This window comes from uncultured Methanobrevibacter sp., from assembly GCF_902788255.1.
Lineage (GTDB): Archaea > Methanobacteriota > Methanobacteria > Methanobacteriales > Methanobacteriaceae > Methanocatella.
Genome location: NZ_CADAJR010000014.1, coordinates 1 through 48683, shown reverse-complemented (window position 1 = coordinate 48683; position 48683 = coordinate 1). Strand labels below are relative to the sequence as shown.

General features: G+C 32.4%; 62 protein-coding genes. 48 read left to right on the top strand and 14 right to left on the bottom strand.

The annotated features are described in order from the left end of the window. The 3 genes from QZV03_RS05160 to QZV03_RS05150 all read right to left on the bottom strand — a co-directional run. The coding region (locus tag QZV03_RS05160) for a restriction endonuclease subunit S (protein WP_296874632.1) at nt 1-614 on the bottom strand (614 nt) is incomplete at its 3' end. Nucleotides 615-619: 5 nt separating this feature from the next. Next, nucleotides 620-2158 (bottom strand): type I restriction-modification system subunit M, encoded by a 1539-nt coding sequence (locus QZV03_RS05155; protein WP_296874631.1) that lies wholly within the window; start codon nt 2156-2158, stop codon nt 620-622. Nucleotides 2159-2168: 10 nt separating this feature from the next. After that, nucleotides 2169-4961 carry a type I restriction endonuclease subunit R gene (locus QZV03_RS05150; RefSeq protein WP_296874630.1) on the bottom strand — a complete coding sequence of 931 codons (2793 nt, stop codon included), beginning with the start codon at nt 4959-4961 and terminating at the stop codon, nt 2169-2171. A gap of 375 nt (nt 4962-5336) precedes the next feature. Between QZV03_RS05150 and QZV03_RS05145 the strand changes: the two genes are divergently transcribed. The 10 genes from QZV03_RS05145 (at nt 5337) to QZV03_RS05100 (ending at nt 11843) form a co-directional block, all read left to right on the top strand. Next, nucleotides 5337-6134, top strand: coding sequence for a hypothetical protein (locus QZV03_RS05145; protein ID WP_296874629.1), 798 nt, complete (start codon nt 5337-5339; stop codon nt 6132-6134). Between the two features lie 141 nt (nt 6135-6275). Further along, nucleotides 6276-6455: a hypothetical protein gene (locus QZV03_RS05140; RefSeq protein WP_296874628.1), complete on the top strand. Its 180-nt coding sequence runs from the start codon at nt 6276-6278 to the stop codon at nt 6453-6455. Next, on the top strand, nt 6433-6672 hold the full coding sequence (locus QZV03_RS05135; RefSeq protein ID WP_296874627.1) for a hypothetical protein: 240 nt from the start codon (nt 6433-6435) through the stop codon (nt 6670-6672). Before QZV03_RS05140 ends, QZV03_RS05135 begins: the two co-directional genes overlap by 23 nt. Then, complete coding sequence (locus QZV03_RS05130) at nt 6673-6852, top strand: hypothetical protein (protein ID WP_296874626.1); 180 nt, start codon at nt 6673-6675, stop codon at nt 6850-6852. Next, nucleotides 6849-7190, top strand: coding sequence for a hypothetical protein (locus QZV03_RS05125; protein ID WP_296874625.1), 342 nt, complete (start codon nt 6849-6851; stop codon nt 7188-7190). The genes QZV03_RS05130 and QZV03_RS05125 overlap by 4 nt, the downstream gene beginning before the upstream one ends. Nucleotides 7191-7192: 2 nt before the next feature. Beyond that, the gene (locus tag QZV03_RS05120) at nt 7193-7891 is read left to right on the top strand and encodes a ParB N-terminal domain-containing protein (protein WP_296874624.1); all 699 of its coding nucleotides are present in this window, start codon (nt 7193-7195) and stop codon (nt 7889-7891) included. Next, nucleotides 7875-9179: a radical SAM protein gene (locus QZV03_RS05115; protein ID WP_296874623.1), complete on the top strand. Its 1305-nt coding sequence runs from the start codon at nt 7875-7877 to the stop codon at nt 9177-9179. The genes QZV03_RS05120 and QZV03_RS05115 overlap by 17 nt, the downstream gene beginning before the upstream one ends. Beyond that, a complete protein-coding gene (locus QZV03_RS05110; RefSeq protein WP_296874622.1) occupies nt 9154-10074 on the top strand; it encodes a radical SAM/SPASM domain-containing protein in 921 nt (306 codons plus the stop codon). Before QZV03_RS05115 ends, QZV03_RS05110 begins: the two co-directional genes overlap by 26 nt. A gap of 67 nt (nt 10075-10141) precedes the next feature. After that, nucleotides 10142-10555, top strand: a complete 414-nt coding sequence (locus QZV03_RS05105) for a hypothetical protein (protein WP_296874621.1) — start codon at nt 10142-10144, stop codon at nt 10553-10555. Beyond that, a complete protein-coding gene (locus QZV03_RS05100) occupies nt 10509-11843 on the top strand; it encodes a phage terminase large subunit (RefSeq protein WP_296874620.1) in 1335 nt (444 codons plus the stop codon). The genes QZV03_RS05105 and QZV03_RS05100 overlap by 47 nt, the downstream gene beginning before the upstream one ends. Nucleotides 11844-11896: 53 nt before the next feature. On the opposite strand, the gene QZV03_RS05095 is transcribed toward QZV03_RS05100, so the two are convergent. Further along, nucleotides 11897-12145, bottom strand: coding sequence for a hypothetical protein (locus QZV03_RS05095; protein WP_296874619.1), 249 nt, complete (start codon nt 12143-12145; stop codon nt 11897-11899). A 258-nt stretch (nt 12146-12403) separates the two neighbouring features. Here QZV03_RS05095 and QZV03_RS05090 point away from each other — a divergent pair, with 258 nt between their 5' ends. The 25 genes from QZV03_RS05090 to QZV03_RS04970 all read left to right on the top strand — a co-directional run bounded on the left by QZV03_RS05090 (nt 12404) and on the right by QZV03_RS04970 (nt 34850). After that, complete coding sequence (locus tag QZV03_RS05090) at nt 12404-13741, top strand: hypothetical protein (RefSeq protein WP_296874618.1); 1338 nt, start codon at nt 12404-12406, stop codon at nt 13739-13741. After that, complete coding sequence (locus QZV03_RS05085; protein WP_296874617.1) at nt 13726-14565, top strand: hypothetical protein; 840 nt, start codon at nt 13726-13728, stop codon at nt 14563-14565. Before QZV03_RS05090 ends, QZV03_RS05085 begins: the two co-directional genes overlap by 16 nt. Nucleotides 14566-14760: 195 nt before the next feature. Continuing rightward, the gene (locus QZV03_RS05080; RefSeq protein WP_296874616.1) at nt 14761-15768 is read left to right on the top strand and encodes an XkdF-like putative serine protease domain-containing protein; all 1008 of its coding nucleotides are present in this window, start codon (nt 14761-14763) and stop codon (nt 15766-15768) included. Nucleotides 15769-15819: 51 nt separating this feature from the next. Further along, entirely contained in the window at nt 15820-16917 is a 1098-nt protein-coding gene (locus QZV03_RS05075; RefSeq protein ID WP_296874615.1) for a hypothetical protein, read from the top strand. After that, complete coding sequence (locus QZV03_RS05070) at nt 16889-17170, top strand: PEGA domain-containing protein (protein ID WP_296874614.1); 282 nt, start codon at nt 16889-16891, stop codon at nt 17168-17170. Before QZV03_RS05075 ends, QZV03_RS05070 begins: the two co-directional genes overlap by 29 nt. A 93-nt stretch (nt 17171-17263) precedes the next feature. Then, the gene (locus QZV03_RS05065) at nt 17264-17659 is read left to right on the top strand and encodes a hypothetical protein (RefSeq protein WP_296874613.1); all 396 of its coding nucleotides are present in this window, start codon (nt 17264-17266) and stop codon (nt 17657-17659) included. 11 nt (nt 17660-17670) lie between these two features. Further along, entirely contained in the window at nt 17671-18195 is a 525-nt protein-coding gene (locus tag QZV03_RS05060) for a hypothetical protein (protein ID WP_296874612.1), read from the top strand. Further along, a complete protein-coding gene (locus QZV03_RS05055) occupies nt 18182-18652 on the top strand; it encodes a hypothetical protein (RefSeq protein ID WP_296874611.1) in 471 nt (156 codons plus the stop codon). Before QZV03_RS05060 ends, QZV03_RS05055 begins: the two co-directional genes overlap by 14 nt. Before the next feature lie 5 nt (nt 18653-18657). Beyond that, complete coding sequence (locus QZV03_RS05050) at nt 18658-18822, top strand: hypothetical protein (RefSeq protein WP_296874610.1); 165 nt, start codon at nt 18658-18660, stop codon at nt 18820-18822. Between the two features lie 5 nt (nt 18823-18827). Then, a complete protein-coding gene (locus QZV03_RS05045) occupies nt 18828-19859 on the top strand; it encodes a hypothetical protein (protein WP_296874609.1) in 1032 nt (343 codons plus the stop codon). Next, a complete protein-coding gene (locus tag QZV03_RS05040) occupies nt 19859-20254 on the top strand; it encodes a hypothetical protein (protein WP_296874608.1) in 396 nt (131 codons plus the stop codon). The genes QZV03_RS05045 and QZV03_RS05040 overlap by 1 nt, the downstream gene beginning before the upstream one ends. Before the next feature lie 104 nt (nt 20255-20358). Next, on the top strand, nt 20359-20772 hold the full coding sequence (locus tag QZV03_RS05035) for a hypothetical protein (RefSeq protein WP_296874607.1): 414 nt from the start codon (nt 20359-20361) through the stop codon (nt 20770-20772). 175 nt (nt 20773-20947) lie between these two features. Next, the gene (locus QZV03_RS05030) at nt 20948-23143 is read left to right on the top strand and encodes a hypothetical protein (protein WP_296874606.1); all 2196 of its coding nucleotides are present in this window, start codon (nt 20948-20950) and stop codon (nt 23141-23143) included. Beyond that, nucleotides 23140-23898 (top strand): peptidoglycan-binding protein, encoded by a 759-nt coding sequence (locus tag QZV03_RS05025; RefSeq protein WP_296874605.1) that lies wholly within the window; start codon nt 23140-23142, stop codon nt 23896-23898. Before QZV03_RS05030 ends, QZV03_RS05025 begins: the two co-directional genes overlap by 4 nt. A 13-nt stretch (nt 23899-23911) precedes the next feature. Continuing rightward, on the top strand, nt 23912-26311 hold the full coding sequence (locus QZV03_RS05020) for a transglutaminase-like domain-containing protein (RefSeq protein WP_296874604.1): 2400 nt from the start codon (nt 23912-23914) through the stop codon (nt 26309-26311). Between the two features lie 24 nt (nt 26312-26335). Next, complete coding sequence (locus QZV03_RS05015; RefSeq protein ID WP_296874603.1) at nt 26336-26737, top strand: hypothetical protein; 402 nt, start codon at nt 26336-26338, stop codon at nt 26735-26737. Continuing rightward, nucleotides 26721-27890, top strand: coding sequence for a baseplate J/gp47 family protein (locus QZV03_RS05010; protein ID WP_296874602.1), 1170 nt, complete (start codon nt 26721-26723; stop codon nt 27888-27890). The genes QZV03_RS05015 and QZV03_RS05010 overlap by 17 nt, the downstream gene beginning before the upstream one ends. A 12-nt stretch (nt 27891-27902) precedes the next feature. Continuing rightward, entirely contained in the window at nt 27903-28367 is a 465-nt protein-coding gene (locus tag QZV03_RS05005) for a hypothetical protein (RefSeq protein WP_296874601.1), read from the top strand. Beyond that, the gene (locus QZV03_RS05000; RefSeq protein WP_296874600.1) at nt 28358-28558 is read left to right on the top strand and encodes a hypothetical protein; all 201 of its coding nucleotides are present in this window, start codon (nt 28358-28360) and stop codon (nt 28556-28558) included. The genes QZV03_RS05005 and QZV03_RS05000 overlap by 10 nt, the downstream gene beginning before the upstream one ends. A 1-nt stretch (nt 28559) precedes the next feature. After that, nucleotides 28560-30293 (top strand): hypothetical protein, encoded by a 1734-nt coding sequence (locus QZV03_RS04995; RefSeq protein WP_296874599.1) that lies wholly within the window; start codon nt 28560-28562, stop codon nt 30291-30293. Then, complete coding sequence (locus QZV03_RS04990) at nt 30294-32441, top strand: hypothetical protein (RefSeq protein ID WP_296874598.1); 2148 nt, start codon at nt 30294-30296, stop codon at nt 32439-32441. Nucleotides 32442-32454: 13 nt separating this feature from the next. Further along, the gene (locus tag QZV03_RS04985; RefSeq protein WP_296874597.1) at nt 32455-33366 is read left to right on the top strand and encodes a phage baseplate protein; all 912 of its coding nucleotides are present in this window, start codon (nt 32455-32457) and stop codon (nt 33364-33366) included. A gap of 20 nt (nt 33367-33386) precedes the next feature. Continuing rightward, on the top strand, nt 33387-34376 hold the full coding sequence (locus QZV03_RS04980) for a pseudomurein-binding repeat-containing protein (protein ID WP_296874596.1): 990 nt from the start codon (nt 33387-33389) through the stop codon (nt 34374-34376). Between the two features lie 10 nt (nt 34377-34386). Further along, on the top strand, nt 34387-34575 hold the full coding sequence (locus QZV03_RS04975; RefSeq protein ID WP_296874595.1) for a hypothetical protein: 189 nt from the start codon (nt 34387-34389) through the stop codon (nt 34573-34575). Then, nucleotides 34572-34850 carry a hypothetical protein gene (locus QZV03_RS04970; RefSeq protein ID WP_296874594.1) on the top strand — a complete coding sequence of 93 codons (279 nt, stop codon included), beginning with the start codon at nt 34572-34574 and terminating at the stop codon, nt 34848-34850. Before QZV03_RS04975 ends, QZV03_RS04970 begins: the two co-directional genes overlap by 4 nt. Here QZV03_RS04970 and QZV03_RS04965 read toward each other — a convergent pair. Further along, complete coding sequence (locus QZV03_RS04965; protein ID WP_296874593.1) at nt 34838-35011, bottom strand: hypothetical protein; 174 nt, start codon at nt 35009-35011, stop codon at nt 34838-34840. The two genes, QZV03_RS04970 and QZV03_RS04965, sit on opposite strands and share 13 nt — an antisense overlap. A 370-nt stretch (nt 35012-35381) precedes the next feature. Between QZV03_RS04965 and QZV03_RS04960 the strand changes: the two genes are divergently transcribed. Genes QZV03_RS04960 through QZV03_RS04925 form a run of 8 tightly spaced genes read left to right on the top strand, consistent with a single transcriptional unit; the run spans nt 35382 to nt 37569 of the window. Next, entirely contained in the window at nt 35382-35666 is a 285-nt protein-coding gene (locus QZV03_RS04960; RefSeq protein ID WP_296874592.1) for a hypothetical protein, read from the top strand. A 9-nt stretch (nt 35667-35675) separates the two neighbouring features. Then, a complete protein-coding gene (locus QZV03_RS04955) occupies nt 35676-35837 on the top strand; it encodes a hypothetical protein (RefSeq protein ID WP_296874591.1) in 162 nt (53 codons plus the stop codon). A 3-nt stretch (nt 35838-35840) separates the two neighbouring features. After that, nucleotides 35841-36026 carry a hypothetical protein gene (locus QZV03_RS04950; RefSeq protein WP_296874590.1) on the top strand — a complete coding sequence of 62 codons (186 nt, stop codon included), beginning with the start codon at nt 35841-35843 and terminating at the stop codon, nt 36024-36026. 24 nt (nt 36027-36050) lie between these two features. Next, nucleotides 36051-36266 carry a DUF4314 domain-containing protein gene (locus QZV03_RS04945; protein ID WP_296874589.1) on the top strand — a complete coding sequence of 72 codons (216 nt, stop codon included), beginning with the start codon at nt 36051-36053 and terminating at the stop codon, nt 36264-36266. 12 nt (nt 36267-36278) lie between these two features. After that, nucleotides 36279-36467 carry a hypothetical protein gene (locus QZV03_RS04940; RefSeq protein ID WP_296874588.1) on the top strand — a complete coding sequence of 63 codons (189 nt, stop codon included), beginning with the start codon at nt 36279-36281 and terminating at the stop codon, nt 36465-36467. Nucleotides 36468-36479: 12 nt separating this feature from the next. After that, nucleotides 36480-36869: a hypothetical protein gene (locus QZV03_RS04935; RefSeq protein ID WP_296874587.1), complete on the top strand. Its 390-nt coding sequence runs from the start codon at nt 36480-36482 to the stop codon at nt 36867-36869. A gap of 21 nt (nt 36870-36890) precedes the next feature. Next, complete coding sequence (locus tag QZV03_RS04930) at nt 36891-37127, top strand: hypothetical protein (RefSeq protein WP_296874586.1); 237 nt, start codon at nt 36891-36893, stop codon at nt 37125-37127. A 13-nt stretch (nt 37128-37140) separates the two neighbouring features. Further along, a complete protein-coding gene (locus QZV03_RS04925) occupies nt 37141-37569 on the top strand; it encodes a hypothetical protein (RefSeq protein ID WP_296874585.1) in 429 nt (142 codons plus the stop codon). A gap of 246 nt (nt 37570-37815) precedes the next feature. On the opposite strand, the gene QZV03_RS04920 is transcribed toward QZV03_RS04925, so the two are convergent. After that, nucleotides 37816-38619 (bottom strand): hypothetical protein, encoded by an 804-nt coding sequence (locus QZV03_RS04920; protein WP_296874584.1) that lies wholly within the window; start codon nt 38617-38619, stop codon nt 37816-37818. 439 nt (nt 38620-39058) lie between these two features. Here QZV03_RS04920 and QZV03_RS04915 point away from each other — a divergent pair, with 439 nt between their 5' ends. The 3 genes from QZV03_RS04915 to QZV03_RS04905 all read left to right on the top strand — a co-directional run bounded on the left by QZV03_RS04915 (nt 39059) and on the right by QZV03_RS04905 (nt 41859). Then, nucleotides 39059-39214 carry a hypothetical protein gene (locus tag QZV03_RS04915; RefSeq protein WP_296874583.1) on the top strand — a complete coding sequence of 52 codons (156 nt, stop codon included), beginning with the start codon at nt 39059-39061 and terminating at the stop codon, nt 39212-39214. Between the two features lie 371 nt (nt 39215-39585). After that, nucleotides 39586-40995 (top strand): single-stranded-DNA-specific exonuclease RecJ, encoded by a 1410-nt coding sequence (recJ, locus tag QZV03_RS04910; protein WP_296874634.1) that lies wholly within the window; start codon nt 39586-39588, stop codon nt 40993-40995. A 60-nt stretch (nt 40996-41055) separates the two neighbouring features. After that, nucleotides 41056-41859, top strand: a complete 804-nt coding sequence (locus tag QZV03_RS04905) for a winged helix-turn-helix transcriptional regulator (protein ID WP_296874633.1) — start codon at nt 41056-41058, stop codon at nt 41857-41859. Here QZV03_RS04905 and QZV03_RS04900 read toward each other — a convergent pair whose 3' ends face one another. Further along, nucleotides 41860-43134, bottom strand: a complete 1275-nt coding sequence (locus QZV03_RS04900) for a DEAD/DEAH box helicase (protein ID WP_296874582.1) — start codon at nt 43132-43134, stop codon at nt 41860-41862. It lies immediately after the preceding gene. Nucleotides 43135-43167: 33 nt separating this feature from the next. Then, the gene (locus QZV03_RS04895; protein ID WP_296874581.1) at nt 43168-44028 is read right to left on the bottom strand and encodes a radical SAM protein; all 861 of its coding nucleotides are present in this window, start codon (nt 44026-44028) and stop codon (nt 43168-43170) included. 60 nt (nt 44029-44088) lie between these two features. Here QZV03_RS04895 and cas4 point away from each other — a divergent pair, with 60 nt between their 5' ends. Then, on the top strand, nt 44089-44775 hold the full coding sequence (cas4, locus tag QZV03_RS04890) for a CRISPR-associated protein Cas4 (RefSeq protein ID WP_296874580.1): 687 nt from the start codon (nt 44089-44091) through the stop codon (nt 44773-44775). Continuing rightward, the gene (locus tag QZV03_RS04885; RefSeq protein ID WP_296874579.1) at nt 44772-45236 is read left to right on the top strand and encodes a thermonuclease family protein; all 465 of its coding nucleotides are present in this window, start codon (nt 44772-44774) and stop codon (nt 45234-45236) included. Before cas4 ends, QZV03_RS04885 begins: the two co-directional genes overlap by 4 nt. Here the strand turns inward: QZV03_RS04885 and QZV03_RS04880 are convergent, their stop codons facing one another. From QZV03_RS04880 to QZV03_RS04855, 6 genes are all read right to left on the bottom strand, one after another. Further along, nucleotides 45237-45875: a hypothetical protein gene (locus QZV03_RS04880; protein ID WP_296874578.1), complete on the bottom strand. Its 639-nt coding sequence runs from the start codon at nt 45873-45875 to the stop codon at nt 45237-45239. Between the two features lie 17 nt (nt 45876-45892). Beyond that, nucleotides 45893-46291, bottom strand: coding sequence for an RDD family protein (locus QZV03_RS04875; RefSeq protein ID WP_296874577.1), 399 nt, complete (start codon nt 46289-46291; stop codon nt 45893-45895). A 9-nt stretch (nt 46292-46300) separates the two neighbouring features. Beyond that, nucleotides 46301-47320: a hydrogenase expression/formation protein HypE gene (gene hypE, locus QZV03_RS04870; protein ID WP_296874576.1), complete on the bottom strand. Its 1020-nt coding sequence runs from the start codon at nt 47318-47320 to the stop codon at nt 46301-46303. Nucleotides 47321-47423: 103 nt separating this feature from the next. Beyond that, complete coding sequence (locus QZV03_RS04865; protein ID WP_296874575.1) at nt 47424-47798, bottom strand: 30S ribosomal protein S8e; 375 nt, start codon at nt 47796-47798, stop codon at nt 47424-47426. Nucleotides 47799-47990: 192 nt separating this feature from the next. Further along, the gene (locus tag QZV03_RS04860; protein WP_296874574.1) at nt 47991-48227 is read right to left on the bottom strand and encodes a hypothetical protein; all 237 of its coding nucleotides are present in this window, start codon (nt 48225-48227) and stop codon (nt 47991-47993) included. 4 nt (nt 48228-48231) lie between these two features. After that, nucleotides 48232-48516: a hypothetical protein gene (locus tag QZV03_RS04855; RefSeq protein WP_296874573.1), complete on the bottom strand. Its 285-nt coding sequence runs from the start codon at nt 48514-48516 to the stop codon at nt 48232-48234. Between the last annotated feature and the right edge of the window lie 167 nt (nt 48517-48683).

Below are 48683 nucleotides of genomic sequence, written 5' to 3'. Positions count from 1 at the left end.
TTAAATCTTAATTTCTGTGCGAAAATCTGTTGCATCAAATACTTCTTGAAATCTTGATAATACTTGTATTTCTCACCCAATAACCCAATTTTTAAATCTAATTTATCAAAAATACTACCTATCATCTTTTGTTCATTAGTATCAATTGGTATTTTAATTTTAATCTTTTTTAAATCATTAGCATTAATTGCTGGATAACTAGTGCCTGTACATCTCTTTAAAACATTATTAACAAATTTGGAGTAATGTAAATAATGATATAAAAATTTAGAGTTTATCTTTGACTTTATTTGAGCATAACCTGTTGAAGCAACATAATTATCATTATCAAAATCAAAATATAAATTATTCATTTGATATGGTCTTACAGTTTGAAATAAAATATCTCCAACATCTAAAAGTCTCTGTGCTCTACTAGGAGCATCATCGATACCAATTTTACTAATTTTGGTTAAAATTCCATTTTCAACACTTTCTAAATCAATATAAACAAACTCATTAGGTAAATTTTTAGTTTTTGGATTGATAGTAGAAACATCACTTAATTTCTTAATCCCCCATTCCTCATTAAATCCACTAAATCGTAGTTTTGGAACCATCTTCTCTTCACTCATAGAATTCACCTCAACGAAATAGGTGCTCTAATACCAAGCTCATCACAATATTTCTTGATTTCAGCATCTACTTTTTCCATCTCCAAATCAATTCTGTCCAGTTCATCAACTACTTCATCTAAATCAATTGGTTCTTCCTCCTCAAATGTATCCACATAACGAGGAATGTTTAAGTTGAAATCATTTTCTGCAATTTCTTCTAATGTTGCTTTATGAGAGTATTTTTCAATTTCTTCACGATTTGCATAGGTATTAACAATTTTTTCAATATCTTCTGTTCTTAATTTATTTTTATTTTTGACCTTTTCAAATTCTTTACTTGCATCTATGAATAATATGTCCTGATCATCTTCCCTGCATTTTTTAAACACTGCTACAATTGTTGGAATATTAGTTCCATAGAATAAGTTTGCAGGAAGCCCAATAACTGCGTCTAAGTAATTTTTTTCTTCAACTAAATATCTTCTTATTTTCAACTCCGCAGCTCCTCTGAACAGTACCCCATGAGGAAGCACAACAGCCATTGTTCCACTTTCATTTAAATGATATACCATATGTTGTACAAAGGCATAATCTGCTTTGGATTTAGGTGCTAATTTTCCGTAAGCACTGAATCTAGGGTCATCTAAAAATGAATCTTTTCCACTCCATTTTGCAGAGTATGGTGGATTGGCTACTACTGCATCGAAGAACATATCTTTATGTTGTTCATCTTCTAATGTATCTCCTTGTCTTATATCAAATTCGTCATATTTTACACCATGCAATATCATATTCATTCTAGCCATATTGTAAGTTGTAGTGTTCAATTCTTGTCCGTAGAATTTTGCTACTTTTGCTTCTTTTGAAATCCTGAGTAATAAAGAACCTGAACCACATGCAGGGTCATAAACTGTCTTTATTTTATCTTTTCCAAGTGTAACGATTTTAGCTAAAATTTTTGATACCTCTTGTGGAGTATAGAACTCTCCACCTTTTTTACCAGCTTCAGATGCGAATTGGCTCATTAAATACTCATATGCATCTCCTAATATGTCTGATTCATCTTTATCCAATTCAAAATCAATATCATTTAAAAGTAATAAGACTTGAGATATTTTTTTGTTTTTATCTTTGTCTTTTTTACCTAATTTTTGTGAATCCAAATCTACATCATCAAATAAGTTATTAAAATCATTTTCACTGGCAGTGCCTAATGAAGAATTGGTTATTTCATTAAATGCTTCCCTTAAATCATTTCTGATTGGTTCATCTACTTTACATTTTTTAATAATTGAACTAAATAAATGTTCTGGAGTTATAAAGTAACCTAATCTTTTAATACTGACTTTAGCAAGTTTTTCTTTTAATTTTGCATTTTCACATGCTTCTTGAAAAGTTATTCCATCTACTTTCAATTGTCCATTCAAATAAGTTTCTTGCTTTTCTGACAAGTAACGGTAGAATATAAAACCTAAAATATAGTTCTTATACTCATTCGCATCCATATTTCCTCGTAATTCATCTGCAATTGCAAATAATTTTGTTTCTAAATTTGTAGCCATTGTTTTTCACCTAGTTAAAATTAAAAGTATCAAATATTTCTAAAATTTCAGCTTTTACTCTTTCAAGTTTGTCTATTTTATCCATGAATTTTAATTCTTTGTCTTTAAAGGCAGATTCTAGCAAATCTTCATCTATTTTATCTGCAAATTCAAATTCGCTTAAAATTTCTCTTGTAATTTCTTCACTTAATTGTTCTTCATCAATTAAATCACAGATAGCTTGTCTTCTTTCACTATTAATATAGTTGTCAAATTCTTCTTTAATGTTCAAATTATTGTCCCTAATACGATTAAGATGTTCGTCCATGAATTTTTCCATCAATTTAATCTTGCTTCTGAGATGAACAGTGTTTTTCATCATTTTAATGATTTTTTCTCTTTCTTCAGGATATTTATCTTCAGTATTTATATTTTCGAGTAATTCTAAAATATAATCTACATTGATTTTATCAGTTCTAAGTAGGTCTAATACAAATTCGACATCATCTATTATACTACCTTCACCGCCTTCATCATCGCCACCCTCGGTGATAAAAGTTTCAATTATATCAAGATAAGCACCAGTAAAATCTTCATATTCCTGTTCATCAATATCTAAATCATCGAAAGTGAATTGTGAAAATGTATCCAATTTATTCTTTGTTTTTGCTAATTTATTAAATCCTTCAATGAACTGAGCGATTTGTTTTTCACTTTCTAACTCATAAGCTTCTTGGGCTGTTTTAACTATCTCGTATAATTTTTCTAAATCTTTATTAAATGTTTCTACAAGTGCTTCATAAGCAGGCAATAATATGCATTCAATAGGAGCATTATCTGAGAATAATGCAAGTGCTTTATCAACTTCATCAGGGAAAGGTCTGTCAAAACATATTATATTTCCATGTGATTTACGGTCATTGTATATTCTGTTAGTTCTTGAAAATGCTTGTAGCAATCCGTGGTATTGTAAGTTTTTATCAATATATAATGTATTTAACTTTTTACTATCAAAACCAGTTAAAAACATGTTTATGACCAGTAATAAATCGATTTCACGAGTTTTCATTCTTTTACAAACATCTCGGTGATATTCTCTCATAGTCGAAGTATCAAAGTTAGTTCCAAACATTTCATTGTAATCGGCCATATATTCATCTAATTGTTTTTGAGGATGTTTTTCTTCAAAAGCTTGATTTGGATCATATGTAAAAATGGTTGCTACCTTGAAATCCAATTTTCTTTCAGCGATTTTGTCTTTAAACAATTTATAATAATCATGTATAAATCCAGTTGGATTATCCTTAGATTTTGGTGAAACCGCAAAAATAGCATTGAATTCTCTACCTTTTGTTTTAGCATTATAACTATCAAGAATATAGTCCACAATTATATTTAATCTGTCAGGATGAGCATAAGCTTCATTTTCTTTGATAGATTTCACTTGCTCATCTATTATGTCATCTTTTGCTTTAATTGTATTATAATAGTCTATTGAGAATCCTAACACGTTATGATCAGCGATTGCATCTTTAATCATATAAGTGTGTAATCTTTCACCGAATATCATTTTTGTAGTCTTGTGACCAAAAGCATTGTCCCTAAATATTGGAGTTCCTGTAAATCCAAATGATAAGCAGTTTTTAAAGAAATTACTTATATCTTGTTGCATTTTGCCGAATTGGCTTCTATGACACTCATCATAGATAAGAATGATATTCTCATCTTTAATTTTTTCAAGTTTTTTTCTAGTATTTTTTCTATTAACTGCAATTGATAATTTTTGAATGGTTGTTGTAATAAGTTTATTTTTATCACTCAATAGGTTTTTAACCAATGCTCCAGTGTGCTCTGATGTTCCTACGCAGCCTGGACAGAATTTACCAAATTCCTTGTTTGTTTGGTCATTTAAATCTCTTCTGTCAACTACAAATATTACTTTGTGGATTGATGGTTCTTCTGCTAATAATTGGCTAACTTTGAATGAAGTCAATGTTTTACCACTTCCTGTTGTGTGGTAGACATATCCATTTTGTTTATTTTCTAATGCTTGTTTTAATACGGCATCTACTGCATTCTTTTGGTAAGCTCTAAGTACCATCAATTGTTTTGATGATTCATTGAGCACCATGAATTTAGAAATCATTTTAGCAATATTGCAAGGTTCTAAAAAATCTTCTGTAAATTCTTTTAATGAATGAATGTTTTTATTGTTTTTATCTTTCCAGTAGAATGTATATCCAAAATTAACTTCACTAGGTCTGCCATTACAAAAATACTTTGTTTGATTACCATTACTTACAATAAATATTTGGATATAATTAAATAAATTATCATAAGAATATTCCATATATTTTTTTACTTGATTAAAAGCCTTTGAAATTGGCAATCCTCTTTTTTTAAGTTCAGTTTGAACCAAAGGCAAACCATTAATTAATATTGTAACATCATATCTATATTCGTGTTCTTTTCTCATTGTAATTTGATTTGACACTTGAAATATGTTTTTACACCAATCTTTTTGGTTTAAAAATTTAATTGATACTGCAGTGTTATCTTCTCTTTTAATTGTATATTCATCTCTTAATTTTTCTGCTTTATCATATATTGAACCTGAATCTAAATATAATAATATTTTATCAAATTCTTCATCAGTTAATGGTTTTCCATCAAGTTCTTTTTTATTTAATTTTTCTAACTGGATTTTAAAATTAGCATTTAACTGTTCTTCATTTTTTATTTTGATTCTTTCATAGCCCATGCTTTCTAGATATTCAATAAATCTATCCTCAAGCATGGCTTCACTTTCTACTTTTACAGACATAGCGACTCACCCAAAATATGCAGTATTGTTATATAGTTATGTTTATGTGTAATCTGTTATAAATTTTAGTTATAATATTTAAACTTTGAGTTTATGTAAATTAGTTCTTATTTTCAATTATAAATAATATAAACAAAAAATATTGTATTGGAAACACGAAAGTAGTTTGGCGACTCACTTTTTTTGTTTTCCGATGGAAATAAGTCAGACCACATAGTAAAACTGCTAAACTTAACCTTTAACTGTTTATTATCCAATTTTCAGACTTATTTCCATTTTATCCCTTATGTTCCTTTTTTTGATGTGCCGAAAACAAATGTATTCGGTGATATAATGAAATTAATTGAAATTACTTCTATGTGAGGTATCGGAACTATGACACTTCACATAGCATTAGATGGGATAGATGGGCTTGGAAAGACCACTCAAGTAAAAAAGCTCAAAGAATTTTTAACAAAGAAGTCATATAATGTTAAGACTTTAATCCCAGTTCAAGACAAAACAATTCTATCTATATTAAATAGCTATAATTTAACACTCTCGGAAATGGCATTATTAACAGCCATAGACAAGAGTTTAACAAGTAACTGGGAAAATCTAGACCAGTACGACATCGTATTGTGGGATACAAATATCCTACACAGTCTTGCATACCATACCAATGGAGATGTTAAACCATCATTTATCAAACAGATAAACAGATTTTCTCCTGAAATGGACATTATCATTGTCATTCAGCACTGCGAATATATGCAAGAACAGAATTTCACCCATAGATTGCAGTACGATTTAATTCAGAAATTTGACAAGCTTGTTGAAGAATATCAGAATGCCTATGCTATTGACTATATTCCAGATAAACCTGATCAGATGTTTACCGAGATTGTTAGGCTCATTTTCGATGTACTACCAACTTGCAACTGGTGTGGTAGATTGTTTACCAAATCTGTTTCTAATAAGAAATATTGCTCAAAAGAGTGTAAGGATTATGCCAAAGAAGAGCAGAACAGAAATAACTTCAGGATTTACTACAACAGATACAAGGATACAATGAGCGAGTCCAAGAGAGGTGCATTGGGAAGTAAAGGTGCAAATCTTCACGGCAGGGCAAACAATGACCACGAAGTTGAAGCGAAGTTGATAGCAAATGAAAAAAGGAGATTAGGTTTGTAGAATTTCATTAATCTAATAAGAATAGCATTTAAAAATTTTTATATTTTTATTATAGTTTTTAGTGAAGAGGTGTCAAGGTCAATGGCGAATAAACCTTATTCAAACTTAATATGCCCAGTATGTGGAGTTAAAGGTGATTTTATGCGAGATGACAATGAGGAAGTGTTTTGCAATCATTGTGGTTTGGTAATTGAGTCTCCATATCCTTATAGTGCAGGTATCAGATTTAAGACATTGAATGACATCTTACTTGATGAAAAAATCAAAAGAATCAAAAATTCTCGATGGAGGAGAGAAAATGACAGATTTAAAAAGTTTTAAAAAATACAGTTGGATAATCAGTGGAATATTTGCCATTTTAGTGTTTATAAGTGGATTAACTGCCAATGACATTAGTTTCTTGCCAACCAAATATCAGTCAGTTGCAGTTGGGATAATTGGAGCTTGTGCATTACTGGTCAAAATCATACCTGAAAATTACCGTGTAACTCGTGCTGAAGACATTGTAAAAGCAGAATATGAAGAAGATGGGTGTTAAATGAATAATATTGAAAAGGAGTATGTTCCTACCTGTGCAGATTGCAAATATGCGGATTACTACATAAATTGGTGGGAATACCCTTATTTTGACCCTAGATGCAGAATCACTAAAAATCAGATAAAGGACACTGATTTGGCTTGCGAACACTTTAAACTCATAGGGAGACTAAGCAGATGAAAAAGCAATTAACCGAGATTATTCCATGGAGAAGAACAATCTGGACATATGGATTCGTGAAGACCACATTGTCAAGTTCTTTAATATCAACTGGTGTTGTATTAATCTTCAACGGAATAACGGAACACCCATTATTCAATGGACTAAATGAAATAGCAATTTTCAGTGGTTTTCTAGCAATTATCTTGGCGATTGTAGTTATTACCAGTATTGACAGATACAAAGAGAAAACAAAAAGAGCAGAACTAGAAGCAATCGACCAACAAATTGATGAGCGAGCACTTGAAATTGCAGAAGAAAAAGTTTTAGAATATCTTGATAAAATTGAAGGTGATTAATTATGGTGGAAATTGAAAAAATCAAAATTACTGACATTATTCCTGCAGACTACAATCCTAGATTTATATCAGAGTCAGAGACAACTAAACTCAAAAACTCATTGGCTACATTTGGACTAGTTGATCCAATTGTAATAAATCTGAAGAACAATCATATCATTGGCGGTCATCAGAGGTTTGATGTACTCATTGACCAGCACCTTGAAGATGACAAAATCTTTGATGAACTGAACATTATCAAACTAGGAGACATCGGTTGGGTGTTTACAGATACCGATTTGAAAATAGAGTCAGATGACCACGAAAAAGCACTCAATCTAGCACTCAATAAGATTTCAGGTGATTGGGATTATGATAAATTAACTAATCTATTTAGTGATTTGAAACTAAGTGATTTAAATGTTGAACTAACAGGTTTCGATGATACTGAAGTTGAAGTGTTGTTAGATGATTTTGAATACAATGAAATCTTTGAAGATATTGATGCAGGAGTAGAAGAGCCTGATGAAGAGCTGGAAGTCATTCAAGACAATCAAAAGGACCATAATATTGTCTATATATCATTTATCGACATGGAAAAAGCCAATAAGTTCTTAGAAATAATTGACCACAATACATTTTTCCGTGAAGATAGCTTTAAAAAGATTGTAGTTGATGGAGACGAACTAGTTGAGAGGTTAACAAATGAAGAATCAGAATAGACAACCCGAAAAGAATTACCAAGGAATAACATTGAAGACCAAGTACGAGTCTTGTTTTATGCCTATCCTCCTTGATGATTATACATTCTGCAGTTACAACTGTCTTTACTGCGATGCCAATGCAAGAAAATCAATCAATCTACGTGCTAAAAAGCAGGGAAACATTGTTAAACACGACTCCATGCCATTAAGGACTATTGACCCTGATTTGATAAAAAGAGTTTTCACTGCAATATTAAATGGTGGAGAAATCCCTAAAACATACAGGTTCCTTGAAAAGTATGTGAAAAACAGAAAGATGATTCAATTCGGTACCGTTTCAGACCCATTCTGCAATAATGAAAGAAAATATGGAGTAACATATGAGCTGCTTGAATTCTTTGATGAAATTGACTATCCACTGACCTTTTGCAGTAAAGGTTCTATGTATACTAAGCCAAAGTATATGAATATTATCAAAAATCACAGCCATAACTGGCATTTCAGGATAGCTATATCAACCTCCAACGATTTAATTGCTCGTAAGGTTGAAAGAGGAGTGCCTTCACCTACTGAAAGATTTAACAACATTAAAAAACTCTCCAAGAACGGTATCAAAGTAACTCACATTATCCGACCACTAATTCCAGGATACAGTGATGTTAAGGGATTAGTTACAAAGGCAAAAATGAGTGGAGCTTATGCTTGTAAAATCAGAGATTTGTTAGTTAAACCAGTATTACCTGAATTCTATAAAAATAGAATGTTAAAACTATCAGAAATCACTGGAGTGGACTTATACGATTTGTATACCAAAAAAAGCCAAGAAGAACGAGATAAAATATTGCAACCCTATTACGATGAATTTATTGAAACCTGTCGGAAATTGAAATTATACTATGCATGCAATAAGTCTAGACAAATCTACACCCCTAGTTACTGTTGTTGTGCTATTCCTCCTGATATGCATAAATATCTGTATTTCGGTAATTTTACACATGCGGTTGAACAAGCCCAAAGAAGAAAATCAGATATTATAACTTTCAAAGATGTTGGTAAATATTCAAAGGAATGTTTTAAGGGTGTCGAGTCAGAGGTTTCTGCATGTATAGCTGATTCTAGATCAAAGGCGCAAACACTCAATATGGACTGCCATGACTTTACACGATGGTGTTGGAATAATCCACGGAAAGTTGAATTAAGGACTAGAAATCATGTGGAAAAGGTAGGCATCGATGAAAATGGTGATAACTTGTATCGTGTCAAGGAATTAGAGGGATGGTATGAAAAGGACAAACAGACAGACTAAACCTCACAATGCGGTGATAGAACTGACATATGGGTGTAACCGTAGATGCAAGTTATGTTTTCGGCAAGTAAGACATCTCAAAAGAGATGAATATTACTTTATGACATTGAGTACTGCTAAAAAGATTGCAGATAGTCTGAAAGTATTTGAACCAATGAGGTTGCAGTTCGATTACAGAGGAGAACCATTATTGAATCCTAATTGGAGAAAAATCTTAGGATTATTTAGAAAAACCTTGCCAAAATCACAGATTCATCTGATAACAAATGGAGATTTTTTAGATATTGCAACTGCAAAGGAATTCTTTGAAGTAGGTGGAAACATCTTATCTGTGGATTGTTACGATGGAACTTTTGACGAGAGAGTTGAATATTACAAATCCAACAAATATTTTAAAGTACATATTGATGGAGAAACAGACTTCAAACCTTACGAAAGACATAATCCAAATACCACACACGAAATGGTTTTAATTCCTGATAACTTTGCAGTAAACAAAAAAGGATTGAGGACTTGGAATAATCTTGCTGGAAACTTAGATTTCAAAAGTGCTTCAAAATTAGGTTATGAACCTCTTGAAAAACCATTGTTTAAACCTTGTATACTCCCATTTAAAGACTTGGTGATAAGATACAATGGAGATATCAGATTATGTTGTTTAGATGGAGAGAATAATGCCAGTATCTTTGGCAACATTCATAATACTGACATTGAAGAGTTTTGGTATAACAACAGGAGATTAAATCTCATTAGAACTTTGTTGTATAACAAATTAAGAATTCACCCTCCTTGTAATCGCTGCGACTATGGAGTAGGAGGTGTTTTCAGTTTCATTCCAAAGTATAAGGCAATACCTGAAGATAAGATTGAGAGATTGAAAGAGAAATATTACTGACTTGCTTTTTTCACTATATAATATATCCTTTTCACTAAAAAGCAAGTCTTATTAAAGGAGATTGATTATGGCAAAGTTCAACGATGAAACTATTCAAATTATTTTAAAAGCTCGTGAGTCTGGTCTTAATCAAAAGGAATGTGCAGAGGTTGCAGGGATAAATGAAGCTACATTGTATAAATGGCTTAACAAAGGTAAACAAGCAAAGAGAGGCAAATACAGAGATTTCTACAATGACTTTCAGATGGCTAAGAATAGGAACAAATTATTTCACTTAAAGAAAATCCATGAAGCTGAACAATGGACTGCATCGGCTTGGTATCTAGAAAGAGTTTATCCTGATGAATTTGGTAGAAAAGACCGTATGGACTTAAATCACGACGGAAAATTGGAAGTAGAAAGCAAGAAAAGTCTAGAAGAAAAAAGGATTGAAAATGAAAATTACTTTAAAGAGCTTGAAAGAGAATTGGATGAATTATAGAGTGGATTTCAAATCAACAGTGATAGACAATCCGTATATACCACATAAACCATTTCTAAATCAGGTTCATTTTCTAACTCACCCCAGTGAAGAATTACTTTATGGAGGACAGGCCGGAGGTGGAAAGTCTGATGCTCTCCTAATGTCAGCATTGCAGTATGTTAGTGAACCTGACTATTCAGCTTTAATCCTAAGGAAAACATATCAGGATTTATCTAGACCTAATGCTATCATGGATAGGGCGAATAAATGGCTCTCCACTCACGATGAGTTACATTGGAACAGTAATACAAAGACTTGGACATTCCCAAGTGGAGCCACATTGAGCTTTGGATATCTAGCCCATAATAATGATCTCGACCAGTATCAAGGTGCAGAGCTACAATTCGTGGGATTCGATGAGCTTACACAATTCCCTGAAAATCAATATACTTATCTCCACAGTAGATTGAGGAAACTTGAAGATAGTGATGTTCCAATTAGAATGAGAGCAGGGACAAACCCAGGAGGACGAGGTCATGACTGGGTGAAAGATAGATTCATTAAAGATGATGCCCCAAATCCTTTCATTGCTTCCAGCTATTTAGACAATATATTTTTGGATAGAGAACAATACGGTCATCAGCTAGACAAACTTGATGAATTAACAAAGCTTCAGCTAAAATATGGTGATTGGGATGCAGTTCTCAAAGAGGGATTATTAATTAGAAGAGAGAGATTGAATAGTGCCTTAATATCATATGAGAACACCTACAAGACTTGGCAACCAACTTTCAGTGCTATCGGAATTGACCCAGCAAGTACAGGTTCTGATAAATTTGCTATGTCCTGTCTAGTGTACTTTAATAATGGAAAATTGGTATTGGTAGACTTAGATGCCACACCTTCAGCTTTTCCTGAAGAAAGATTAAGAAACTTCATAATAAGAAATTCTAAGTGGAATCCATATGTAGTGAATTTTGAACAAGAACCAGGAAGTGATTCTACATATGCCCTCAAACACTGGCAAGGAGTATTAAAGGATTTAATAGCTAAATATGGATTAATAGTGAAGAAAACACAATCAAGTAATTCTAAGTACAATAGAGCAAGACCTACTGCGAATCTCATTAGACAAGATAGATTGTATTTTGATAATAGAATTAATCCTGATAGATTAAGAAGTTTATTCAATCAATATGTTTATATTCACCCTGATAAAGAAATAATGAAAGAATATCCATCTCCAGATGAATTAGATAGTTTAGGATATGCTTTTATGGAAATACAAAATGTAATAAGATTATAATCATTAACTGATAATCTAATCTTAAAATTGAATGTGAATGATTATTAATTATTTTAACCTAAAAATTGATTTAAAACTTCATAAACATCTTCTAAATCAACACTACCAGTTATTATAGTTATTGAATTTGAATTAATCTGTACTTCATGAATAACTGTATAAGGATAACAATATTTGGTAGAAAATGATTTTACTGCAAAGTAACTATCAGAAACGACAATTAAACTGCCTTTAACTGAACGATAGCCACCTATTTTCACGGTTACATCTTTATTTAAATATTTTTTTAATAAATCTTTCATGATTAAATTTTTATTTTACCTATATATAAATTTGTAAAATTAATTTATTTTTTCTAATAGGTTTCATTATTTGAAATCTCACTATTTTTATTAGAGTATATATTGAAGGTGCATTGATTTACATAAACAAACTTTTCAAATAATGTTACCGAATTTACATAGAGAATATACCACAATTTTTGCAAAGTGTCTAACCATATTGATTTTCCTTCCGTAATGTACCTTCATCATTCTAATAATTATTTTGAGCTGATAAATATGAAGATTAACTTTTCTCGATTGAATAACGGTTTAGAAATAAACAAACAACAAATCCAATCGAGTATAGCACCAAAAACAAGCAAAGAAGATAAGGATTACAAATACAGGATTGACCCAATTGTCCCTGTTGGAATAGCACAAAATTTAATCCTGCAGAACAATAGGCTTGATAAGGCAATCCGTATCCTAGCTCAAGATGTAATCCTTAATGAGATAACCTATCTAACTGATGAAGAATCAGAGATAGAAGAAACCGTTGCTAAATTTTGGAAAAATAATATTAATGAATTATACAAACAACTTCAGGAATTCTATTCCTATGGATTCGGTGCTTCTGAAATAATATTCGATGAAGAAACTGGTCTACCAATCAAGCTATATCAAATCCCTGCCGAAACATTGTTCATCAAACAGGATTCAAACCGAGATGGTACTTACAGTTATTATGCTATCCAAAAAGTCGATGGAAAAGCAGATGTGAAGATGAAACTAAGCAGATTCCAATACGATGAAGAGGATAGTGATCTACCTACATGCTTTTGGTTGGGAGGTGGAAAGACTTCTGAGTTTTATGAAATCCCTTATTGGCTACCTGCATTCAACAGTATAGCTGCCAAAGTAGCATTAGATGAATTAAATGCTAAAAAGATTAATGAGGGAAATTTAATGAGTGGAATACTTGTTATTCGCAGACCTCCTGCTTTCGAGGGACAGAAAGAAGAAACTAAAAAAGACCTTGAAGAGCAGATGAAAGACGCAGGAACTGGAATACTGACTCTTGATTTAGAGAGTTTTAATACAGAGATTCCATTGGAAGTCAGTTATGTACCAATTTCAGAACAAAACTATTCCTACCTATCAGAATTGGCTGATAGGTGTGATGAAGACATTCTTGCCTGTTTTAGCATTCCGAAAGTCAGGCTAATGATTGATGATGTAACAGAGTCAATGAATTCTCAAAAATCAAATACAATCTACGAGATTTATACAAAATCGCTGGAGAACGAGCAGTTACCGTTTGAAATTGAAATCAACAAATTTAACCGAAAATACTTCAAATACAACGGTGTAGTAGATATTGAAACTCCAATATTCAGTGATAAAAAAGATGTGGAAGTCGGAAGTATTTTAAATCTATTCAATAACGGAATTCTAACACTTGGAGAGACAATAAAAGCTGTAAGTGTATATTACCCTAAATTGCAATTGGAATATAATGATGCTAACCCATTGTTTAATGAAAGATACTACAATGGCAGGTTGTTAGGCTTGACCGATTATTCTGAAGATGACTTAAATGAAGCGAATGAGGTTATGACATGGCTTCAATCCTAAACAGGAAATATTGGGAGAGAAAATCACTCATTGAAAAACAACAGAATCAATTGAGTGCATATTATATCCAAGTCTACAACAACAATATCATTGATCAGTATGTTGAAGATTACATAAATGATAAACCGGCAGCTAAACCTACCCAAGCAATGTTGTACGGTGATTTATATGTCCTAAACAAACCTACGGTATACAAACAATATAACAAAATCATAAACTCAAAATATACATCTAATTCAGCACTACAACATATGTTCATCAAGAATAAAGCCAATTCGAGATTGAATACAATTGTAGAAACAGAATTAGATAGAATAACCAAAAATTTAAATTATACTGAAAAGGTATTGGGAAAATATGAATTAAACCTTAAAGAATACCAAAAAATAGCTAAAAGGGAAAAGAAGATTGCAAATCGTAAAAATATAATGGAAAAATCAGTAAAAGATGTCGATTTCATTCGTAGTAAATTTGGCATAAACATTCCTTCTAATGATTTTAATTACAGAGATTTAACTCCTACTGCTGAAGCAATGAATAGGCAAACTCAAATGGATGCCAGTTGGGAAGAATGTGATGCTATCAATCAGGAAGCAAGAGAAAAAGGATTAAGTGATGTTTACACACAGAAAGAATGGATTTGGACTAATGAAGGTCAGACTACAAGGCATTCTGCTAATGATGGTCAGATAGTTGATTTCTATGAACCGTTCCAATGTATGCACGATGTAACTGGTGAAATTGAACCTTTAATGTATCCTTGCGACCCAAATGGCAGTTTTGAGAATACATGGATATGCTATTGCCAATTCAGAGCATTCTAATCTATATAAAACTATTTACTTTTAGTACAAAATTAACCTACATTAATTATTTGATTGATTTGATTTAATTCCAATGACTTGTTTTATAGCTTTTCATTATTTTAATCAAATCATTGTTTATTTTTAATCGTGACATAGCTGTATTTTTTCTAGTTTAAATCTAGGAGCTATGAAAACTGTAAGAGAGGCATTTAATTGAACGAAGCAACTTATATCACTGGTGTTGTTATTGCTAATGGTGTTCCAGACAGTGATGGCGATTGCCTAGATAAAAAAGACATCAAAAAGATTTTTACAAAGTATCTAGACAGAGCTACTGATGTAATGCACACTAGAATCAAAAACGAGGGTGTCGAAGTCCTTGCAAACTGGATTACTGAAACCGACACCGAACTCAATGGTAAAATTGTTCCAGCTGGTTCTTGGATGGCAACTTTTGCAATAACTAATGAAGAATTACTATCTTCAATAAACGATGGTAGTATTCAAGGTTTAAGTCTTGGTTCTGTTTCAGAAGATGCCATGACTAAGAAATATTGGTTTATTAACAAATCTATTCACTATCAAGACTTAGATGATATGGAAGAAGTTATTCCATTGTTTATTAGTTTTGTAGACAAGGGAGCAAACCAATATGGCTTGGAAATAATGGATTACAACGTTTACATCAATAAAAATGATAAAACTGGTGAAAAAATGACTAATGAAAATAAGAATGAAGAACCAATGATTCCGATATCATCTCTTGCTAAACTTCGTGATATCTTCAGTATCAACAAAAGCGAAACTGAAGATGAAGAAAAGCCTGATGAAACAGATATCGACAAAGATGAAACTGTTGAACAACCACCTGTTAATGAAGATATCACCAATAAAGATTTATTGGAACAGTTACCAGGTGCAGTAGCTCAGGCAGTTAAAGAAGCAATTACAGAAGCAGTATCAAAAAGTGGAACTGACCCTAATATTGATAAAGCTGATGAAGAGGAAGAAAAAGAAGATGATGTTGAAATCAACAAATCTAAACAAGATAAAGATGATGACTCAGATGAAGAGACCAACCCTGAGGAAGATAAAAAAGACGATGTTGATATTAACAAAAGACAAACTTCTATGACTGATGTAGCAGTCGATATGACTCCCCCATCTGATTTCTATGAAAGAACTGGTAGAGATCACTTAGGAAGAAAAATTAGAAGTTAAATTACATTAACCATATTTTATAATTTAAATTTACAATAAGAGCTGATAAATATGTCTGTACAAGTTGTTACAAGTGAAACTATTGAAAAAAACTTGCCATTTATCTTAAAATGGTCTAAAAGCCCAAGAAATAATGGAGGAGCTATCAACCCAGGTTGGAAACAACAAACTGAAATTGATAGGTTCTTAGAATTGGTGGAAAACACCCCATCTATTTTAAACGATGCTAGGTTCATTCAAATGGAAAGTATTGAACACGATATCAGTTATCTTCGTGTTAAAGCAAGATTACAATCCATGAAAAAACTTAGTGGGGAAAACAAAGGTGCTCCATTACAAAAAGAGTACACTACTGATTTAGATGAAGTAGTTCCTGAATTTAGTAGAAATAAACTTGAAGCTGAACCGTTCTCAATATTTACATACACTAGCAAATTATTCTTAAAAACAAACATCGAAAAAGAGAGCTTTTTACCACATATGGAAGCTATCCTTGCCGAAAGAGCAGGTTACAGTGCAGAAAACATTGGTATGTATGGTATCAAAAACGATAACACTACCGATACAGATGGTATCCACCAAATAAATGGAATATTCAAACAATTGGAAGATATTGCCAGCACATATGAAACCAATGTAGCCAAAGACCGTAGAGCACCTATGGGATATTATCATGACATTGACGCAAGTAAAGATTTAGTCAAACAAATCAAAAGAATGATAACCCAATTCACTAAACAAAAAGGGAAAAGAGCTAAGGCAAAAATCTATGTTTCTACTGAACTAGAAGGATTGCTCATTGAAGAAGCTGATCAAAGACCAACCGAAAGAGGAGATAACCTTTATTTCGATGATAACGGTCAATTAACATTATGGGGTGTTCCGATAGCACAAGCTGATTTCCTTGATGAACCAGATAATGGCTACGAGGAACAAATTTTAATGGCTGACCCTGATTCTATTGTTTTCGGTTTCTTAAATGAGATTGAGTCTGAAAACGATTATGAATTATCTGCAAAAGCATACTTATCTACAGTCGATGTGTATTTCGATGTTTTAATCTTATACAATAAGGATGTACTCGCAGCTAAAATCAAAAATATCCCTTCTGCAGTGATTGATGATGAAGAAGGTGAGGTTACTCCCTAATAATGAGGTAAATCCTGAAACTCGCAACATAAACTTCATCATCAACGATGGAACAGATGCAATCAAAGGTGCAAGTGTATCAATTGGTGAGATTACAGGAACTACTGGTTCTGCAGGTGGCTGTACATTACACAATGTATCTGATGGAGAACATTCAGCAATTGTTACCGCAGATGGTTACACATCTAAAACCGAGACCATTACTGTAAGTGCAAATGCTACTACATTTACTATCAGTTTAGAAACAGAATAATTTTTCAAGGGATTTTTCTAGGTTGAATTAACCTATTGAATTATCAAACCTTTGATTAATTATTTTAATACTTTTTTAAAAGGTCGTGTTTTAATGGAACAAGAAACAATAATTAAAGAAGTGTTATTTAAACTTGATAATTGGGTTGTAGAGAATATAGATAAAGATGGCGATTTAATCGAAAGTAGTTCATTAGAATATGATGACATGGATTTCAATAAAAAAGTAACCAACGATGAAATTCTTCATTTTTACGATGTGGCTACCAATTATGCTTTATCTTACACTCAATTAACTGATTTCAATGATGTACCTATAAGTGATACTGCTTTAATCTTATGGACTGCAGGTTTACTTTGGCGAAAATATGATGTTAGACCAAATGACCAAATAGATGAAACCTATTCAATCGGTTATGGTGATTCATTGATTATACAAGCCAAAGAGATGTTAAAGCCATTTAAAAAATACAATTTTAATATTTTCTAAAAGGTGAAAATATGGGTGCTTGGAGTGAATTAGATACAAAGGTGAATGTATCATTAGATACTAGTGAGTTAGAAGATTTAATTCAAATTTTAGGTGAAGACCCAATATTCGCACCTGCTGTTGAGATTGCAGAGAGATATAAAAAAGGTTTAGAAGATGGTTCAAAATTAGGAGCAAGAAAAATAGCTGAAACAAATAAGTCATTACAGGAATTGGCGATTGCAACTAATGCTACATTTACCAATGCAGGTGGTGGTTTATTAAGGAGTATTGAGATTCAAGAAGAGTCTGATACCTCATTCATTATAGGAACAAACATCACTCATTTTTATCCTTTATGTGTGGAAAAAGGAAGAGGTGAAGTTAGACCAATAAAGGCAAAAGCTTTACACTGGTTTACATTATCAGGTGATGAAGTGTTTAGTCAATACAGTTCTCCTGCTCCTCCAAGACCTTTTGTAAAACCTGCTTATGAAGAAACAACCAATAGAGCAGTAGATATTGTTAAAGAGGCGATTTTCGATGCTACTCAGTGATGAAATAATTCTCAAGATATTATTACAAGCTAAAAATGATGGTAATCCATTATTAAAACATTTCAAGATTGGATATCCATCTAAAAATGTAGTTCAAGAAAGCAATAATATCTTTGTGGGAGCAGTAGATACTGAATCAAACATAGAAGGATTTGAATTTTCTAGTTTTACTGATTTAGTGGAAGTCCTGATAGTTACTAAGAACAGAAACTACACCGAATCAATAAAAATCATTAAAATCGTGTCTAAGGAAATTGCAAAACTAATCTATCAGAACAATGATTTATTTGATAACAAGCCAATTATTAGGAATTTAACACCTGAATACAATAGGGATTTTGTCCTAACAAGAGGACATTTAAGAATTCAAGTTAAATCCAATCCCGAATCATTAGTTCCAAGTGAAGATGAATATGCATTATGTAATATTTTACTAGAAAAAATAGAAGAAAAGTGATTTTTATGTCTAAATTTGATTTAAATCAAGAATTAAAGGATTTATCTTGTCCTGATATGTTTAAATCAGGTTTAAATGTCTACATTATGATTAATAAAATCGAGATAAATACCAAAAAAGAATTCGATAAAATTGTTAAAGAGTATGCGAATTTGAAAATAGGAGGTTAAAAAACATGGCTACTTTACCAAAAGTACAGGTGTTTAATAAGAAAAACCCTGTCAAAAGCAAACCAGGACTTGCATCTAAAATAGCAGTAATTGGAGCTTTTGAAGAAGATGTTACTGATCCAGTATTATGCGTAAATATTGATGAAGCACATGAAAAACTGGGAACAGATAAAACCTATAATGGTGTATCCTGTTTAGAATACTTATTCTATGGAGCTTCAAGTGTTTTAGCTGTAAATACAACCAGCAGGTCAGGTTCAGGTGCAAATGTTTCTATCGATAAAAGTTTGACTCCTGATAAATTAACAACCGCATTGTCTAAAATCAGTGGTGAGGACTATGATATGATATATATTGCGGAAATCATACCTAGCACATTAATAGGGATTATAACCAAATTTTTGGATAATCGTTATTTAAACAAGTTTCCAACTGGTTATGTTTGCTATAAAGATTTTGAAGCAAATCTAGCAGGAAATTTCTGTTACGGATTGATTACTCAAAAATTAACTGTCAACGGAACACTGTTATCTGAAGTAGATAGTGGAGCTTATTATTGTGGTCTTTTGGCAAGTTTAAATGTAGGAAATTCAATGACAATGAAAGTTGTTCCACAGGTAACTGGTATAGAACCAGAATTATCCTTTGAAACAGGTCAACCCGGTGCTACCTTACTAGCCGATGGAGTTACATTATTTAAATGTCAGGACAGAGCCAACGACAAATATGTAGTTGTCAACAGTGAATTACCAAATGGATATGATTTATACATCAATCGTACTCGTGATTTCGTTGTAAAAGAGATGAGTCTACATCAATTTTTGGGAGATAAAAACAGACAAGCAACCTTAAATGAAATCAAACAGGAATTGGATAGAGTCAAAGATAGATGTGTAAATACATTAGATTTACTGGAAGACATTGAATACAATGTAGTAAAGAAAAGCCCAAGTTGTGTTGATATTAACATTACTAAACTGTTATTTGCAGGAATAATCACTGAAATCGATGTTTACATCACTATTGAGGTGGAATAATGGCTAATAAGGAAGTTATAATTAATGGTAAAAAAATGATGTATGGAACATCAGCTAAAGCAAGTCCTGAAACCAATACTTCAAGTACTTCCACTTTCGATGGTGTAGTGAATGAAGGACTTGATGAAGTGCCGTGGAGTCTTGAATTTTCAAAATTAAGGTATGAGGGATTGACTTCACACAGAGAGATGTCAGAAACATTAGATAAGATGATAAGCACTCCTGCAATGGTTACCATCAGAGAAACTGTCATCACTCCTGATGAATCATACACCATTGTAGATAATTACTTCAATTGTTTAGTAAATGGTAACGATTATGAAGTAAAGCCTGATGAAAAAACCGTTGAAAATATCAAGATTAAAGCAAGTAGAAGAGAAAGAAAATATGAATAAAACAGTTTAAACATTGTTTTATTCATTCTTTTTTTTTAAAAAATTTTTAAACAATTTATTTTTATTTATATTGATTTATCATTCATATTTAGGAGATTTAAAAGATGTCTGTTGAAAAGGAAAAACAAAAAGAATTGGAACATTTACAACAAGAAGATGAGATTTTTGAATTAGATCAAATAATCACTGAGGGAACAAATGCTAAAATCCCATTCACATTCGTTTATCCAAATACTACAAAAAAGGTTGGAGTTTTAATAAGACCATTATCAACAAACGAATATCAAAAAGCCATACTGTCAAGTAAAAGATTAAAAACTAACCTATTAATTGAATTGGCTAAATTAGGTGTTTATAAACTCGATGAATCCAAATTCCCTGATGATTTACTTGCATCATTACCTGCAGGAGTAATAACAAGAATTACAAATGAAATTAACAGAATAAGTGGTGTAGAATTGATGGATACATCAGAAGATGCCCAACAACAAATATTCGATGATTTAATGGGGTTTTAGACCTAAAAACTGGAAAATTAAAACATTTAACTCAATTATATATTGCAGGACACAGATTAAACAACGGAAATATTGAAAATTTGACAATTTTACAACAAATAGCAATAATATGTATGAAAGAAATTAGTAGAGAACATAGCTTGAAGAATAAAGCATTTTTAGTGGTTGATTAAAGATGGCAGATAATAACCTAGATATTAACATTAAAGCAAGAGCCGACAAAACCGAAGTTGAGGATTTGTCAGATGCAATAGCTACATTAAAACAAAATGAAGAAGATGTAGAAATTGATGTTAATGTTGATAGTTCAGAAGTAGATGAAGCAGAATCATCCGTTGAAGAGCTTGATACTTCAATGGAAAAAGCTTCAGATAGTTCTGATAATTTGTCCTCATCACTAAATAATGTTGATGGTACACCTCTCTCTGAATTAGGTGAGAATGCACAAAAAGCCCAATCAGATGTCGACGGATTGAGTAATAGTTTGGAGTTGATTGAGGCAGGAACCTTAATGAATATAGCAGGCGAATTGTCAAGCTTAGGTGCTAATGCAGAAAATATGGCTCAGGAAATGAATACTGCAAGTATCAATGTAGGACAACTAGCTATCCAAACAGGTGTTGCAGAACCTCAGTTAATTAGTTTAATCAACAATATCTCAAATGCTTCATTTCCCAACAATGAAGCAATGTTATATGTTAAAAGCCTTGATCAAATAGGTGTATCTAGTGGAAATCTTGCTAAATCAGCAACCGACATCGATTCAATAAACGATGCTTTTGGTCTTGGAGCTGAAAAAACTAACAGTTTGGGACAGGAATTGAGTGTTTTAGGTGTAGATATGAACAATGTATCTTCATCTTTCAATGCTTTGGCTTATGCTAATGCTAATACTGTTGGAGGAATGGAGAATTACTACAATTTTCTTAGAAAATATGATGCTCAATTCAATGAATTAGGTTTCAATGTAGACCAAGCATCAGTCATTATTGCAGGTGCTACTCAAAAGTTCGGTGGTGGTAAAGCTGCATTGAGTGGTTTATCAAATGCCTTAAAAGAGTCCAATGGAGATGCAAGAGCTTTGGAAGAAGCATTAGGTTTACAAGCTGGAAGCATTGAAAATGCATCTAAACTCACTGGAGAATATGAGGGTCAGTTGGAAGCAATGGCAGATGAAGAGACGGAACATAAAACCATCTTAGAACAAATCAATGCAGCCTGGGAAGATATGAGCTTGACTTTATCCCCAGTCCTTGCTCCTTTAACAAGCTTTTTGGGATTGATTGGTCAGGCAGGTTCTTTTGCAGTTGGAATAAACGGGATTGTTACCCTTGCAGGTTCGCTGAGAACATTGGAATTATCACAGATTGCAAGTACTATTGCCACTAAAGCAGGGGCAGCTGCCCAATGGCTATTAAATGCTGCGATGGATGCCAATCCAATAACATTGATTGTTCTAGCAATAATTGCATTGATTGCAGTTTTAGGTTATCTTTACTTCAATAACGAGCAGGTTAGGGCTGCAATAGATGGTTTAGGTCAATCCTTTATTTTAGCAGGTCAAATAATCTATACTTCTGTTATAAACTTTGTAAATTGGGTAATAAGTTCACTGCAAAACCTTTACACATATATCACAACATTAGGTGGATTATTACAATCCAATGTTTCAATAACTGGTAATAATATTGTCGATGGTGTAATAGGTGTAATGATTTTTATTGCAACTCTTCCATTCCAATTAGCAATGATATTCACTAATATGATTGCTAAAACACTAGGCTTTGGTAATAATTTTGTCCAGAGAATGTTTAGTGCTGGAGTAAATTCAGTTACACGATTTATGGGTCAAATATCAAGTATGCCATCTAGATTTGTAGGAGAATTGAACAGTATGTTAAGTGCTGTAGGACAATGGGCTGCAACATTACCTGCTAAATTTTGGGAAGCAGGTGTAAATGCAGTTAAAAATTTCCTCAACGCATTGGGCATTCATTCTCCAGGGATTATGCAGATAAAATTGCTTAAGGAGATGGAAGATACGGGTGAGAGAATACCAACTTCAAGCCAAAATATCATTCGTAATCTTGGAAATGTTGGAAAAGATGCTGTTAAATCATTTGGGAACCCTAGATTCAATGTAGGTTTCAATACGGATAATTTAAATGATATAAAATCATCTAATTTTGAGTTTTCTAACGATAATTTATTAGAATTGTTAACAGCCACCAGTGATAATAAAAGTGGTAATGTTTTAAATCTCACTTTAAATGTTGGAACCGTTGATAAAAGAGAAAGAATTGAAGAAATCATTGAAGTTATTCGAGAGTACATATTTTGGGACAATAAAACAGCAGGGAGGACAGTATGAGTTTTTTTAGTGTGATAAGTGCTGATGAAATTAGTAAAGGTTCAACCCCAATGGCTTTAAAAGTTATCCAAGACAAAGGTGTTGGAGTAACACCTGATCTAAGAATTATTGTTAATGACTTGAATGAGGGAAATAAACAATTTTTAAACAATGGTTACGGTGGAATCTCATTTAAAATTGATGTAATAATCAATAAAAATGATATGTTTGGTAATACAACAGTTCTTGAAAAGTTACACGAATGGATGACAACTATGACTCCATTATATGTAGTTACGGAAGCAATTGACATCAAAAATGACAGATACATCATTTCTAAAAACAGTGATAGAAAGCAGACTTACCGTGATAATACTGTTTGGTCATTGGAATTTATTCAATTTAAAGGAATTAACATTACTAAATTCAAAAATGATAATTCTTATGTTAATAAAGCCAAGAAAAATTATGCAAAAGCAAAAAAGAAAGCAAAAGCCAGTAAAAAATCAAAGGCAAACAGTACCAACAAGAATAAATTGAAAAAATGTAAACTCTCAAATCTGAAATATGGTTTAAAAAAGAGTAATTGTGTTAAATACATGCAGAAAGTGTTGAAAAAGAAAGGATACTTGACTAAAAAGCAGGTAGATGGTTATTTTGGACCTGTAACAAAGACTGCACTTAAACAGTTCCAGAAGAAATATAAAAAGAAATACAAGTTAAAAGCAAATGGGAAGGTTGATAAGGCAACTTTAAAAGCATTAATCAAGGTATAAGGTGGTTTTGAATATGGCAGTAAGCAGTATTGTTGAAAAAGTGTATTATGACACTAATCTTGTTCAAAATCATTCTATTCTTTATGTAGGTAGGTTCGGAAATGCCAAATCAAAAACACTTGGAAAGGATTTTTGGAAAAATAAATTACAGATTTACTGGACTAAATATCAGATTAAAGAAACTGATATGAGGCAAAAGACTGCAACTTTCACTAGCCCACATTATTTTGACTTAACTACTGGTTTATATACAATTTTGATTAGCAGTCCTTACCACGAAGACTTTGGAGGCATCATATTAACTGTAGATTATGACAAATCAACAGGATTATACAGTTACCAATGTCAAGACTTCAGTAGAAAGTACCAAAGCAAATTTAGTTTGATTTCTAAAAACAACAGTTATTATGATTTATTAAGATTATTTATCACTCAAAATGGTGTAAATAATGGAAAAGGAAGAGTATCTGCTAAAAAATTACCTAAATACAAAAATGAACTTGCAGGACTCAGACCCAAACTGTATTATGATCAAGGAATTTGGGGCAATGGTATAAACTCCAATCCAATGAAATCAGTTACACAAATGGTCTTCCGTGATGTGTCATATATTGAAGCAATCCGCAATTTAGTGTTTAGTACAGGAGCTTATATTGATGTATACTTCAATAAATATGGTGTACTTCAAATAGAACCATTCAGCAAAGAAGATTGGCTGTTAAGTGGCATATATTTGACAACACCTGAATTAGCAAGTAGTAAATTCAAGTTTGACACTACCAACATTATTACAGGTGTCGTTGTTAATTCCCAAGACAGATTGAAAAAAGGTCATTCCTACTCAAGCACTAAACTTGTAAGATTGGATTTAAGTGCCTTTTTCGGTAATTTAACAACTAGCATTGATAATCCAAATGCAACAACCACTACAAAAACCTCATCTTCTAAAACAGTTTCCAGTAAAAAATCAACTAATACAAAGCAAAAAGAGGGAACTGGCATTACCGTGTTTATGAACATTGATAATATTCATTCTAAGTCAAAAGATATGAAATTAATGAAAGATATTGGAAAATATCTTAAAAAAAGAGGTTATAAGGTTGAAATTGGTGGTATCGGACCAAGTTATCATTATTCCCAAATAAATCGTGTGAAAAAGAATGGAATATATATGTGCATTTATGGAGGAGCATGCGCTGGAACATTAAAAGAACACTGGACATCTAACCACTATAAAAATGTTCTCAAAAAGAAAAAAGCCAAAATGGTAGTGGCATTCTTATCGCCACCTAGTACAAATATCCACAATTTAAAATGGTTGCCTCGTGCTCACGATGATAATTTTTCACCTTCAGGATTTAGAGGTGTCAGTAATCCTGAAAAACATCTTTTAAATGCTGGAGTGGGTGTAGTAATTGGTAAAAATGCAAAGGAAATTGCTTCTAAATTCCCTAATTTCAAAACTACTGCTAAAAAAACAACTAAAAAAACAAAGAAAACAAAGACTACACCAATATCTACCAATACTGCTCTATCAATCAATAACGAAATGGCAAGTGCTAGAAACAGATTAAGTGATAGTATTCGTGATTTATTAAGTTTAAAACTCACAATACCATTGGGAAATCCATTATTGAAGAAGTTGCATACAAATATGTTTTTATATACAGAATTACCAACCGAATTTGTATTAGAAAACTTTTCTACACTTGCAGAGGTGTTAAATTCAACCTATAATCGTTATGTTGGATATTCATTGAATAGATGGTATATTGAAGCAGTTACAATAACTAATGATGGTACAAAGTTCGATGCAGAAGTTGAAGTGAATCCATTCCCTAGCAGTGTAAGACAATACAGAGAGAGTAGATTGAAATGGGAAAATGATTATAAATCAGCCCAGCAATCCAATTCAAGTTCATCTAAAAAATCATCTAAATCAAAAACAACAAGTAAATCCAAGAAAAACACCAGTTTGAAAGGTGGAGAAGGTAAAGTCATTGACAATCTTGTCAAAAAGATTGTTGGAAATGAAACTAATGATTTAAAGAAAGCTAAATTAATTCATTCTTGGTTATTGGATAATGTCAATTATTCAGGTTATACGAATTCTAAGTATAAAACACCAGTTAAATGTTACAATAACCGTAAACATTTGAACTGTGCAGATACTAGTAGACTAACAGCAAGTATGTTCCGTTCTGCAGGAATAAATTGTTTCGTTGTTCATTCCACATGCCATTACTACACCGTTATGAAATACAAAGGAAAACTGTATTGCAGTGATGCAACAAGCAAACAAAGGTCATTCAACACCTATTGGAAAGGGTCATCATGCCATAGTGGAAAGACTGTCAAATTTACAGGTAAAAATTGTTATTATGCCGTCTGTGGTAAAAATCCGTGTAGTTAGAATTTAATTGTTAAAGGTGTTTTTATGGAAGAAATAATTGAATTAGGAACAGATTTAAACAATAATTGGGAATTTAAAGATGGCGATTTGATATTAGTTGAAAATAAAGACAATCTAGTGCAATCTATCTTAAATAGGTTAAATTCTGAATATGATAGTTTAGATTTGTTCTATTATGATTACGGTAGTGTTTTATCAAATTTTCTTGGTTGGAAACATAACGATGAGACATTGGAATTTATACGATTGGAGATTGAGGACACTCTTGAGCAGGAACCTAGATTAAGTGATTTTAGTGTTGAAGCATCATTTAATAAAGTTGGTGGAATTTTAATCAAATTATTCATTGTTTTTGATGATGAAACTGATTTTAGTTTGAGTTTAGTGTTGGAAAAGGATGGTGAAATCGTTGCCGATAGAGAATGAAAGTTTTTACAATATCATTGGAGATGAAATCTCTCGTGAAAGTATTGTAGAGAGAATGATAAATTATTATAAGGAAAAATTAGAAGTGGGTGAAACACGAGTAACTGATTTTAACGAAGGTTCTGAGATTAGAAACCTTTTAGAGTCAATTGCCGTTGATTTATATGACTTAATGGAAGATAATTATGAAGCCACCAAAATTGCTTTTATATCATCTGCTTATGGAGAATGGCTTGATTTACACGGCGAAAATCCTTTAATCAATCTTCCTCGTGATACTGGTTCAGAGGCTGTTGGATTTGTAACTTTTACCATACCTGATGTTAGAACAGTAGATATTATCATTCCAGAAGAAACATTGCTCGTTTGCGAAGATAATGATCTCGAATATGTTACTGATTCCGAAGCTGTTATAGTTGCAGGAGATACAAGTGTAGATGTCTATTGTACTTGTCTGACAGTTGGAGAAGATGGAAATTGTCCTGCAAACACTATAACAATGATTGATGATGATACCGTTGATGAAACTGTTGAAGTGACAAATAATGAAGCTTTTAGTGATGGTACAGATTATGAGGAAGATGACGAATACCAAGAAAGACTTTTAAGTGCCATTAGAATTGATAACTTTGGAAGTATTGGATATTATCAGGATTTAGGCAATAATATTGATGGAGTTCATGATATTTTTTTAATTGATGATGAATCATATACTCGCAAAATCCTTGTCAACGGATATGATAAACCTGTTTCTGAGGAAGTTTTAGTGAATGTTTTACAGGAGTTCACTAGACCAGAGAATATCGTGTTAGGTCATCGGTTTATAGTCGATGTTCCAGAATATATTGTCTTAAATCTGAATTTGGATTTGGTAGTCGAATATGAGTTTGAGGATGAATTAATTGTAAATAGGTTGCAGTCATTCTTTAATGGTGGGGTAACTGATGATGGTTTTGATTTCAATGGTTTTTCAATAGGTCAAAATCTAAATGAAAACATTTTATATTCAGCTTTGGAGAGTTTAGATGGAGTTTTAAGAGCTTCTGCAACTATCCTTGATGATGATTCAAATTTAAGTTCTATTACTGTTAATAATAATCAGGTAATTAAACTTGGTGAAATATCAATTAATAAAACATTAGTTGATGAATAGTTGGTGATATGTATGTCTGAATATGGAGAGGAAATTCTTGACAGATTACCTGAAAATTCAAGTCTAAAATCATCTAATAACCCTGCTCGTAAAGTTATTATGAATACTGTCGGAGAATGGTTGGACAATTATGATGATAATTTTGAGAATATGTTCCTAAATGAATCGATAGGAGAATACATTGATTGCCACGGCAGAGAATATGGTGTTTATCGCAAACTCAATGAAACCGATGAGAACTATAAAAAAAGAATTATCTACCAAATTTTAGGTCATTTAACTGCCGATTACTTGATTAATATATACAAAGTCAATTTATATGTCAATATTCCAAATTACAATCCTAATAACAATGAATTGACAAGCGATAATCAGTATATCAATGATGAAAATGGATTTATGGCTTCAGCTGATGATGTAACAAGATCAATCTTAAACAAAAAATTTGTTTTGGAGAGTGGTATTAGATGGCTTTAAGTCAATATTTCACTGATGAAGAGTTAATTAGTCAATTAAGATTGCAATTTGACTGGGAAGAAATGTGGGATATTGATTTTACCACAATTTTTCAGTCTATTGAAGATATAGGTGATTGTTATAGTCTAAATTTCAGAAATCGTTGTTTTCACATTGATAAAATCACAGGAATTGTCGTGGAGGTGGAATAAAATGAGTTTTTTAACCGTTGAAGATGTTAATAGTGTTAATTTAAATGTTATTAATGAATTTTATGAGATAAATACAAGTCAAATCAGTGAACAAGAGTTTGATAGTGTATTATATGATTTTTCTATTGTCTCTCATTCAATAAATGGCAATACTCATGTTTTTTCCTTTGAAATTCACAATTCATTATGGAGTGGAGGTTACTATTTTACCAAAAATAATGGTGAATATTTGGATTTAACGGCAACTTTTCGTGATAATCACTTAATTGTAACTATCAATGAGCCTAGCATCTGTTTAATATTGTATCTTTGTAGCTTTTACACTAATAAACAAATAGGCAAGATTGAAGAAATCTTTCAAGGAGATACAGTTTATGTCTTAAACAATGATGAACTGAATAAGGAACACAATCCATTGAATATGAAAGATTTAAGATACAATGAAACATTTTCTTATGATATTACAACAGTAAATCAGGGAGTAAATGTTATAAGTGATTTAAGTTATCCTTTTTATTTACTTGTTTTAATTAAGAAAAATGACTTGATATTTGATTTAAGCAATGAAAGTGCAACAGTAGGTGTAATAAATCATATTCCTATAAACATAGATGCTAATTTCCTGCCAAACGGCGATTTAGTCGGTGAAGAATCATTAGATATAGAAGTTCAATATGGCAATACTGTCATTCCAGTTGTCTATGATAGTGAATTAAATGATTATTGCTTTGATTTGGATTTAACAGATAAGATTGATAATAAACCTGCCAAATTAAAAATAATGATTAATGAAATTGATTTAGTCAATAGTAGTGTTTATGATATTGTTTTACCTTGCAATTATTCCTCTGCAAGTAGTTATGAAGAATTACAAAGCAATATTATTGCAGGAGCAGAAATAATTGAATTAACAAATGATATTGCATTTAATAGCAATCTCTTAATACCAAATAATCTGATGATTTATTCAAATAATCACAATATTTATTTGGGTTCATTTCATATTAATGTCCCTAATTCAGTTTCCATCGAAATAGATGATGCTAACTTCTTTAATGGCACTAATTGTTTCATTCAAGAGATTAATACAAAATTAGTTTTAAAAAATTGTAGGTTCAATAATGCTATTATCAGTGATAATTACAAGGGAAGTGTAGTTTCAGCAGATTATGACAGTTCTTATGACAGCATTATCACCGAATTGGTGGATTGCAGTTTCATCAATTGCCATCACACTATTTACCACGGTGGAGAAATCAGCATAAAAAATTGTAGAGCATTGTTCAATAGTTTTAATGAGAGTGTTGATACAGATTATCCTGCATTTTTAACTGCTTACAATGGAACTGTTGAAATAACCAATTCTACATTTGATATAGATTACGATACTGACTTTTTATCTGATAATAATATAGATATTAAGTTTGCAGAGGCTTTGATTGGATTGGGTGAAGATACATTTTTTAATGGGTATACTACAAATCATTTGAAATATAATGACAGCTTACCATTCTTTGAATCTCCTTTCAATAATAAGAGCCATATTTTTGCAAAATACTATTATCCTCAAATTAATGCATCTGTTATTTCAAGTCCTAATTTAGGCAATGAAGATACCTGTGTATGTCATATCTTACTAGGTACGGATTGGATTTACAAAAATAATGTTCAGATTACACGTACTAGTTGGAAAAGTGAGAATAATATTAGAAAAATAGAATGGAGGGATGTTTAGATGTATTTTTCAAATATATTGAATGAAGAAATACAACATTTCCATAAAACTGTTGGAGCTAATTTCACTATGAGTTTAACTGATATTTTAACAAGCCATCTGTTTAAAGTTGAACCTATAATTGAAGATAAAATTTACAGAATTTTCCCATTGTTTTATTGTAGTAAAGTGATCAGTAGCAATGTAAATGATAGGTTAATGGAAACTCGTTGTCTAATCCTACATAAAGATGACCGCGAAACATATTTATCATTCGTTACTGATGAGTCAAAAGACAATATCATATTCAATGAGGATATTCATAATATCAAAAATATTGGCGATACATTGTCTACTGAGGAGTTCAATGCATTTGTCTATCGTTTGAGGAAAAAAGGAACACTTGCCACAAGTTTGAATTTTGAAGAAGAATCATCCATCACTGGAATTTATGCCAGTTATGTTTTCAATAATGTCGAAGGACAATTAAGAAATGATTCTGGAATTATTGTCAATGACAAAGTAAAAAACAATCCTTTAACAGTTAAACTGACTAATCCATTCTTTTTAAATGCAAAATATACATTAACATTTACCGTATTTTCTATTTCAGGAGCCAATGTTTGTGAAGAGAATAAAGGAGATTTCATAAGTAAAGATACATTTAGCATTGATTTAATTGAGGATTCAGATGTCGCAATTCCTTTGGAGAATTATATCAATGATAGCATCTTGGATTTTGATGTAAGTATCAGCATATCATTTGATGTTCCAGAAATTGTTAATAGTAACTTTAATTTGCTTTTGAGTGTTGATAACAACAATATCGATTTAGGAGATGCAATTAACCTAACTGCAAATTTGAATGGAGAAGACAATATTGGAAATTATACAATCCAGTTCTTTGAAGACAATGTTCTAATTGGCGGCAAATCAACCAATAATGACGGAATTGCTTCTTTAACATTTACTCCAAATATCGTTGGCAATCATATATATTCTGCAAAAGTCCTTGGTTTAAGAAGTGAAGTTAATGTAGTTGTTAATAAATTGAATACCACATTATCAGTGAATGTAAATAATGATAGTGTTGTTTACGGTGATGAAATTACATTAACAGGAACATTACTCATAAATGATGAAGCTATTGGTGATTTAACTGTAAAATTGTATAACAATAACATTTTAATTGATACTTTAACAACCGATGATTTGGGAAATATAACTTTCACTTCTAATAGCCTGAATACTGGAAATAACAATTTAAAATTGGTATATGATGAAACTAATGTTCATAAAAGCTGTAATGCAAGTGCTACTGTTATAGTCAAAATTCCTACACATATGACAATACAACGGAACAGTCCTCCACCAATTTATGCTTCTGAAACATTATATGAAGTTGAGGGTGTTTTGTACAATTCCATTGATAACACACCTATTGCAAATAAAACTGTAACTGTGAGGGAAAATAGTAGTAATAATGTAACCTATCTCACTACCGATGAAAACGGTGTTTTTTACACTCGTAGCGCATTTGGAAGTGGCAATAGAAGTTTGATTTTCAATTTTAATGCAGACACCTATTATGATGCTTCTACAATTACTCACAGTTTTACTGTAATTAAGCATAATTCTGAATTTAGAAATGTCATAATAACTGAAGATACCATTTCAGGCTATTTAGTTGTAACAGAAACAGGAAATCCAATTGTAAGGTCAAGAGTGGAGATTATCTATGACGAATATTATTCCAATACAACTACTACTGATAGCGAGGGCTTTTTCAAAATTACATTGAGAAAATCAAGTGCAAATTATTGTCCTAATGAATGGAATAGTTTAAACTATGGTGGAGATTACTATAACAATGGAGTTGAACAGGATTTAACAGGAATTGCAATTAGTTACGATACATCAATTGTTAATTTAGGAAAAACACCTGAAAGCCCAATGGTTGCATATAAAGGAAAATTAGTAGATGCCAATAACAATGGAATTGCCAATAAATCAATACAGATTACAGATACTGTCAATAATAAAAAATATTCTGCAATAACTGACACTAACGGTGTTTTTTCTGTAAGCATTTATTTTGAAAACCACGGATTTAATTGTATATTTGCAGGTGATGACAAATATCACAGTTCAGAGGGTTCAATTTACTAAAATAGGTGATTAAATGTCAAATAGAACATTAATAGATGAATTTATCACATTAATCCACAGTGAAGCAAATAACAATCCTCCTCCAAAATCCTGTAAAATAGTCAAAAATTACGGTGATGAACCGTATTCAGATGTAGAGGTGGAGGATTTAGGCATATTAATCTACAAAAAAACAATCGGAACAACTAATATTGGTAGTGAAGGAATAATTTGTTTTTTGAATGGAGATTTGAATCAATCAATCGTAATAACAGATAGTATTACGGAAATTGATTTATCAGAGATTTATAATGCATTAAATGATTTAGATAATTCTAAATCTAATATTAACCATTTGCACCCACAATACTTGACAGAACATCAGGATTTAAGCAATTATGCTAATAGAACTGAATTAAATAACTCATTAGCAATGAAAGTTGGTTATGGCGATTTATTTGATTTGATTTATCCTGTTGGAAGCATTTATATGAGTGTAAACGATGTTAATCCAGCTTATCTCTTTGGAGGAACATGGGTGCAAATCAAAGATAAATTCTTATTAGCAAGTGGGGAGTCATATTCCAATGGGTCAAGTGGAGGTTCGGCAGATGCTGTTGTCGTATCACACAATCACACACAGAATGCCCATAACCACACTCAAAATGCTCATAATCATACTCCAAATAGTAATGCTAATTTTGTTAATTCTGAAAAAGGAATTAATTTAGCACTTACTTCCAAAAGAAATATGAGTTATACTTCAGGTTCACATTATTATATGTATACTTCAAATCATGGAGGAATTGGTGAACAAGCAAATACTGCAAATACTACTGCGACTAATAAATCAGAAACTGCCACTAACAATCCTGCAGGTGTAGATGGGAAAGGAAAAAACTTACCACCCTATTTGGCAGTGAATGTTTGGCAAAGAACGGAATAAATGAATAACAAGTTGATAAAATGGTAAAAAAAGAAGAAATAAAAAAATTAAGTGAAAAAGTCAAGGAATATGTTGAAAAGAACAAGAAAGCACCTAATTCTGTTAAAATAAACAATAAATTTTTTAGTTATGCAGAATGTTTTTACATTTTCTCCTACACTATAAATCATTTAAACAAGGAGTTCAATGTCAAAAGTGCTAAAAAATGTAGTAATCCAACAGGTTCTTCGATAAATGAAAAAATCTATGAAAACGACTATAAAGACCAATCTAAAAGAATAGTGCAGTTTATAACTCAAAATGGAACTGTACCTAATTATGTTACGACCACTAAAACAAGAGTAAAAGTGAATCCTGACTTGGTATTGTACAACCTATCAAAAATATTGGTATTCTACTTTAAAAACAACCGATTGCCTAATTACAGTACATATAACTCAAACGATTTAAAAAGCGCTGCTAAAACTACAACTAACAATTGCAGTAATCCTTATAAATCATCTCCTCACCCATCTAAAAAAGGTTGCGATGCAATGGGTCAAAATACTGGTTATTACTGTGGAGTTTGTGCCTTACAACATTCATTGTATAAATTTGGAATATATGTCAGCCAATCACAATTAGCAAAATGGGCTGGCACTACCACTTCAGGAACAAGCCACGAAGGTATCAGGACAGCCGTTGCAATGGTAAACAAAAAATACAATGTAAATATTACTGTTCAGGAGAAAAATTTCAAAGATTTAGGAATAACTGGTCTTGCAAAGCTTATTTGTAAAAAGAATGTTGATGCAATCATACATTTGAATTATCGTGACAGATGGGGACACTATGAGTCTATAAATGAAATTAATGTGAAAACAAATATGTTCAAGATTTTAAATTCACTTGGAAACAAATGTACTAGTTCCTGTTATTGTGGATATATTGAGAATAGATCATTAGCTGTCGAAAAGTCATATATCAGTGGCATTAGCCAAAAATCCGTATTGATTTTAACAAAAAACTGAGGTGATAACAATGAATTTTATCCTTAAAAAAATCTATGCAGTCTATTTGGATTATGAACAAAGACAAGTAACTAAATTGTATAAATCAGAAGGACTGACAAGAAAGGTGCTAAACAAACAAGCACAAATCAATGAAAAAAGACACGAATTGAACTTGCCTGATAGGCACGAGATGATTTATAAAAGGTTCGTACAATGAATATTTTAGTTTTAATCAAAAAATTAGATGAAACTCCACTGGAGAGAGAAGTCCGCAATGGCAATGCTTACGGTGATATTTTAACTTTCTATAATGAAACCGATTTTGAGATTAATTTAATGATAGATAACATTGAATATCTTAATGTCTTGCAGGTTTGCCTTATTTTAAAAGACCATTCTTTTTATATCTACATACAACAAGGTGCAAAACCCAATTTAATTAAGTTAAATATAGATAGTATTGAAGAAATCAATTGTTTTCATTTAATATAATCCACCATACCCACAATGATTGCAGACATCACCGTAATTGTCAGGAAAACCACAATTCCTACAAGTCCATCGTTTAGCATCTTTACTAACACCGCAATAATTGCAAGTATCTCCATAATTGTCTCCCCAACCACAATTCCTGCAAAACCATCGTTTCGCATCTTTACTGACTCCACACATGTCGCATTTTTCACCGTAATTGAAAGCCCACCCACAATTTTTGCAAAACCATCCTTTTTTCTCAGAATTCATATTATTTTTTTTATTTTTTCTATTAGTAATATTTTTTTCATTGCTAAGATGAAAATAAAAAACTAATCCAAATATTGATTAATTTAATGTTTTATGCCCATATAATTATTAGTTTATTATTATTTAATCTATATTTTATTTTTTTTTAAATCTAGGCATTTACAAGAGAGATACCTTTATATACTTGGGTGGCTAAGCTATAATTAACTATATTTAAAACGGCTTGTAAGAGCTTAAAATGATTAAATATCAGTTAAAATGTAAAACGAGTTGATAAATATGTGTATGAATTTAGAAAATGACGATTGTGGACACGAATGTAAAGATTGTGTATATTACTTTGAAGAAACTGATTTCTGTCTCCACACTATGTATAATGTTATGAGAGTTGTTAAAGATTGTGAGAATAAAAGAAGCAGAGAAGATTACCCAGCTAGCACTTTAATCTCAGATGAAGATTTGGAATTTTCAGATGAACTAACCGATTGTAGAGATGGAGATATGACAATTTCCGAATTGTACGATGAGTTAAAAGCAATTACTAGGGAAGCACTTGATTATTAGGTGATTTGAATGAATATTATTGATTTAATGAATAAAAAACATTACGATGTTCCTGAAGATGTAACTATCTCAGATTTAAAAGAATTAGGTGAATGTATATCAGATGACATGAGTATCGGTGCTTTATTAGAATGTATTGAGAATTTATACAATGAATCATTGGAGGAATAATAAATGAGTGTAGAAACAAGAAAATGTGAAAAATGTGGTGAAGAAGCAGATTTTGTAGCTGGACTTTACACTTTTGACAGGAAATTGAACCAATTTCACTGTCCTAAGTGCCACTTCACCTTTATCTGCGTAGGATTTGGTAAATTTGTAAGAGAAGGTGTATTACCTGAACCTCAAAGGTGGGAATGAAAAAAGTTAAACGAGTTGACCGAAATGTTTAGAAATGACAAGAAAATGATTGAAACAAAATATCCTGTTGGTACAACAGTAGAATTGGTAAGTATGAATGACCCACAAGCACCTCCAGTAGGCACTCGTGGTGTCATTTACCACATTGATGACATTGGTCAAATACATGTGAAATGGGAAAACGGCAGTGGATTAGCACTGATCTATGGTGAAGATGATTTTAAAATTGTAAATGAATAACGAGCTGATAATATGAACATTAAATTAATTCCTATTGAAAGAAACTGTTTAAGCATTGAACACCACCGTGAAAATTGGCATACCATCAAAGTTTCCAAAAGAAACACAATAACTGTTGAAAATCATTTAAAAAACATTCAGGCTACATTTACCACTTCATTTAACAGATATGGTGATGTAGTTTTTGAAGTATATTTATAACGAGCTGATATTATGAACCGAGTTGACTACTTAACAGAATTAATGAAAAACGATGTAAAACTAATCTGCATAGCAGAAAAAGATGTTGAACAGATGAAATTAAATCTTGCAGATGCCCTTAAAAGAGCTGAAGAAAAATGCGACTCATATGAGAAAATGTATGAGGGTGATGATAGACTCATTATGACTGCTTACGATGAATATGAAGCAGTTAGAAGTCCATTAACACAACTGGAAGCATTATTAAGAGATTTTAAAATCTGCCTAATCAACCACTATGAACAGCTACTCATTGAAAAACAAGTTTATAATCATGGAATAGGCAATTCTCTGGACAAATCCAAGAAAAATTTGCTAAAAATGGATGAGACCGTCGAAATCATTAAAGGAGTGTTAATCTAACACTTCTTTTTTGGTGATTATATGTATGGATTTAACTTTATTATCAGAAAAACAATGAGAGTGTCATTTTTCATTGACAAGAATGATGAACTGTACCATTGGGGATTTATACTTGGATTTAATCGTGATTTCAATGATTTTGAAAAGGAATTAATCAATGATTTTGGCAAAGACTGGCTTATCAGAACAGTCAAAAGTATGGCAGTCTATGAAACAAGAAAATTGACAGAAACTGTAGATTTAGTGAGATTTGAATAGCTAGGTGATTATTATGGTAGATTACACAACTGTAAGAATTAAAAAGGATTCACTTGAAAAAATCAATAAAATGAAAGGAGAAAATGGCTCAGTGGCGGATGTCATAGAAAAGTTATTGGGTTCAGTTGAGGGATGCAGTATTGAAGATGTGGTTGAAGTTTCACGAGAGAGTGTTGCAATTACACTAGAATACACTAGCTTTGGCAGAAATACATTTAATACAAAGCAGGAATTCGGCATTACTTTTCAACAATTAAAGACTGGAAAGGTTGGAGATGAATTCACCGCAAATCCTAATCCTGAAGATGAATACTATATGAATGATACCGCAAGAATATTGTATGTTGATGACAGATCAGTGTTAGTCCGTGTTACCGAATATGTAAAAGCAGAGGAAGGTGAAAATTCATTCGTCCATATTGAACACATTGACCTATTCTAATTTTCACTTGTTTTCAACTGTGGAAGTGTCAGGACTTTTGTATCCTGATATTTCCACTATTTTTTTACATTATTTTTAAATTCAATGCAATTAGTTTTTTAGTTTCTTTTAATATAGATATATGTAGTGATTTAGGACATTTTCGTTGAAGTTACATCTCCAATGATAGTTTCATTAAGATTTTGTTAGGTTTTTAGGATAGCTATTGTTTTAATCAATCATTACATACAAATTTGAATTGTCATATTACCAAAGAACAGGTGCGACATCTTCATCCAAATCAGGATAATACTTTGTATATATCCTAATATATGAGTCACTATAAGCTGAATCTTTGTATTTATGTCCCCAAGGAGCATTTATCAAATCAAAATATATTTTTGTTCGTTTTTTTACTTTTTTAACAAGTTTTATTTTGTTTTTTGTTTTTTTACTGATTTTCCAACCTTTTTTAAGTAATTTTTTTACCTTTTTGAGTTCTTTTTTCCATTGTTTTTTTGTTAATTTAACGGTGTGCCCCATTTCTTTAAACTTCTTATAGAAAGTTTTTGTGTATTTTATGGTAACTTTGTGTTTTTTAATAGTTTCATAAGTTATTATTTTATATTTTTTGTTAGAATTAGCTATAGCAAGTTTTTTAACATCTTTTGCATCTACATCTAATGTTTGTTTTCCATAATGTTGGGTGTAGAAAGTGTAGTGATGGTTCACTTCCTGAACAGACTCATCATAATCACAATCAAAGTCATATTTAGTGTTATAACTTCCTAAAACCTCAATATTACTATCAGCTTTTAAAACTTCCACATTATTCTCGGCATTTAAAACTTCTTCATTTTTTGAAACTTCTAGAACTTCATTATTCTTAGCACTTTCCAATGATTCATCAGTAGTAGTTGCAGTAATTTGATCTTCGACAGTATATTCTAAAATATCTGTATTTTCAGCTTGCAAATTGGTTGTATTAGTTTCAACGGCACTAACAGTTCCAATTATTAAAAATATACATAATAATGAAAATATACTGAATATAATCCCTTTATTTTTCATATTCTCCTCCCATTAATTGAATAAATCATTAATCTTGTTAATATATTGTTTTATAGTTATATATATCATTTATTGAAATTTACAATAATTTATGAAAAATACAATGGAAAGTTCAAGAAAACAATTATTTACATGAAAAATCATCTCTCCAAACAATAGTTGAGGTATACTATTGTTTTAAGAAATGTCTAAATTTTAGTTGAGAGATATAGATTTATTGATTTTAATTCTAGTTATTAGTTTCATTGATAATTCTAGTGAATGGGTTGATTATTCTAATAGATGCAAATCTAATCCCATTCATTAGGTTAATCACTTCATTGATATTTCAATAAGTAAATTTCAACCTATCTAGACTAGGAGTTGGAATGGATTTGGGAGAGATTTGGGATAGCTTTGTGTTATTGGTTTAAATACACTCCTTGGCAAATTAATATGTATGGTAGCATTAACTATTGAAGTACTGAAGAAAATAATTGAGAATATTCCTGAAGATTATGAAATTATGTGCGATAGTGGAAAAGATGTTTTCAAACTATCCGACAAGATAATGGTTGATATCACTGAGAAAACATTGATATTCAAAAGATATTGATTAAATTAATTCTTAATTTCAATTATTTATACTATTAATGCAAATAATGTTAATTAGGCACAATAGGAAAAAGGTTCAAGTGGAGGTTAATTCCTCCACAATATTTATCATTATCTCATTGAATTTAGTGTGGCTCGTTGTGTTTTTACATTTTTATGAACTTTAATTTTATTTGCATTATCCTTTTTGTGCCTCGTTTATAAAAATCTGATTTTTTTGATTTTATGAATAATATTTTATTCTATCGTTGAACTAATGTTTAATTTTTATGATATGAACGATTTCCATAAATTTAATTAACAACCCAATTCAAATCTTATAGTATAAAGGTTATCAGAAAAAGCTGATAAGTAATAGATATTTAAGTGATTATTATGCAAATACCACAACTAATGTCTGAACAATATTCACAGGCAAGGGAACTCATCGAATCATCACAGGACATTAAGGTATATTCCCACATTGACTGTGACGGAATCTGTTCAGGCGCAATACTATCAACCATACTAGACAGACAGGATAAGGAACATGAAATCGAATTCGTCAATTTAGACGTCCTTGACAATATCGAACTGACACATGAACTTACAATCTTTTCGGATTTGGGTTCAGGCCAGCTTGTTGACGGCAAGGCAACGAAAGGACAAAAGATTCTAATACTTGACCACCACCCCCCACTAAGGGATTTGAACTATAAGGACGACAAGGATTACACTTATCTGGAAATAAACCCTCATCATCACGGCATTGACGGATCATACTATGTATGCGGAGGAGGATTGTGCTATTTCCTTTCAAAAGAATTCGGATACACAGATTTGAGCTGGATTGGTGTTTTATCAGCCATTGGAGACATGCAGAATACTCATTCAGGCCATTTTGAAGGACTAAATAGCCTTATAGAACAGGATGCGATTGACGGAGGATACCTTGAAGTCATAAGAAATGACCTCAATATCTACGGAAGGAATACCCGTCCGCTGTTTGTTGCACTTTCATACTTCAATGACGTCCAACTGCCGATTACAAACAACACCGCCGAAACCATGGCCATTCTCGAAGAACTTGGAATCGATGAAAAGCACCACAGGAAAACATTGAATGAACTTACAATGGAAGACAAGTCAAAGCTATACCAACGTCTTTCAGGAATGATATCACAAGTGGTGCCAGGACGATATGTTCAATATATTCCCCAATTAATTATAGGTGATTCATATACCTTCCTAAAGGAGGACAGAGACAGTTTTTTAAGAGATGCATCTGAATTTTCAACAGCCATGAATGCCTGTGGAAGAAATCACGAAGAGAAAATAGCAATGGAAGTTTTAAAAGGTGACAGAATTGTTGCATTGGACCAACTGGAAACTGTCAGTAGAGATCACCGTAGAAATTTAGCCCAATCCATAGAAAAAGTTGCGGATAGTGAACAGTCAAATATAATTGAACTTGAAAACTTGCAATATTTTGATGGAACTGGTATTAAACCTGAAATCGTCGGTACAATAACCGGAATGATTTTAGGATACTGTAATTGGAAAAAACCAGTTATAGGATTTACCCAAACTGATGAAGAGGGATTAAAAATATCTTTAAGATGCTCCAGACTGCTTTCATACGATGGAATTCATTTTGGAAATATAATTCGTAAGATTTCCGCAGAAGTTGGGGGAAGTGGTGGAGGCCACTCCATGGCATGCGGAGCTTATATACCTATTAAGAAAAAAGAAGAATTCCTTGAACGTTTCAACAATGAACTCAAAGGCAAACTAACAAATTAGTATATATACTATTAAAGATAAAAATACTAATTAATCAATTTTAATTGAGGAATGAAAATGATGAAGGCATTTAAAAAGAGAGGTGCATTGACACATTTCCAAATATTAAGTGAAATATCAAAACAAGACCCACACCTCAAACAAAAAGATTTGGCTAAAAAATTAGGGATTACAATACAGGCTGTTTCAGAAAATATCAAAACTCTTATCGAATTAGGATATATCACTTCCAAAGACGGAAGATCACCTTACAAAATTACACAAAGTGGTATTGATAAAGTAAAAAAGGATGCAATTAGCTTAAGAAAATATTCCGATTCAGTTTTAGAAACAATGAATCATTATAAAACCATCTGGCCAGCTATTGCGACAGAAAAACTAGAAAAAGACGATATTGTCGGATTATACATGGACAACGGAGTGTTGTACGCTCACAAAAAAGAGGAAAATGCAACAGGAGTTGTTCTGGAAGATGCTGAAGCAAATATGGATGTGGCATTAACTAACCTGACAGGAATCATTGACATGGCTGTTGGTGAAGTTACCGTCATTAACGTGCCGACCATCAAGGATGGAGGATCCAAAGCGTCTGACTTAAACTTAATTAAAAACATATACGACAAGGGAACAAATACCAACGAAGCTTTTGATAAAATCTCCGTTGCCGGAACAGTTTCACGTGCTATTGCAAACAAACTTGATTTACCGATTGACATCGAATTTGCCGCACCACAGGCAAGTGCAAATGCTGCCCGTAAAGGACTGAATGTTCTTGCAATCTGTGTTGGAGACATGAGCAAAGCGTTTACACGTGAACTTGAAAAAGAAAAAATTAAATTCAATATCATAGATGGTGGAAAATAATCAATTTTCCCTCATCATTTTCAGCAAAGCTGCTGCTACTTCAAGATTATCATATTTAAACTCTTTTTTAATAATATTTACATAATCATCCAAATCACCGTCCTGAATCAGTGCTTTGGCATGATTTAAAATCTTTTCTGTTTTTAGACTGTCTAATTCTTCAGGCGTGGGAAACTCCTTTTCAATGATTTTTGAAGGGTTTGCCTTTCTGATATTTTTAAACCTTGACATTTCATCCTTTGAAACCAGCATGAATGCAGAACCTGTTTTTCCTGCCCTTGCAGTTCTTCCGATTCTGTGGATATAGTCATCGATGTTTTGGGGAACATCATAGTTTATTACAAAATCAACACCGGAAATGTCCAGACCACGTGCGGCAACATCTGTTGCAACAAGAATGTTTATATTGCCGTTCTTAAACTTGTTCATTACCTTATCCCTCATCTGCTGGGTCATGTCACCATGAATGCTGTCCACATTAAAATCATTTTTCAAGTGTTTGGAAACATAATTTACACTCTTTTTTGTATTGCAAAAAATCAATGCCATTTTAACATCATATGCTTCAATCAGACGAGTCAAGCCATTGAACTTTTCCTTGATATCACATTTGAATGCATATTGTGTTATTTTAGGAATGTTTTTACGGCTATCAGACACCTTAATAAATTCAGGATCCTTTTGATATTTTTTTGCAATCTGCTTGATTTCAGCGGGAATTGTTGCTGAGAAAAGTAAGGTTTGCCTTTGGCGGGGAGTTCTTGCAAGAATTGTTTCAATGTCCTCTCTAAATCCCATCTCCAACATTTCATCGGCTTCATCAACAACCACACGTTCAATACCGATCAAATCAAGGTTTCCCCTTTCAATATGATCAATTACACGACCAGGAGTTCCTACAACAACATGAACTCCCTTTTTCAGTACTCTTGTCTGTTTGCCGATGGGCTGACCACCATAAACGGCCAAAACCTTTAATTTCTTGATTTTTGAGCCCAATTTCTCAATTTCAGAAGCAACCTGCATTGAAAGTTCCCTTGTGGGACACAAAACAATTGCCTGTGGAGACCTGTCTGGAATAAAAATCTTTTCAATAATAGGTACTGCAAATGCAAATGTTTTACCAGAACCTGTTTGTGCCTGACCGATCAAATCAATGCCATCCAAGGCTTTTGGAATGACCAGTTTCTGAATTGGGGTCAGTTTGGAAAACCCCAGTTCATCTAAAGAGTCCTTAATTTCGGGTAAAATATTCAAATCATTGAATTTCATCATATATAATATTTGAAAAAATAGTTATTTAACACTTTAGAACAATGTTGTCTGAACTGATTTTTCAGGAAACCTGTGCATATACTCAAATATCTCATCCTGATTGTGCAGTATGCCGTGCTCATTGCATCTTCTTTTAAGTATCGCCCTTAACCTTCGGTTGTCTGAGCTGTGAATGAAGTAGCTGTCGCCAAACTCCTCAATGTATCTTTTCTTAAGCCCAGGAAACTTTTCATCAAGCTTTTTGTAGAAGTATTCCCGGTTTCCCTCCCTTAGGGACAATCCCATGCCCAGATTCAATACGCCCTTAACCTCATTTTCAATGCAGGCGTCCAGAATAAGATTAATATTCTCCTCAGTATCGTTAATGTGGGGCAGTATAGGACACAGCCACACGACCGTTGGAATACCATTCTCCTTTAACTTTTTTAGAACTTCAATGCGTCTTGAGGTAGGACATACGTGAGGCTCGATAATCCTGGACAAATCATCGTCGGCAGTTGTTATGGTTATCTGAACCACGACCTTTGTCTTTTCATTGATTTTTTTCAAAAGGTCAATATCCCTTAAAACAAGATCAGATTTTGTAAGGCATGCAAAACCGAATCCGTACCTGTAAATCAGCTCAAGACACTTTCTTACATTCTTAAGCCTTTTTTCAAGTGGAATATAAGGATCTGTCATTGCCCCAGTTCCTATCATGAATGGCTTACGCCTAATCAGTTCCCTTTTAAGCAGTTCAGGAGCATTTTCCTTTACCTCAATATCCTCAAACTTATGGTTCATCTGATACACATCACTTCTTGAATCGCAGTATATGCAACCGTGGGTGCATCCGCGATAAATGTTGATTCCATAGTCCGAGGTGAAAATACCCTTTGCCCTTACAAAATGCATAAGGATAATTTTGAATTTAAAACAATTAAATACTTTATTGTTTATTACAAATATTAAAATATGGAACAAAAAAACATTACCGAATATGAAAAGGAATATGAAATTAAAGAACATCCTTCAATAAAAGGTCTTCAAATAATCGAAGGTAAAAACAATTTCCCAATTAGTTGGCTCAACCAACAAGGATACTGCGAATACCAGATATATCTAGAGTACATGAAAGGTATCAAAACACAACCTACAGCAGCAATGACACAGGGAAGCAACATTCACAACCAGCTTGAAGAAATCTTCAAACAGGACGCAACACCCTCCACATTTGAGGATGCCGTTGAAGCTTCAAAGGAAAGCGCATCAATGTCAAGGGAAGTATTTGTTGTGGCTCCGGAATACGGAATAAGAGGATATATCGATGAAATCTGGATGAAACCTGAAGAAATTGTCATAATCGATGACAAACCTGGAAGAACCCCTTATGAATCAACAATGAATCAGGTAAGGGCATACTGCCTTGCATATAAGGAGATGACCGGTGACGATAGAAAAATCAAGGCGGCACTCAGGGAAAGGGGAACTGATAACCTCTTTTGGATTGAGGTATTCACTCCTGACATTGAAAAACAAATCAAATTCACAATTGACAGAATGCATGGACTCTTTGAAGGTACAAAACCATTCATTGCGACAAAAAATCCTAAAAAATGCCGATCATGCAGATTCAAAAACGACTGTGAGCATGCAAAATGAACAAGAAAACCATATCAATAATATTACTAATCATATTTCTGGTAACAACCGTTCTGACACTGGCCAATGTATTTTTAGGCGATACAAACACACAGGAAAACCAGACTGGAACCCTAACCATAAACAACAAGACCGTGCATTATGAAAAAGCCGGAAAATGCATTGAGGTTATCGACGGCAATACAATACAGGTATACGGTGTAGGACGAGTGCAGATGACACAGGTCAAGATACCTTCACAGGAACCTGAAATCAGTCAGGCAAAGAATTTCGTTGTGGAAAAGTGCCTTGGAAAAACAGTATATCTCAATATTGACGATGAAAAACCAAAAGATAACTATGACAGAACACTGGCTATAGTATACACAGATGATTGCGATATAAACCAGGAACTCATCAAAAATAACCTGGCAAACGTTTCATATTTCACGCCGAGTGAATTCAAAAAAGGAGAAGTATAGTTAAACAACTCTATTTAAACCCAAATAGATTTTGTTTTTCTTATATACCTTATCTAAAATTTCATTCCATTCTTCAATGGTTATACGATTCTTATTTGGAATCAAATTGTCCAGTGATGCCTCAGTTACGTTTAAAATATCTGCCAAAACGTAAGATAAAGTTCTGCCTGTCAGGGACAGTTCATAAGGATCGTATCCGGTAACAGCCAAAACCCAAACATTATCCTTTGAGGAACTGTTATATTCACGTCTCAGTGAATCAAACCAGCTGGCTATGCGAGTGCCATCCTCACCAATGCCGTCACCGATTGAAATATAATAATCCTCACCGGAAAATTCAACTGAATCAATGGCATTTTGGATTTTATTTTTCAGTTCCGGAGAATCAAGTTCCAAATCAAGTTCATTGTTTGTTATGGTATCTGATAAATAGTTTTCAAGTTCCTTGATATTTTTAAAATATCCCAAAGGCTCAAGCCTGTCAGGATCACGGTCGCATAAATCATAGATTAAATCCTCATCAACATCGACAATCTCATATCCTTCAAGTTTATGGGACTTATATTCCTTAAAATCTATGCAGTAATTTTCCAAATCATCCTTGTTTAAATACCAAAGCACCTGAACTTTTTTTATCATACCCATCAGTTAATAATCTAAAAATGTTTTTTTACAACAGTAGTCTTTGTTATATTGTTGAATAATCTATCAGTACGTAGGAATTTACCAATAAGCCAATCAAATATAATTGGGACCCAATATATTTTGGTTAAGTTACGTACAATAGCCTGTAACCAGGAAATATTGGCACCATTTTTTGATTTGACTTCAATACCCATAATTGCCTTACCCATACTGGCAGCAGCCAATTTTTCAGTTACCACGAAGTAAACGAAAATTAAAACCGGTACGAAATATGGGAAGAACTGATAAACACCGTATACGTTTTTAGCACCAACTAATCCGTATATGAAGTAGGATACAATCCACATAAAAGCTGAAAGAATAATAAAATCAAGGATGTAAGCTACAATTCTTTTTGAAAATATAGTCATCTAATCACCTCAGCATACTCTAGGAACTGGATCGGCAATTGGTGCTTCAAGAATCCTTTCACCACCGATTGGAGTGTTGACAACGACATAATCACCCTCAACGACTTCACCAATAATTGCAGCGTTTTCACCATATTTTTCGCCTTTGATTGCTTCAAGGATTGCTTCGGCCTTATCCGGCTTAACTCCCATTACAACCTTACCCTCATTGGCTACTTCAAATGGATCAATACCGAGCATTTCAGATACTGCATGAACTTCTTCCCTGATAGGAATTGCTTCCTGTTCCAATACAACACCAACACCTGCTTTTGAAGCCATTTCATTGATTGCATTGGCAAATCCTCCACGGGTAGGGTCTTTCATTGCAGTAACTCCACCAATTTCTAAAGCTTTTTTAATAATATTCCACATTGGGGCAACATCTGATTTCAAATCAGTATCAAAACCGAATCCTTCCCTAAATGACATCAGGCTCATTCCATGATCGCCCAAACTGCCGGTGACAATGATTTTATCTCCGACTTCAAGGCCGGAATCACGAACCACTTCACCTTTCTTGGCTATTCCAATACCGGTAGTCACCATGACAATGCCGTCAAGCTTGTCCTGAGGCATTACCTTTGTGTCTCCAGTAATTACGGCCACATCAACTTCAGCGCAGGTTTCATTCAATGACTTTATGATTCTGTCCAAATCTTCAATTGGAAAACCTTCCTGCATGATTATTGCATTTGATAAAGCCAACGGTTGAGCGCCCATAACAGAAACGTCGTTTATTGTTCCTGCGGCTGAAATCCTACCGATGTCCCCACCAGGGAAAAACAACGGATCGATAGTGTGACCATCAGTGGTCATAACAATTTCATAATCGCCCATTGGAATAGATGCACCATCATCTAGGTCATCTAAGCTAATACCACCATTAACACTTTTTTTAGTGATATTATCTAAAATTGTGCTGGAAATTAAATTTGCCATTACTTCTCCGCCAGCACCATGATTCATACTAATTTTATCATCTGACATTTTATCTCCTAAAAAAATATTATTACGAAATAATGTTTATAAAAACAAGTATATTAAAATTATGAAAAAAATATAAAAAAAGAGAATTTAAAGATAAATATCCTTAAATTAAAATTCCGTTAATTACTCCATCCTGACCAGGTCTGGATGTAACTTTTGCATTACCTTCAGGAGTTTCTACAATAGCCCCTTTGGTAATGATGTTCCTCCTAACGTAGTTAGGGTTTGCAGAGTTTTCTATTACACCAAGAATATCTACAACTTTGGTTTTACCGTTTGAATCAGTTACGTTGATTTTATTACCGGTAGCTAATCTGAGTTTTTCGTTTCCGCCACGGGTTCTGATTTTTCTTAATTTTTTTTCGTCTAATCTAGTTTCAGCAGGATCTCTTCCTAATTCTGATTTCCTTTTTCCACGGTTTGCAACATTTCTTGCACCTGATGGACTTCTAGTTGATTTTCCTTGAGAAATTGCCATTATTTCACCTAAATAAATATAATATATAAATAATAATCGCAGTTCTTAAGCCTCTTTTCAATCAGACCATCGGCAAGATAATTGACAGTCTAATTTTTGAGAGCAAAAAAGAGCCTTAAAGAATAATGATAATTAAATATTACTTTATCATTATATATAAATGTTATATTTTTTGGCTAAAAATAAAGAAATTTAATTTTTATTTTTTAAAATAAATTCATCGAGCAGCTTGTCAAACTCTTCTTCAGTCAAATCCTTATCAGATGCTGCATCAAGGATCTTTTGAATTTCCTCTTGAGAAACATCATCACCCAATAAATCTATGAGTAAATCCTTTAAATCCTCATCATCAATGTATGCTTCACCAGAAGTCATTGAATGTGAATTTCCTTCTTCATCAAGAGTATAATAAGGTATTTCTTTTGACATTTAATTATTCCTCATCGTCATCCGGAAACTCGTAGTAGACCACATTATATGGATCTTCATCAAAGCTCCATTCATTCGGTTCATCTAAATAAACTTCATCATCAAAATCATCATCACTATCTTCAGCGCCTTCAACCTGGATTACAATGTCGACATCTTCTCCTAATTCTTCAATGTCAATTCCTAATTCATCCAAATCGATTTCCAATTCACCATCCTGAACTGCTTCTTCAGGCACCACAATAATTATCTCATCAGGAGAATTAACGTTGATTTCTTTGTCATCCATTTTATCACTTCATTTTTTAATTATTATAATTTTAAATTAACTCATATTTAAAAGTTAAGCAAAATCCATTTGAGACTCTTTCAAAAACTTTGTTGATTTTCAAAATCCTTTTTGCGATTGTCATTCCAAATGAGATCTCTGCGATAGATTCGTTTTAAAACGCCTCG

Coding starts and splice junctions, on each gene's coding strand:
- QZV03_RS05155 (WP_296874631.1), bottom strand. CDS start 2,158: ATGGCTACAAATTTAGAAACAAAATTATTTGCAATTGCAGATGAATTA.
- QZV03_RS04875 (WP_296874577.1), bottom strand. CDS start 46,291: ATGACTATATTTTCAAAAAGAATTGTAGCTTACATCCTTGATTTTATT.
- QZV03_RS05030 (WP_296874606.1), top strand. CDS start 20,948: ATGGCAGATAATAACCTAGATATTAACATTAAAGCAAGAGCCGACAAA.
- QZV03_RS05105 (WP_296874621.1), top strand. CDS start 10,142: ATGGCAAAGTTCAACGATGAAACTATTCAAATTATTTTAAAAGCTCGT.
- QZV03_RS04900 (WP_296874582.1), bottom strand. CDS start 43,134: ATGATGAAATTCAATGATTTGAATATTTTACCCGAAATTAAGGACTCT.
- QZV03_RS05005 (WP_296874601.1), top strand. CDS start 27,903: ATGTCTGAATATGGAGAGGAAATTCTTGACAGATTACCTGAAAATTCA.
- QZV03_RS04985 (WP_296874597.1), top strand. CDS start 32,455: ATGTCAAATAGAACATTAATAGATGAATTTATCACATTAATCCACAGT.
- QZV03_RS04895 (WP_296874581.1), bottom strand. CDS start 44,028: ATGCATTTTGTAAGGGCAAAGGGTATTTTCACCTCGGACTATGGAATC.
- QZV03_RS05020 (WP_296874604.1), top strand. CDS start 23,912: ATGGCAGTAAGCAGTATTGTTGAAAAAGTGTATTATGACACTAATCTT.
- QZV03_RS05045 (WP_296874609.1), top strand. CDS start 18,828: ATGGCTACTTTACCAAAAGTACAGGTGTTTAATAAGAAAAACCCTGTC.
- QZV03_RS05090 (WP_296874618.1), top strand. CDS start 12,404: ATGAAGATTAACTTTTCTCGATTGAATAACGGTTTAGAAATAAACAAA.
- QZV03_RS04990 (WP_296874598.1), top strand. CDS start 30,294: ATGTATTTTTCAAATATATTGAATGAAGAAATACAACATTTCCATAAA.
- hypE (WP_296874576.1), bottom strand. CDS start 47,320: ATGTCAGATGATAAAATTAGTATGAATCATGGTGCTGGCGGAGAAGTA.
- QZV03_RS04885 (WP_296874579.1), top strand. CDS start 44,772: ATGAACAAGAAAACCATATCAATAATATTACTAATCATATTTCTGGTA.
- QZV03_RS05015 (WP_296874603.1), top strand. CDS start 26,336: ATGGAAGAAATAATTGAATTAGGAACAGATTTAAACAATAATTGGGAA.
- QZV03_RS05055 (WP_296874611.1), top strand. CDS start 18,182: ATGCTACTCAGTGATGAAATAATTCTCAAGATATTATTACAAGCTAAA.
- QZV03_RS05100 (WP_296874620.1), top strand. CDS start 10,509: ATGAAAATTACTTTAAAGAGCTTGAAAGAGAATTGGATGAATTATAGA.
- QZV03_RS05035 (WP_296874607.1), top strand. CDS start 20,359: ATGTCTGTTGAAAAGGAAAAACAAAAAGAATTGGAACATTTACAACAA.
- QZV03_RS04945 (WP_296874589.1), top strand. CDS start 36,051: ATGTTTAGAAATGACAAGAAAATGATTGAAACAAAATATCCTGTTGGT.
- QZV03_RS05050 (WP_296874610.1), top strand. CDS start 18,658: ATGTCTAAATTTGATTTAAATCAAGAATTAAAGGATTTATCTTGTCCT.
- QZV03_RS04955 (WP_296874591.1), top strand. CDS start 35,676: ATGAATATTATTGATTTAATGAATAAAAAACATTACGATGTTCCTGAA.
- QZV03_RS05140 (WP_296874628.1), top strand. CDS start 6,276: ATGCGAGATGACAATGAGGAAGTGTTTTGCAATCATTGTGGTTTGGTA.
- QZV03_RS05060 (WP_296874612.1), top strand. CDS start 17,671: ATGGGTGCTTGGAGTGAATTAGATACAAAGGTGAATGTATCATTAGAT.
- QZV03_RS04905 (WP_296874633.1), top strand. CDS start 41,056: ATGAAGGCATTTAAAAAGAGAGGTGCATTGACACATTTCCAAATATTA.
- QZV03_RS05130 (WP_296874626.1), top strand. CDS start 6,673: ATGAATAATATTGAAAAGGAGTATGTTCCTACCTGTGCAGATTGCAAA.
- QZV03_RS04975 (WP_296874595.1), top strand. CDS start 34,387: ATGAATTTTATCCTTAAAAAAATCTATGCAGTCTATTTGGATTATGAA.
- QZV03_RS05135 (WP_296874627.1), top strand. CDS start 6,433: ATGACAGATTTAAAAAGTTTTAAAAAATACAGTTGGATAATCAGTGGA.
- QZV03_RS04995 (WP_296874599.1), top strand. CDS start 28,560: ATGAGTTTTTTAACCGTTGAAGATGTTAATAGTGTTAATTTAAATGTT.
- QZV03_RS05110 (WP_296874622.1), top strand. CDS start 9,154: ATGAAAAGGACAAACAGACAGACTAAACCTCACAATGCGGTGATAGAA.
- QZV03_RS04880 (WP_296874578.1), bottom strand. CDS start 45,875: ATGATAAAAAAAGTTCAGGTGCTTTGGTATTTAAACAAGGATGATTTG.
- QZV03_RS04855 (WP_296874573.1), bottom strand. CDS start 48,516: ATGGATGACAAAGAAATCAACGTTAATTCTCCTGATGAGATAATTATT.
- QZV03_RS04925 (WP_296874585.1), top strand. CDS start 37,141: ATGGTAGATTACACAACTGTAAGAATTAAAAAGGATTCACTTGAAAAA.
- QZV03_RS05075 (WP_296874615.1), top strand. CDS start 15,820: ATGTCTGTACAAGTTGTTACAAGTGAAACTATTGAAAAAAACTTGCCA.
- QZV03_RS05120 (WP_296874624.1), top strand. CDS start 7,193: ATGGTGGAAATTGAAAAAATCAAAATTACTGACATTATTCCTGCAGAC.
- QZV03_RS04860 (WP_296874574.1), bottom strand. CDS start 48,227: ATGTCAAAAGAAATACCTTATTATACTCTTGATGAAGAAGGAAATTCA.
- QZV03_RS04960 (WP_296874592.1), top strand. CDS start 35,382: ATGTGTATGAATTTAGAAAATGACGATTGTGGACACGAATGTAAAGAT.
- QZV03_RS05070 (WP_296874614.1), top strand. CDS start 16,889: ATGATGAAGAAGGTGAGGTTACTCCCTAATAATGAGGTAAATCCTGAA.
- QZV03_RS04980 (WP_296874596.1), top strand. CDS start 33,387: ATGGTAAAAAAAGAAGAAATAAAAAAATTAAGTGAAAAAGTCAAGGAA.
- QZV03_RS04940 (WP_296874588.1), top strand. CDS start 36,279: ATGAACATTAAATTAATTCCTATTGAAAGAAACTGTTTAAGCATTGAA.
- QZV03_RS04920 (WP_296874584.1), bottom strand. CDS start 38,619: ATGAAAAATAAAGGGATTATATTCAGTATATTTTCATTATTATGTATA.
- QZV03_RS04915 (WP_296874583.1), top strand. CDS start 39,059: ATGGTAGCATTAACTATTGAAGTACTGAAGAAAATAATTGAGAATATT.
- QZV03_RS04865 (WP_296874575.1), bottom strand. CDS start 47,798: ATGGCAATTTCTCAAGGAAAATCAACTAGAAGTCCATCAGGTGCAAGA.
- cas4 (WP_296874580.1), top strand. CDS start 44,089: ATGGAACAAAAAAACATTACCGAATATGAAAAGGAATATGAAATTAAA.
- QZV03_RS05125 (WP_296874625.1), top strand. CDS start 6,849: ATGAAAAAGCAATTAACCGAGATTATTCCATGGAGAAGAACAATCTGG.
- QZV03_RS04935 (WP_296874587.1), top strand. CDS start 36,480: ATGAACCGAGTTGACTACTTAACAGAATTAATGAAAAACGATGTAAAA.
- QZV03_RS04930 (WP_296874586.1), top strand. CDS start 36,891: ATGTATGGATTTAACTTTATTATCAGAAAAACAATGAGAGTGTCATTT.
- QZV03_RS05040 (WP_296874608.1), top strand. CDS start 19,859: ATGGCTAATAAGGAAGTTATAATTAATGGTAAAAAAATGATGTATGGA.
- QZV03_RS05000 (WP_296874600.1), top strand. CDS start 28,358: ATGGCTTTAAGTCAATATTTCACTGATGAAGAGTTAATTAGTCAATTA.
- QZV03_RS05150 (WP_296874630.1), bottom strand. CDS start 4,961: ATGTCTGTAAAAGTAGAAAGTGAAGCCATGCTTGAGGATAGATTTATT.
- QZV03_RS05085 (WP_296874617.1), top strand. CDS start 13,726: ATGGCTTCAATCCTAAACAGGAAATATTGGGAGAGAAAATCACTCATT.
- QZV03_RS05095 (WP_296874619.1), bottom strand. CDS start 12,145: ATGAAAGATTTATTAAAAAAATATTTAAATAAAGATGTAACCGTGAAA.
- QZV03_RS05065 (WP_296874613.1), top strand. CDS start 17,264: ATGGAACAAGAAACAATAATTAAAGAAGTGTTATTTAAACTTGATAAT.
- QZV03_RS05025 (WP_296874605.1), top strand. CDS start 23,140: ATGAGTTTTTTTAGTGTGATAAGTGCTGATGAAATTAGTAAAGGTTCA.
- QZV03_RS04950 (WP_296874590.1), top strand. CDS start 35,841: ATGAGTGTAGAAACAAGAAAATGTGAAAAATGTGGTGAAGAAGCAGAT.
- QZV03_RS05145 (WP_296874629.1), top strand. CDS start 5,337: ATGACACTTCACATAGCATTAGATGGGATAGATGGGCTTGGAAAGACC.
- QZV03_RS04965 (WP_296874593.1), bottom strand. CDS start 35,011: ATGCGAAACGATGGTTTTGCAGGAATTGTGGTTGGGGAGACAATTATG.
- QZV03_RS04970 (WP_296874594.1), top strand. CDS start 34,572: ATGAATATTTTAGTTTTAATCAAAAAATTAGATGAAACTCCACTGGAG.
- QZV03_RS05115 (WP_296874623.1), top strand. CDS start 7,875: ATGAAGAATCAGAATAGACAACCCGAAAAGAATTACCAAGGAATAACA.